Here is a 57,671-nt window from a genome sequence, read left to right as displayed (position 1 = left end):
AGCTCGGTGCTGAGTTTTCTGACATGCTGATGGTGCCTGCCATGCCGGTGGTGCCGGCTACGGCGACCGGTTTGTCTAGTGCGGGCCATCGGTTGGGGGCGAACCGATGGGATCTGCTGGTTTTCGGGATGATCCATCGCATGGACGGCTCGATCGGCGCTAAGCTGAAGACGCAGCACTTTTCTCCAGAGCCTGTCCGGAGACGATCCGGGTGGCAGGGAAAGTCATCGTCGCACAAGTTCACCCTGCAGGAAGGTCCTCCGTGGTCTCACAAGATGCACAGACACATCATCACCTAAACCGGCTCCAACCGGCGCGAGACTATACCTATACCGAGCAGGATCAGCGCACCGTCGATTCGCTGCGCGTGCTGGCTGCTGATGCGGTCGAAAAGGTCGGATCTGGGCACCCCGGAACCGCGATCTCGCTGGCTCCGGTGGCCTGGCAGTTATTTCAGAACGTCATGCGCTGGGATCCCACCGATGCTGGCTGGCACGGTCGGGACCGGTTCATCCTCTCCCCCGGTCACACCTCGCTGACCCTGTACCTGCAGTTATTCGCCGCCGGAGCTGGTCTTCAGATGAGCGATCTGGAAGCGTTGCGCACCTGGGGCTCGAAGACCCCGGGGCATCCCGAGTACAGTCATACCGATCATGTGGAGATCACCACCGGGCCGCTAGGTCAGGGCCTCGCCTCGGCGGTGGGTTTCGCCTACGAACAGCGTCGGTTGCGCGGATTGTTGGATCCCGAGGCTGCGATAGGGACTAGCCCGTTTGACTATCACGTGTTTGTGATCGCCTCCGACGGGGATATGCAGGAGGGGATAACCTCCGAGGCGTCCTCATTGGCCGGTACCCAGGAACTGGGCAATCTGGTGGTGATCTACGACGACAATAAGATCTCGATCGAAGATGACACCGAGATCGCCTTTAGCGAAGACGTGGCCGCCCGCTACCGGGCCTACGGCTGGCACGTGGAAGAGATCGACTGGACGGCCGGGGGTGACTACGTTGAGGACACCAGGTCGCTGTATCAGGCGATCGCGGCGGCCAAAGCAGAAACCCAGCGGCCCACGCTGATCATCTTGCGTACCATTATCGGGTGGCCGTCCCCGACCAAGCAGAACACCGGGGCGATCCACGGCTCGAAGCTAGGCCCCGAGGAGCTGGCCGGGCTCAAGCACGCTCTGGATGTTGATCCCGAGCAACACTTCCACATTAAACCTGAGTTACTCGAGCGCGCCCGCGAGGTCAAACACCGCAACGGCCAGTACCGGGCTACATGGGACGAGGCTCTAGCAGTGTGGCGGGCTGCCAACCCGGAACGCTCGGCCCTGTATGACCGCCTGATCGCCCGAAAATTGCCCGAGGGGTTTGCCGAGGCATTCCCGGTATTTGACGCCGACCAGAAGGGGATCGCCACTCGGGCGGCCTCCGGCCAGGTGCTCAACGCGCTGGCCGATGTGATGCCAGAACTGTGGGGCGGATCGGCGGATCTGGCCGGATCCAATAACACCACCATGAAGGACAACCCCAGCTTCATTCCTGAACGCCGGTCTACCGGAGCCTTCAGCGGACACCCCTATGGGCGGGTGTTGCACTTCGGAATTCGAGAGCACGCTGCCGGGGCGATCATTAACGGCGTGAATTTGGGCGGGCTGACCCGGGCCTATATGGGAACGTTTTTGGTTTTCTCCGACTATCAGCGACCCGCCATCCGGTTGGCCGCGCTGATGGGCGCCCCCTCGGTATTCGTGTGGACCCACGACTCGATCGGGTTGGGTGAAGACGGGCCGACCCACCAGCCAGTGGAACACCTGGCCTCCCTGCGCGCAATACCCGGACTGGACGTGATCCGGCCTGCCGACGCTAACGAGGTTTCGGTGGCCTGGAAAACCCTACTGTCCCACACGGACCGGCCGGCCGGGATGGTGCTGTCGCGTCAGGCGTTACCGATCATGCCCAGGGACGAACGGGGCTTCGCCTCGGCGGAGCACGTCGCCCGGGGCGCCTATGTGCTGATTGATGCCCAAGGAGCTGGCGGTCCGCAGAGCGCTATGCCGGATGTGGTGTTGCTCGCGACCGGATCCGAGGTACAGCTGGCCGTGGCAGCGCGCGACCAGCTCGAGGCCGACGGGATTGGCACCCGCGTGGTTTCGGCACCCTGTCTGGAATGGTTCGACACCCAGGATGCCACCTACCGGGCGGAGGTGCTACCGGCCGGTGTTCCCACCGTCTCGGTCGAGGCCGGGGTGGCCCAGGGTTGGCAACGCTACACCGGACCAAACGCCGCCCATATTTCGCTGGAGCATTTCGGTGCCTCAGCCGACTACCAGACCCTCTTTGAGCAGTTCGGAATCACCGTTGACGCGGTGGTGGCGGCCGCCAGAAACCTGGTGCGTGGCGGATCCGGCGATGGGTGAGCCGGCGACCGAACACCGAGCGATGACCGCCTGCCGGCACGACGTTGATCCCGCGTGGTCCCACGCAGAAAGCGAGCGTAACCCGTGACAGTACAACCCAGTCCCCGCACCGCAGAGCTGAGCACCGGCCGGGGTGTCTCGATCTGGTTGGACGATCTCTCCCGTCCGGCGATCACCTCAGGACTGTTGCGCGAGATGATCGAGTCCTACACTCTCACCGGGGTCACGACCAACCCCTCGATTTTCGCCAAGGCGCTGGCCGATGGGGTCGGCTATGAGTCCCAGCTGCGCGCCCTGGCCGCCGAGGGAGCCGATACCGAACGGGCCGTGAGGGAACTGACCACCCGGGACGTGCGCGAGGCCTGCGATCTGTTTGCAGAGATCTACCGGTCCACCCACGGTGTGGATGGCCGGGTCTCGCTGGAGGTCGACCCGCGACTGGCGAAGGACACCCAGGCCACGATTGATCAGGCACTCCAGCTGGCCGAGGCGGTGGGACGCGAGAATCTGATGATCAAAATCCCGGCCACCACTGAAGGCCTGCCGGCGATCACTGAAGTCTTGGCGGCTGGAATTTCGGTGAACGTGACCCTGATCTTCTCGCTGGTGCGGTATCGGGAAGTGATCAACGCCTGGTTGCTGGGGTTGGAAGCCGCCCACCGGGCCGGACGCGATCTGAGCGCTATCCACTCGGTGGCCAGCTTTTTCGTCTCTCGGGTTGACACCGAGATCGACGCGCAATTACAGCAGACCGCCCTGGAACCGGCTCGAATCGCGGAATTGCAGGGCCGGGCCGGACTGGCCAATGCCCGGCTGGCCTACCGGATCTTCACCAACGCCCAGGACACCGAGCGGTGGCGGTATCTCCGCGATGCCGGCGCGCGAGTCCAGCGGCCGCTGTGGGCTTCCACCGGCACGAAGAACCCCGCCTATTCCGATGTGTGCTACGTCGAGGGGTTGATCGCCGAGCACACCGTCAACACGATGCCACTGGCCACCCTGGAAGCTTTCGCCGATCACGGGGAAGTCGACCAGCCAGAGATCTCGACTTATTTTGCCGACGATGATCAGCTCCTCGACGATCTGGCGAAGGTCGGGATCGACTACCAGCAGGTGGTCACCACCCTGGAAGACGAGGGCATCGCCAAATTTGAGACCGCGTGGTTAGAGCTCTGGGCCACCGTAACCGACCAACTAGACCGCGCCAAGACCGCCTGACCGATCCACCCGTTCCCACCAATCTCAGCGCACGGACACCCCGTATCGACAGGAGCCAACGATGAATTCTCTGGGGATCAATCTTTCCGGTAACGCCCTCCACGGTGTTGACCAGCGTGTTGAGGAATTGCTCAGCAACCGTTTCGCCTCCCGCCTGTTGGAGCGTGATCACACACTGTGGGGCCCCGAGGCCGAAGCTGAAGCGTCGCAACGTCTGGGCTGGGTCGACCCCTTCGACACAGCCTTCGAGCTGATCCCACAGATCACCCAGTTACGCGAGCAGCTGGCTGACAAGGGCATCACCCGGGTGGTGTTGGCCGGGATGGGTGGCTCCTCGCTGGGTGCTGAAGTCATGGCCCGCGCCGCCGGGGTCCGGCTGGATGTGGTGGATTCCACCGACCCGGAATTGGTGGGCTCGATTTTGGCCGCCGGGGTGGCCGATACGGTCTTCGTGATTTCCTCCAAATCCGGCTCCACGGCTGAAACCGACGCGGCCCGGCGTGCGTTTACTCAAGCACTGCAGGATGCCGGGCTGACGCCCGGCGATCACCTGATTGCCGTCACCGACCCCGGATCTCCGTTGGAGTCGCTGGCCCGAGACCACCAGTACACCGCAGTGTTTGAAGCCGATCCCACCATTGGCGGGCGCTACTCGGCCCTGTCGGCCTTCGGGCTGGTACCGGCCGGACTGGCCGGAGTCGAGCTGACCACGATCGTCGACGATGCCGAGGCTGCTTCCCACAGTCTGTACGAGGACGACGAGACCAACCCGGCGCTACGGGCCGCCGCAGTTTTGGGGGCCGGGGCGCCGAGTCGCAATAAACTCATCATCACTAATTTTGATCAAGCTCTGCCCGGATTCGGGGACTGGATCGAACAGCTCATCGCCGAATCCACCGGAAAACACGGGACCGGATTCTTGCCGGTGATCGTCGAGCCCGGTGCCGTGGAGAACCGTAGTCACGACGAGGACGTGATCCACCTGCACCTGATCGCCGACCCCGGGGAATCCCAGGCGACGTTGAATCCGGAAGATCCTCGGGACGACGAGGTGCAGATTTATGGCAGTTTAGGTGCCCAGCTAGTGTTCTGGGAGGTCACCACCGTGGCCGCAGCCAGCCTGATCGGAGTCAACCCCTTCGATCAGCCTGATGTGGAATCGGCCAAGGTCGCCACCCGCGCAGTACTGGCCGAGCCGACCACACCGGAACCACCCCAGATCAGCACCGCCGAATTCGATCTATTCGGCCCGGCTGGGTTGCTCGGCGATGTGGAAGCCACCGGTGAAGCCCAACAGATCCTCACCGAGCTGTTCACCGTACTCGGTACGGTGCTGGAGGACGATAGCTACCTGGCGGTGCAGGCCTACACCAACCGGTTGCGGCAACAGCACCTCACCCGCCTGCGCCCGGCGCTGGCCCGTCGTTACGGTCGGCCGGTGACCTTCGGCTGGGGCCCGCGGTTCCTGCACTCCACCGGACAGTTCCACAAGGGCGGTCCGGCCACCGGCGTGTTCATACAAATTACCGCCGATTCCGAACTCGACCTGCAAATCCCGGGGCTGAACTACAGTTTCGCAGAGTTGATCACCGCCCAAGCCGCCGGAGATGGCTCGGTGCTGACCGAAACCGGACAACCGGTGGTGCGGATACATCTCAAGGACCGCTCGGCAGCGATCGAGACCCTGATCAACGCTGCCGAACAGATCTAGCCGCATCTGTCGATCACCACCGATCAACACACCCTACGTAGCAGGAAGGCACAGCACACGTGGCACCAGCATGGCCCGCAACACCCCAGGATCCGCCCCGCCCGTCGCGTCATACCAATCCGTTGCGTGACCCGGCCGACCGGCGCCTGACCTCGATTGCTGGACCCTCGGCCATGGTCATGTTCGGGGTCACCGGCGATCTGGCCCGCAAGAAACTGTTGCCGGCCATTTACGATCTGGCCCATAATGGCTTGCTGCCACCCAGTTTTTCCCTGGTCGGGTTCGGTCGGCGCGACTGGGACCAGCAGGAATTCACCGCCTTCGTGCGGGCCTCTGTGCGGGCACACGCCAGGACGAGTTTCAACGAGATCGTCTGGGCCCAGCTGTCGGGTGGATTCCGATTCATCTCGGGCGGTTTTGACGACGAGCAGGCCTACCAGCGACTGTCCGCCACGTTGGAGGAGTTGCAAGACCAACGTGGCACTGGGGGCAACACTGCGTTCTACCTGTCGATCCCGCCGGCCTGGTTCGAAACGGTCTCCCGTCATCTGGTCGATCACGGGCTGGCTGGCAAACAGCTCGGTGCTGACACGGATACTGCGCTGGCTCCGTGGCGCCGGGTGGTGATCGAAAAACCCTTCGGGCATGATCTGGCTTCGGCTCGGGAGCTCAACGAGGTGATCGAGCAGGTCTTCTCCCCCGATGACGTGTTTCGGATCGACCATTACTTAGGGAAAGAAACCGTCCAAAATATTTTGGCTCTGCGATTTGCCAATCGGCTGTATGAACCGTTGTGGAATGCCCAACACGTCGACCATGTGCAGATCACGATGGCTGAATCGATCGGGATTGAAGGCCGTGCCGGCTACTACGACGGGGTCGGGGCCGCCCGGGATGTGATCCAGAACCACCTGTTGCAGTTGCTGGCGCTGACCGCGATGGAAGAACCCCTGTCTTACCGGGCCGATGATCTGCGGGCAGAAAAAGAAAAGGTGCTCAAATCCGTGGTGGTGCCCCAGGACCTGGGACACTGTTCGGCCCGGGGCCAATACGCCGGGGGCTGGCAAGGCGGAGAAAAGGTCCTGGGCTTTTTGGACGAAGAGGGATTCGATCCCCATTCCCGGACCGAGACCTATGCCGCGCTCAAATTGGGGATCCACAACCGACGCTGGGAGGGGGTGCCCTTCTACTTGCGCACCGGCAAGCGCTTAGGTCGGCGGGTCACCGAGATCGCGGTGGTGTTCAAGAAGAGCCCGGATCTGATCTTCCCGTCCCACGGGACCACAGACTTCGGCCACAACACCGTGGTGATCAGAGTCCAGCCCGACGAAGGGGTGACGATCCGTTTTGCCTCCAAGGTGCCGGGCACTCAGATGACGGTGCGCGATGTAACCATGGACTTCGGCTACGGTCATGCTTTCACCGAGGACAGCCCCGAGGCCTATGAACGCCTGATTTTGGACGTATTGTTGGGTGACCCGCCACTGTTCCCCCGGCACGAAGAGGTCGAGCAGTCGTGGCGGATCCTGGACCCATTTGAACAGTACTGGGAGTCGTTACCGGACCAGCCAGAACCCTATGAGCCAGGGTCCTGGGGGCCGGCCGGAGCGGATGACATGATGGCCCGTGACGGGCGCGCTTGGAGGAGACCGTAATGATTGTGGAGCTATCCGGTACCACCGTCGATCAGGTCCTGAAGGAGATCGGCCGGCTCCGTGAATCTGGTGGCGTGGTCGCCTTAGGTCGGGTACTGTCGCTGATCATTGCAACCACCGCGGACAGTGTAGAAGAAGCCATTGAGGCAGCCAACCAGGCCTCGCGGGAACATCCCTGCCGGATCGTGGTGCTGGCTACCGGCGACCAGCGGAAGCAGACCGGGCTTGATGCTCAAATCCGCGTTGGTGGCGACGCCGGAGCCTCGGACGTGGTGGTGCTTTACACGTCGGGCCAGAACGCGGTGGAATCGGCGACGTTGATCAACGGGTTCCTGCTCCCCGACGCGCCGATCGTCGTGTGGTGGCCCGGCACGGCTCCCACAATCCCGGCTGAGTCACCACTGGGCCGGATCGCCCATCGCCGGATTGTCGATACCAGCGCACCCACTGGCGTGGACGCCCCGACGGCTCTGAAGCTACTTCGTGAAGGCTACCGGGCCGGGGATACCGATCTGTCGTGGACGCGGCTGACCATGTGGCGCAACCAGGTGGCGGCGATTTTTGACACGATCGACCCGGCGTCGGTGCTGGCAGCGACCGTGGACGGGGCCGAGAATAATGCGGCCACGATTTTGATGGGCGCATGGTTGCAGATGCAATTGCAGATCCCGGTCACCTTGGCTTCGACCGGGACTGGTCCGGGGCTGCGATCGGTGCGTTTGGTGCGGCGCGGCGGAGACATCGTGCTGGCTCGCAATGAGGAATCCCCGGTGGCCTTTCTGTATCAACAGGACCGGAAAGTGCAGCGCATTTCGTTGCCTCGCCGGTCACGCCAGGAGTGTTTGACCGAAGAATTGCGTCGCTTGGACCCGGATGAGTTCTTTGGTCGCGTGCTGGCCCAAGGCTTGCCAGCTACCAATACTAAGGCGGTGCATCCCAGTGCCCGATAACGACACTCCAACCGCATCACACCACGGTGGGCTCGCTCGTGCCATGCGCCGGGAAAGTACAGGTACCGGAGCAACTGTGGCGGTGTTCCCGGATAAGGCACAGTTGCTCGAGGCGGCCGCTGTTGAGCTGGTGGCGGTCATTAATCGGGCCTTGGACCAGCGTGGCCGGGCGCAGATCGTGCTCACCGGAGGAACCTCCGGTATAGGGTTGCTGGAACGGCTCGCGGATCCAAAGAAGAACCTTTTGGGACAGGTCACTGATTGGTCGGGCGTGCAGTTGTGGTTCGGAGATGAGCGCTATCTGGACGCGACTGATGCGCAGCGCAATGCGCGACAGGCCTCGGATGCGCTGGTGGGCACACTCGTTGCGTCCTACGGCCTCGGCCGGGAGCAGTTTCACCCCATGGCGGCTGCCACAGTAGGGCATGCTGACCGAGACCACCACGACGTGTTGGCAACCTCTGCCGAGCAGTACGCCACGGAGTTGGCAACGGCAGCCGAGCGGGATCCCGGAGTTGATCAGCGACTGCCACGGTTTGATGTGGTGCTACTGGGAGTTGGCGAAGACGGTCACGTGGCAAGCCTCTTCCCGGGGTTGCCGGGTGTCACGATAACCGGGCGCACGGTCATCCCGGTGACGGGATCGCCGAAGCCCCCGCCGGAACGGTTGTCGTTGAGCCTGGAAGCGCTGAACAGTGGCGACAACGTCTGGCTTTTTGCCCCGGGAGCGGGCAAGGCCGGACCGGTGGGTGCGGTGCGCTCTGCTGACACGCCACCAGCAGCATCCGGGCAACAGCGTGCGATGGACGAGGTGCTACCGGCTCTGGTGGTGCGGGGACGGGTCGAAACGCTGTGGTGGGTGGATGAGCAGGCCCTGTCTGAGGGCTAGTTGCAGGACGTGGCGGAAGCTGACCGGGCTGAGAGAAAACTGGCAGGGATCAGAATTCGCGCATGAACTGGGGCAACAGCGCCAGGACGATGATGATCGCACCCCACAGCACGCCGAGGAAGACGGTCAGGCGAGTGAGGTTGCGCTGAGCAACGCCCGAAGAGCTGAGTCCGGAGGTTACGCCACCACCAAACATATCGGACATACCGCCCCCGCGGCCCTTGTGCAATAGGATCAACAGCACCATGGACACACTGATGATCACCAAAAGGATCTGCAGGACAATCTGTAAAATTTCCACGAAAAGATTCTTCCTTTACGCCGTGGGTGACGGCCAGCTAGTCGGTCAACAAATGATGCTCGAACCTAACAATATTAGCAAATTCGGCTTCGTCGAGACTGGCCCCACCGACCAGGGCACCATCGACGTCTTTCTCGCGCATGATGCTGGCCACATTAGCGGCCTTCACCGAACCGCCGTAAAGGATTCGTACCGAGCGGGCCACCTCGGGCCCGTGGTCTTGACTCAGTAACTCACGGATCGCTGAGGCCATTTCTTGAGCGTCCTCAGGGCCAGCGACTTCGCCAGTGCCGATTGCCCAGACCGGCTCGTAGGCAATAACCAGGTCTTGCACGTGCTGGGTGGGTACTTTGGCGATCCCGGCGCGGACCTGGCCCAGGGTGTGCTCGAGATGGCGATGGTCTTCACGCACCTGGAGGTCCTCGCCGACACAGAGGATCGGCACGAGCCCGTGCGTGAAGGCGGCCTGGACTTTGGCGGCCACGATCTCATCGGATTCCTGGTGGACGCTACGACGCTCGGAGTGGCCGACGAGCACGTACCGGCAGTCGAGTTTAGCGAGGAACTGGCCCGAGATATCACCGGTGTAGGCTCCGGAGGCGTGTGGGGAGAGATCCTGGGCTCCCAGAGAGACCGGGAGCTTATCACCGCGGATCAGGGTCTGCACACTGCGGAGATCCGTGAAGGGCGGGAAAACCGCGACCTCAATGGTGTCGAAATCGTGATCGGCATCGTTGAGGGTCCAGCAAAGCTTTTGCACCAGCGTGACGGCCTGCTGGTGGTCGAGGTTCATCTTCCAGTTACCGGCCATCAGCGGGGTGCGGTCATAGACTCCGTTAGTTGTGGAGGTCATGCACAGATCAGTCCTTCATCTTCTCGGGTCCGGTCAGCAAAGGCTCGACGAGCTACGCCGTGCCAACGGTCGGGTTGCACGTGCTACAGAGCCTGTCTTAGTTCTGCAGGGCCTGCACACCGGGTAGCTCGCGTCCTTCCAGATATTCCAGGGAGGCCCCGCCTCCGGTGGAGATATGGCCGAACTGGTCGTCACCGAAGCCCAGATTGCGCACGGCAGCTGCTGAATCGCCACCGCCAACCACGCAGAGTCCATCAACCGCGGTGAGAGCTTCGGCTACGGCCTTGGTGCCGGCCGCGAAGGCGGGTAGCTCGAAGACACCCATCGGGCCGTTCCAGAAGACGGTGTGAGCTGCGCGGATGGTCTGGGCGTAATGGGCTGCCGAGTCGGGCCCGATATCGAGGCCCATGGCCGACTCTCCATAGGTACCAGTTGCCAGACCATCGACGGGTCGAACTTCATGCCCGGCCTCAGCACCGAACGTTTCGGCCATCACGATATCGGTGGGCAACACGATGGTGGCCGCGCCGCCTTGGCCGGAGCGCTTCAGGTATTCGGCCACGGTATCGATCTGGTCTTCTTCGAGTAGTGAGGAGCCGACCTGATGCCCCTGCGCGGCGAGGAAGGTGAAAACCATTCCCCCGCCGATCAGTAGCGTGTCGGCTTTGTCGAGCAAATTATCGATGACCGCAAGCTTATCGGAGACTTTAGATCCGCCCAGGGCCACTACGTAGGGGCGAGCCGGTTCGGTGATCAGCTGGTCGAGTACCTGCAACTCGGTAGCGACCAGGTCACCCTGGTAGGCCGGAAGGTGCCGGGCGATATCGAAGACAGAGGCGTGCTTGCGGTGCACCGCGCCGAAGGCGTCGTTAACGTAAACCCCAGTGTCGCCGACCAAGCTTGCCAGTTCAGCTGCCAACTCAGCCCGTTCGCTGTCATCTTTGGAGGTTTCGCGGGGATCGAAGCGGACATTTTCCAGCAACAGGATCGATCCGTCGGCCAGCGCATCGGCCTTGGAACGAGCATCTTCACCGGTCAAATCGGTGGCACGCTGGACCGCGACCGTGGTGAGTTCAGCCAGCCGGGTAGCCACGGGGGCCAGGGAAAATTCGGGGTTGGGCTCACCCTTGGGGCGTCCCAGGTGAGCCATGACGATCACCTTGGCTCCTGCTGTGGCGAGCTTTTCCAGAACCGGCAATGAGGCGCGGATCCGACCGTCGTCCGTGACGGTTCCGGAATCCAGCGGCACGTTCAGATCAGACCGAACCAAGACGTAGCGGGAGCTGACTCCCTGCTCAAGCAAGTCGTTGAGGTTTTGTGCAGGCATAGGAGGAGACCTTTCAAGCGGCGATATTCAGGAGCATACACCGGCCTGAGCCGTCCACCGAGCAGTGGACTCGCCCGGGCCGAACGTCTGGTGATCCAGGGGGCTGTTGATGTTGTCAGAGCCGAGTTCCAGGGGTTAGAGAGTGTCGGCGGCACGCTCGACGAGGTCAAGCATTTGGCAGGTGTAACCGTACTCGTTGTCGTACCACCCGATAACCTTCACCACGCGACCAATGGACTTGGTCAGCGGGGCGTCATAGGTGCAGGCTGCCGGGGTGGTTGCGATGTCAGCTGAGACCAGCGGGTCGGTGGAGTACATCAGGCGTCCGGAGAGCTCGGGGGTTTCGGAGGCCTTTTTGAAGGCTTCGTTGACCTCCTCGATGGACACCTCGTGGTCGAGCTCGACGGTCAGATCGGTGGCAGAGCCGGTGATCACCGGCACGCGCATTGCGAAACCATCGAGCTTGCCCTTCAGGTCCGGGATCACTTCGCCGATGGCTTTGGCGGCCCCGGTGGAGGTCGGGATCATGTTTTGGGCCGCGGCCCGAGCGCGACGCTGATCCTTGTGCGGGGCATCGACCAGCTGCTGATCGCCGGTATAGGCGTGGATGGTGGTCATAATGCCGTCGACGATGCCGAAGCTATCGTGCAGGGTCTTGGCCATTGGGGCCAAGCAGTTGGTGGTGCAGGAGGCAGCGGAGATGATAGTCATCTCTTCGGTGAGGTTCTGATCGTTGACACCGACCACGAAGGTGCCATCAACGCCTTTTCCGGGGGCGGAGAGCACGACCCTCTTGGCTCCGGCGTTGAGGTGGGCGCTAGCGGCCTGGCGATCCCGGAATTTACCGGTGGATTCAATCACGACATCGATACCAAGCTCGTCCCAGGGCAGGTTGGTCGGGTCCTTTTCCTGGAACACGCGGATCGTTTGGCCGTTGGCGACGATATTGTCGCCGTCGTAGCTGATCTTGTGTGGGTAGTTACCCAGCACTGTGTCGTATTTGGTCAGGAAAAGCAGGTCTTCGGGTTTGGTCAGATCGTTGACGGCCACCAATTCAAGATCGGGGTGGCGAGATTCGATAACCCGTAACGCGTTGCGTCCAATACGTCCGAAACCATTGATGGCGATTTTTGTCATGTCAGGTCAAGCCTGCCTTTCGCAAAAGACTGTGTTGCCGTAAGCATGGTAGCGAGGTCGAGACGCTACGCCGGCCTCCCGTTGTCCAGTCTAAACAGCACCGGGGGCACCCTGCTAGGTGCAAGGTGCCCCCGAAGCATGGTTCACGCTACGACAACGCGATGGTTACGGGGTGACCAGACTGGATGCCTGGGAGCGTGCTACCTCAAAGCGCCGCTGAACATCTTCCCAGTTGACGATGTTCCAAATGGCCTTAACGTAATCGGCCTTGACGTTCTGGTAGTCCAGGTAGAAGGCGTGCTCCCACATGTCCAGCTGGAACAGCGGGATGGTCGCCACGGGGACACCGTTCTGCTGATCGTAGAACTGCTCGATGACCAGGTTGCCACCGATCGGCTCGTAAGCCAGGATGGCCCAGCCCGAACCCTGGATACCCAGAGCGGCTGCGGTGAAGTGGTCGCGGAAGGAATCGAAGGAACCGAAGTACTCGTCGATGGCGGCAGCCAACTCGCCGGTGGGCTTGTCGCCACCGTTCGGGGAGAGGTTCTTCCAGAAGATGGAGTGGTTGGTGTGACCACCCAGGTTGAAGGCCAGATCCTTGGAGAGCTGGTTGATCGCGGAGAAGTCACCGGCTTCGCGAGCTGCCTCCAGCTTTTCCAGCGCGGTGTTGGCGCCTTTTACGTAGGTATTGTGGTGCTTATCGTGGTGAAGCTCCATGATGCGGCCGGAGATATGGGGCTCCAGGGCTGCGAAATCGTAGTCTAGGTCGGGCAGAACGTACTTTTCCACGTTTCCTCCTCATACATCCCCCACGGTGGCGTCTGGCGGTGGGGCCACGCACGCAGGGCAGGGTTTTTGATCAGTTCTGTCAGCCGGTGCGGTGTGTCGACCATAAGCTGTCGTGATCGCTCCGGCGAACAGCGACGGGACGCGTCTTCAAGGCCACGCCCGTTGATTCTCATCCTAGACAACGTGACCCGGTAGCGATCAAGAGCACACTGACTCGGATCAGCTCAGGGCGAGAGTTTAGTCATCTTCGCGTAATTCTTCAGGCACGGCGTCGTGGGTATTGGGAATGTTTTCCTCGGCGGCACGCTTATCGGCCATGGCCAATAACCGGCGAATACGGCCGGCGATGGCGTCTTTGGTCATCTGCGGTTCGGCCAGTCGCCCCAGTTCATCCAGGGAGGCATGCTGGTGCTCGATGCGGAGCCTGCCGGCGTATTCCAGGTGCTCGGGCACATCGTCTTCCAGGATCTCCAGGGCGCGAGCGACCCGGGCGCCGGCGGCCACGGCGGCCTGGGCGGAGCGACGGAGGTTCGCGTCGTCGAAGTTGGCCAGCCGGTTGGCAGAGGCCCGAACTTCTTTGCGGGTACGGCGCTCTTGCCAGACTTTAACGGTCTCAGTGGCCCCCATGGCAGTGAGCAGGTCGGCAATGGCATCTCCATCGCGAATCACGACTCGATCGGATTGGCGTACTTCGCGCGCCTTGGCCATCACGCCCAACCGACGGGCAGCACCGACCATGGCCAGAGCAGCTTCGGGTCCGGGTGCGGTGACCTCCAGGGCGGAAGAACGGCCCGGCTCGGTCAGGGAACCATGGGCCAGGAAGGCCCCGCGCCAGGTAGCGGCGGCATCGGCCGTGGAGCCGTTGACGATCGCCGGTGGCATGCCACGAACCGGACGTCCGCGGGGGTCGACCAAACCGGTCTGGCGGGCCAGTTCGGCTCCACCGGCCAACACACGGATCACATAACGGTCCCCGTGGCGCAAATTTTGGCCGGAGACGCGGATCACTTCGGTTTGGTGGCCGTAGAGCCCTTGGATCGTCTGGCACAGACGCTGGGCCGCTTCGTGGCGGTCGAGTTCGGTCTCGACCACGATGCGACCGGAGATGAGGTGGATACCACCGGCGAAACGCAACATGGCCACGGCCTCAGCGGCGCGCTCCGAGGAGGTGGTGACCGGAATCTGGCACAGCTCTTGCTTCACAGCGGCTGTCAGTGCCATGCAATACCCTCTTTCGACAACGGCACATCGGCAAGATGGCCCGAGTGTTTTATCGAGTGTTTCCGCGCCACCAGGTGTGACGCAACTGGCGAGCAATCATGAGAACCGCGAAAAGATCTCGTCGAAAGCCACCGCCAGTTTCAGTGGATCGTGGATCCCATCGCGCTGATCGTCCAATACCCTACTAAAAACTGCTTCAGCGCCAAGTTTTTCTGCTGTCTGCTCAAACTGGTCGCGGTCGGCATCATCGACCACGGAGTGATCGACAATGATCGCGTCAAAACGCAGTTGGGGAGCGTACTGATGGAGCACCTCCAGGTGGTCGGCGGCGCACATGTTGTTGGTCTCGGTGGTATTGGGTTGCAGGTTCATCACCAGGGCGCGTTGTGCGGTGGTTTGGATCAGCGCGTTGCGCAGCTGGGGTAACAGCAAGTGGGGCAAGACTGAGGTGAACCAGGACCCGGGACCCAGCACAACCCAGTCGGAAAGATCGATGGCTTCTAGCGCTTCGGGGGTGGCCGAGGCGGTGTCCGGGTCGAGACGGATCGAGACCACCGAGCCGGCGGCAGCGGCGCGGGCCAACTCAGCCTGACCGGTGATGGTTTCCCGGATCAGTTCTCCCTGATCGTTGCCCGAGAGCACCGTACCGGAGATGGTCAGCGGGACCCGGGACATCGGCAGCACCGTGCCGCGGGCTCCCAACAGGGCTCCGGCCCATTGCAGCCCGGCGACCGGATCGCCCAGTAACTCGCCCAGAGCCACGATCAACAGGTTGCCCAGCGCGTGGTTGTTCAGGGTCCCCGCAGTGCCATCGGCGCGTTGAGTTATGAAACGGTGTTGCATCGTATCGCGCCACGTTCTCCCCCAGTCGGTGTCATCACACAGCGCCGCCAGAGCCATCCGGAGGTCCCCGGGAGGGATCACGTCGAGTTCTTGGCGGATCACGCCAGAGGAACCGCCGTCATCGGCCACGGTCACCACGGCGGTGAGTTCACCGGCGATGAGTCGCAACGCTGACAGCGTCGAGTACAGTCCGTGGCCACCACCCAGTGCGGTGACTTTCAGCGCGGGAGCATGGTGCCCGGATTTACGGGCCGCATTAGAACGGGAGGGGGTCAGCGGTAGCTGACCGGTGTAATGCACGCTCATTCTCGGCCCCGATCTCGGTGGGAAATGGTGACTTTCAGCCCGGGCTGTTGTCGTAAGCGACGCCCCAGTTCTTCGGCAATCGCCACCGAGCGGTGTTTACCACCGGTGCACCCGATGGCCAGGGTGGCATAGTGCTTATTTTCGGCCCGGTAGCCCTCCATCACCGGGTGCAGGGCTTGGACGTAGTGATCCAGAAAAATATTCACTCCGGGCTTGGCAAGCACGAATTCTGACACGGGCTCATCGAGTCCGGTCAACGGGCGCAGCTCGGGCACCCAGTGCGGGTTGGGGATGAAGCGCACGTCGGCTAAGAAATTGGCGTCTTGAGGCACCCCATACTTGAAACCGAAGCTCAGGACATTGATGCGCAGCACGATCGGGCCCTGATCTGAAAACAGGTCCCGGGTGGCCTTGGTGAGGTCGTGGACATTCATCTTCGAGGTGTCGAGGATGAGCTCGGCCTGGTCGCGAAGATCTTCGAGCAGTTCTCGTTCGCGACCGATCCCGTCATTAATGCGACCATCGCCCTGCAACGGGTGCGGGCGACGTCCGGATTCGAAACGCCGGACCAGGACCGCGTCATCAGCGTCAAGGAACAGCACCCGCAGCTCGGTGCCATCGACCCGCAACTGGTGCATGGCTTCCTGGACCGAGGTGAAAAATTCTTTGCTTCGCACATCAACCACGAGGGCGAGCTTGAGACCCGTGCTTTCGGTGGTCTTGGAGATCAGCTGTGACATGGTCACGAACAGTTGCGGTGGCAAATTATCGACCACATACCAGCCCTGGTCTTCTAAGGCGTGGGCGGCGGTAGTCCGTCCGGCACCGGACATTCCGGTAATGATCAGGACCTCGGTGCGGGGTGGTTTGACAGGTTCCAGCTCGGAGGGTTCCACGGGTGTCGTCATGCCGTTAAGACTACTCACTTCGCGCCCGAAGATCGCCGGGAGCACGACGGTTAATCTGCGCAAGAGTCTCAGCTGCTCAGGAGTCCTGGGAACCTTCGGCTTGCTGCGTCTTGTCCGGGTGTAGGGCCGTATAAATCGTCTCAGCCAGCGCCGGCCCGATCCCTTGGGCATTTTGGAGTTGGTCCACAGTGGCGGCGGTGATCTTTTTGACAGACCCAAATTCGGCCAACAGCGCTTTGCGTTTGGCCGGGCCCAGTCCAGCAATGTCGTCGAGAGCGGAGTGGGTCATGGCCTTGGCGCGACGTTTGCGGTGGGCGGTGATCGCGAACCGGTGGGACTCATCGCGTAGCCGTTGCAACAGGTAGAGCCCCTCTGAGCTGCGTGGTAGCACCAACGGGAAGTCATCACCGGGGACCCACAGCTCTTCGAGGCGCTTGGCCAAACCGACCACTGGAATATCGTCGATCCCAAGGTCGGCCAGCGCCTGGGCGGCCGACGCGACCTGCGCCGGTCCCCCATCAACGACCACCAGAGAGGGCGGATAGGAGAAGCGTTGACAGTCCTGATCGTCCTCGGCGGCCAGCTCAGCTGGATCCAGTTGCCCCGAGAAAGGCTCAGGGGTGTTAGCTTGTTCCTGCAGATACTTCTTGAACCTGCGGGTGAGCACATCGTCCATGGCTCGGGTGTCGTCCCGGGCGGCTTCGCCGGTGACGTTAAACAGGCGATAGTCGCGTTTTTTTGGCAGACCATCTTCAAATACCACCATGGACCCAACTACATTGGTGCCCTGGGTGTGGGAGATGTCGTAGCATTCGATCCGCAACAGCGGTTCATGCAGGCCCAGAGCTTGCTGGAGTTCTTTCAGGGCCGCTGATCGGGCGGTAATATCTCCGGAGCGACGAGATTTGTGCAACCGTAGGGCCTCCACGGCGTTGTCTTTGACGGTATGCATCAGATCCTTTTTGGCGCCTCGCTGCGGGACCCGCAAATTCACGTGGGCGCCACGACGCTCTTCAAGCCAGGATTCTAAACCCGACACCTCGCCGGGCAAGACCGGGACCAAGACCTCGGCAGGGATGCGGTCTTGATCATCGAGCTGGCCATAGACTTGCTGAAGGAGTTGTTCGATCAGATCTTGTTCGGAGACGTCTTCGACCTTTTCCACCACCCAGCCACGCTGACCACGAATCCGGCCGTCGCGAATGTGGAAGACCTGGAAAGCGGCTTCTAGCTCGTCATCGGCGAAGGCAAAAATATCGGCTTGGGTATTTTCGGGTAGCACCACCGCGTTGCGTTCAAAGACTTTGTTCAACGCGGCAATGTCGTCGCGATAGCGGGCGGCATCCTCGTAGCGCAACTCGGCCACGGCCTCGGCCATTTTGGTCTCGAGTTCCCTGACGTAAGGCCGGATGTTGCCGTTCATAAAACTGATGAAGTCGTGGGCAAGTTGGCGATGGTCGGCTTCGGAAATATTGCCCACACAAGGGGCGGAGCACTTGTCGATGTATCCCATCAGACACGGTCGACCGGACAGTTCGGCCCGGCGAAATACTCCGGCCGAGCAGGTGCGGACCGGGAAGACACGCAACAACAGGTCCATGGTTTCACGAATAGCTTTGACCGGGTGGAAGGGACCAAAGTACTTCACACCGGGACGTTTATCTCCCCGCATCACCATCACCCGCGGGAAGCGCTCATTGATGGTCACCGCCAGATACGGATACGACTTATCGTCGCGGTACATAATGTTATAGCGCGGGGTGAACTGTTTGATCCAGGTGTATTCCAACTGGATCGCCTCTTGCTCACTGGCGACAATGGTCCATTCCACACCGCTGGCAGAGGTGACCATGGCTCGGGTTTTCGGGCTCAGTTGGTGCGGCGAGGCGAAATAGGACGTCAGCCGGTTCCGGAGGTTTTTTGCTTTGCCCACATAGATAATCCGGCCGGTGGCGTCTTTGAACCGGTAGACCCCGGGCTCGGTGGGAATATCCCCGGTACGTGGTCGATAGGTTGCGGGATCAGCCACAGCTGATCAGTTCTCCGTATCCTGCTCGGCCGAGGCGGCGGAATTATAGGAATCCACACGTTCTTGGCCGGTTAACTGAGCGATCGCGTCCATAATCTCATCGGTGATCTGGCGGCGAAGCTTGGGCTTGTGCTTCGGGCCAATTTTTTCAAACTGCAGGGGCTCTCCCACCGTAAGCCCGAATTTATGGGGCACGATCAAGTTACGTCCCGGAGGTTGCAGACGGTCGGTTCCAGTCAGTCCCACCGGAATGACCGGTGCGCCGGTGGTCAAGGCCAACCAGCCGACCCCGGTCTTACCACGGTAGAGTCGGCCATCGCGGGAGCGAGTGCCTTCGGGGTAGATGCCCACGCCTTCACCGTTGTCCAGGAATTCCACCAGCCGATCCAGGGCAGCCACTGAGGCGGCTTTTTGTCCACGATCCACCGGAATAGATCCGACCGATTCGAAGAAACTCTTCTGGAGCTTGCCTTTGATCCCCGGTGCGGTGAAGTATTCGGCTTTGGCGAAAAACCGCACCAGACGCGGGAGCATACTTTGTAGCAACACCGAGTCAAAGAATGACAGATGATTGGAGGCGACGATGAACCCTCCGGTGTCGGGAATATGGTCCAACCCCGAAATGTCAGGGCGACACGTGACCTTCACGAGGCCACGAAATCCGATCCGCACCGGATTTCGTTCGCGCAATCGCATGAAGCTCCTCACAAATGATGGTGGTAGTGATGACAACCGAAATTGCTACCCAGCATGATCTCAGCCGGTGGACAGCACGATTATACCCGTTGACCAGCAGCACCAGCACCGTTGCGTGATCAGCTCACCTTACGGAGCGTTACCGTCGGGTCACTACGATCCCAACACACGCATCGTTGCAGTGTGCGGAAGCGATTTTCCTCGGTACAATCCTTAGGTGTTGCCAGCCTGTACAGGCTCCGACTGCTCCCATCGATCACCATATGTGCACTCAGAGTGCACAGAATTTTCTGGAATCACACAGTATGCCCATTGAACACGATCATCCCGCTGACCATCACGATTCGGCCGGCTCTGCCACCGAGTCCTCTCGCTCACGACGCATCTGGCCATGGGTGCTGGGCGGTGGCATCGTCGTGTTGGGCGTGGGCGTCTATGTCGGCACTGCCATGGCTTTTGAGGATCGCCTACCCGCGAACTTCACCGTCGAGGGAATCGATGTGTCGGGCATGAATGTTGACCAAGCCCAGCAGAAGGTCGAGGACGAGTTGGACGAACGAGCCTCTCGTGAGTTGACCCTGGTGGGAGACATCCAGTCCCAGGACAGTGCCACGGGGGACGAAATCCCCACAGTAGACGATGCGACTCAGGACGATGTGACCGCCACCGTGGTGCCCGAAGAGATTGGCTTGGACTACGACGTCGACGGTGTACTGCAGGAGTATCGTGGCCTGAATTTCTCCCCGGTGGTGTTGTGGCAACGCCTCACCGGCGAAGGCCACCGTGAGGCGGAGACGACGATCGATGAATCTCAGGCCACCGAGGCGCTGCGCGGTCTTTCCGAGCAGATGAGCCAGGAACCCGTCGAAGGGTCGGTGACCTTCAACGCCGGTGACGTGGCATACCAGGCTCCCGTGTCGGGCGTGGGAATCACCGCCGAAGGGCTCGCAAGTCACGTGGAGGAGAACTGGTTGCAGGAATCCGAGGAGATCCATGTTCAGGGCGAGACCCTGGAGCCTCAAATCTCCGCTGACACCTGGCAGAGCTTCGTGGAAAACACCGCCGAACCACTCGTCGCTGACTCTTATACGGTCACTGCCGGCGAGGCCTCCACTGAGCTCACCCCGGAGCAGTTGGGGGAAGCAGCCCAGGTGGACACCGGAATGCAGGGCCCTTCAGCCACCGCAGACAGTTCGGAAGATAGCGAGGAATCTGAGGCATCAACGGACTCGACGGGCTCGACAGCGTCGATGCAGGAGTCATCGAGCGAGGGCACCGGCGATGCGACACCGTCTTTGGAACTGGACGAGGACTCGTTGGTCGCATCGCTGGAGGCCAATGAGGACGGGTTCGCTTCCTCGGCTACCGATGCGACGGTCAAGCTCAGTGGAAAGGCTGGATCGGCTCGTCCGGAGGTAGTCCCGGGAGAAAGCGGCACCGGGATAGCGGGTGAGGAAGTCGCTGACGCTATTGAGCAGGACCTGGCGCAGGATCAGACCCGCAGTGTCGAAGTCGAGGTCAAATCCCAGGATCCGGAGGTGACCACAGAGGATGCTGAAGCCTGGGATGTCACCCACGAGGTCGCAGAGTTTTCGACGCCGTATCCGGATGATCCCACGCGTACGCCGAACCTTGAGGTGGGTGCTGAACGCGTCAACGGGACCGTGGTGATGCCCGGCGAGGAATTCAACCTGGCCGAGGCCCTGGGCCCGGTGACCGAAGCCAACGGTTACGTTTCTTCCGGTGTCGTCCAGTCGGGTGTGACCGCGCAAGCGGTCGGTGGCGGTGTCTCGCAAATTGCGACCATGGCCTATAACGCTGGCTTCTTATCGGGGATGGACATTAAAGAACACCGTCCCCACTCGCGCTGGTTTGACCGCTATCCTAAGGGCCGGGAATCGACATTCTGGGAAGGCCAAATCAACGTCCGCTGGCTCAATGACACCGATGCTCCCGTGATTGTCGAAATGTGGCTGGACGATGAGAAAGTTCACGTGCGCGTGTGGGGCAACGACTACTACGATGTGTCGATGTCAACCTCAGAGCCGTATAACTACACCAATTCGCAGACCATCACCTCGAGCGAACCCAACTGTGTTCCGGAAGCCGGTGGCCGACAGGGGTTCACCGTGGACGTCACACGCTCGCGTACCGATCCTGAGGGCAACACCGATGACGAGTCCTGGACCTGGACCTACTCGGCATGGCCTCGGGTGATCTGTCAATAGGACTCGGGACTCGGGGAATCCTCCACGTGGTTAGTCCTGTGCGCCATGGAGTAGCGGGGCCAGGTATTGACCGGTATAGGACCCCTGGACGGTGGCCACCTGTTCGGGGGTTCCGGTGGCGACGACCTGGCCACCACCGGAACCGCCTTCGGGTCCCATATCGATAATCCAGTCGGCTGATTTCACCACGTCCAGGTTGTGTTCGATGGTGATCACGGTATTGCCCTTATTAACCAGCCGAGTCAACACCAACAACAGCTTACGGATATCTTCAAAGTGCAGGCCAGTGGTCGGTTCATCAAGCACATAGACCGCCCGCCCTGCCGTGCGTTTTTGCAGTTCGGTGGCGAGTTTGACCCGCTGAGCTTCACCACCGGATAGTGTGGTCGCCGGTTGGCCTAGCTTCACGTAGCCAAGGCCGACATCGACCAGTGTGTTCAGATAACGAGAGATCTTTCCGTAGGCGGAGAAGAACTCGGCGGCCTCAGCGATCGGCATATCCAGCACTTCGGCAATATTTTTGCCCTTATAGTGGACCTCGAGAGTTTCGCGGTTATACCGGGCTCCGTGACAGACCTCGCAGGGCACATAGACATCCGGCAAGAAGTTCATTTCGATCTTTAGTGTGCCATCACCGGAGCAGGCCTCACAGCGACCACCCTTGATATTGAAGGAGAATCGGCCGGGCTGATAGCCACGCACTTTTGCTTCGGGGGTGTCAGCGAAGAGCTTACGGATCGCGTCGAAGACGCCGGTATAGGTAGCTGGGTTGGACCGAGGCGTACGTCCGATCGGGGACTGATCGACGTGGACCACCTTGTCCAACTGGTCCAGACCCGTGACTTTCTTATGCCGGCCCGGCACCAGGCGCGCGTTATTGAGTTCATTGGCCATGACCTTGTACAGGACCTCATTGACCAGGGTGGACTTCCCCGATCCGGAGACACCGGTCACCGCGATGAAAGTTCCCAAGGGGAAGTCGACGGTGACGTTATCGAGGTTATTTTCGCGGGCGCCGACCACTCGGACGATCCGCTGGCGGTCAATCGGTCGGCGGGTCGCGGGAACGTCGATGGTGCGTCGATGAGCCAAATAGTCGCCAGTGATCGAGCGGGTGTTGTTTTTGAGATCTTCGAGCGAACCGGAGTGGACCACCTCTCCCCCGGCCCGTCCGGCAGCCGGGCCAATATCGACAATCCAGTCGGCAGCTTCAATGGTTTCCTCATCATGTTCGACCACGATCAAGGTATTGCCCAAATCCCGCAGGCGCAATAATGTGCCAATCAGGCGGGAGTTATCGCGCTGGTGGAGCCCGATCGAGGGCTCGTCGAGTACGTAGAGCACCCCGACCAGACCGGATCCGATTTGGGTGGCTAGCCGGATACGCTGGGCTTCACCACCCGAGAGAGTGGCTGCCGGGCGTTCCAGGTTCAGATAGTCCAGACCAACATCGATCAAGAAGTGCAACCGGGCGTTGATTTCTTTGAGCACCTGGTCGGCGATTTTGGCGTCCCGGTCACTGAGTTGCAAGTTCTCCATGAAGTCAATGGTGTCTTCCATGGGCATGGCCGAGACCTCGGCGATTGATTTTCCCCCAACCATCACCGACAGCGAAGTGGGGTTCAGCCGGGCACCGTGGCAATCCGGGCAGGCCACCTGGCGCATATAGGACTCATACCGATCACGGGCGTGATCGGATTCGGTTTCGGCGTATTTGCGCTTAATGTAGTCCACCACGCCCTCGAAACCGGACGTGTAACGCCGTTCCCGACCCCAACGGTTGCGGTATGCCACTTCGACCTTGTAATTATTGCCGTGCAACAGCGCTTTTTTGGCCTTGGCGGGCAACTCTTTCCACGGGGTGGTCATCGAAAAGCCCAGCTCATCGGCCAGACCTGCCATCAGCCGTTGCCAATACTGGGAGGCGGCTTTACCCATGTGCCAGGGTGCGATCGCGCCTTCTTCCAGGCTCAGATCCGGGTCTGGGATCACTAAGTCCTGATCAACCTGCAACCGGGAGCCGATACCGGTACAGGTCGGGCAGGCGCCGAAGGGGCTATTGAAGGAGAACGAGCGGGGTTCGATTTCGTCAATGGTCTGCACGTGCCCGTTGGGGCAGGACAGCTTTTCGGAAAACGACCGATATTTGGCCCGGCCCTGCTCATCTTCGGCGACCCATTCGGCGGTGTTCTTTTTCTCCGGGTCAATCTCGGCTTTGACGTCGACGAAATCGACGACCAAGATCCCCTCGGCAAGTTTCAGGGCGGTTTCGACCGAGTCGGTCAGTCGGGTGCGGATACCGTCGCGGATCACCAGCCGGTCAACGATCACGGCGATATTGTGCTTGTACTGTTTCTGCAGCTTGGTGGCCTCGGCCAGCTGGATCTGCTCTCCGTCCACGATGGCGCGGGAGAAGCCTTGCTGGGAGAGCTCGGCAAAGAGGTCGGCGAATTCGCCCTTGCGGCCGCGCACCACCGGGGCCAGGATCTGGAAGCGGGTTTTCTCCGGTAATTCCAGCAACTGATCGACGATTTGTTGCGGGGTCTGCTGGGAGGCAGGCTCACCGCACTCCGGGCAGTGCGGAGTCCCGATCCGGGCCCACAGCAGGCGCATATAGTCGTGGATTTCGGTGATCGTGCCCACGGTGGACCGAGGGTTCTTCGAAGTGGATTTCTGGTCGATCGATACCGCCGGGGAGAGTCCCTCAATAAAATCAACCTGGGGCTTATCGACACGGCCCAAGAACATCCGGGCATAGGCAGACAGTGATTCCACGTACCGGCGTTGGCCCTCGGCGAAGATGGTGTCAAACGCCAAGGACGACTTACCGGAGCCAGATAGTCCGGTAAACACCACGAAAGCATTGCGAGGAATATCGATACTGACATTTTTCAGATTGTGCTCACGGGCGCCGGCCACAATGATCCGGTCGGCTTCGACCGAATCATGGTGAGCGACGGTCTGTCCCGGGTGGGGTCCCGAGGCCAGCGAGTAGTTCTCTGAACCGGTCGAGGTAGTGGTCATGGTATCGTCTAGGTCCTCTCCGACTTACACGGTCGCAGTTGTTCTCAGGTCGTTGTCAGTCAGATCGCGAGCAGCTCGTGATCAGGAATTCTCCCGCTGTGCTACCAGGGCACAGGCAGTGACACAGCGCGGAGCCGACAAGCCTACCTGCTCTATGGTAGTCCGGTCTGCCGGTATGTTTGCCGACAGCTAATCCGGCCCTGAGCGCGTCGGTGCTGACCTGTACAGTCAGCCCACCCAGACCCTAAACTGAGCGCTATGCCCAGTCACGATACCTCGACCCAGCCCAGCAACCACCCCGAAGCCGGTGAGATTCGCGTGATCGCGGACCTGCCACAGGTCACCATCCGCAGCCGCTGGGTCTCCGAGATGCGCAATAACGTCTACCTGCTGACCTCCAAGTGTTCCGGTACGCAAGTGCTTATCGATGCTGCCGACTCCCCCGAGGCCATTGACGAGCTACTGGAATCCGCCCGTGCCGATACGCCCTGTGAACCGCACGTGGCGGTCATTATTACCACCCACCAGCACTGGGATCACATTCGGGCGCTGGCCGCGGTGGCCGAGACCACCGGGGCGCCGACCGCGGCCGGTGCTGCCGATGCCGAGGCCATTGCAGAAGCTACCGGCGTGGCTCCGACCGTGGTGCTCCACCACGGTGACACCGCCCAGTTCGACGGGATCAGCCTGGATGTGATTGGATTGCGCGGGCACACCCCGGGATCGGTAGCCCTGGCCTATCGAGCGGACGACGACGAGTCGCCGGTGATTTTCAGCGGTGATTCGCTCTTCCCTGGGGGTGTGGGCAATACGGACCAGGACCCCCAACGCTTCGCGCAACTGTTTGCCGATGTCACCGCGCGAGTGTTTGATCGCTATCCCGACGACACGGTGGTGTTGCCTGGACATGGCGATCACACCACCCTGGGCGCGGAGCGTCCGCACTTGGACGAGTGGAAACAACGCGGCTGGTAACCCGGCCCAGGACCGGGCTGAACCGGTGACGAGCGGTACCGCCGATACCGATGGTTAGATGGTGTAGTCCAGCTCTTTATGGCCTACCACGAACACCCGGCGCATCGGGAAGATGGTGACCACGGTGCCATCCGGGCTGGTGTAGGGCGGGTAGTCGTGCAACATCCGCTCTCGGTATTCACTCAGATATGCGGCTTGCAGATTGGAGCCGTCGCGCTCATCAATCTCGGCAAGACCTTGGAGCACCGGACGCAGGGCGGCACCTTTTACCCAGTTGTAGACCGGTTCTTCCCCGGTCAGTACCTGGTGATAAGTCGTCTCCCACACATTGGGTCGGAATCCCCGACGGATCAGCGTGTGCGTGTATTCTCGCGGGGTGTAGATCGATTCGCCGGTGTAGGTCCGCTGGGAGGCTTCAGCATATTCGGGCCGATTCGCCAGCTCGGCAATCGTCCTGTGGGAGGGTGCCGAATAATTGCCGGGGACCTGCATCGCAAACCAGGCACCCGGTGACATCTGCCCCAACCAGCGGTCCATCAATTGCCGGTGGTTGGGTATCCACTGCAACATGGCATTGGAGACCACCACGTCCACCGAGGCATCGGGCTCCCACTGTTCGGCCTCGATGTGCTCAAACCGCAGGTTCGTGGGGGCCTGTGGGTCGTCCTGAAGGCTGAGGCGAGCTTCTTGAACCATTTCTCGGGAGGAATCCAGACCAATGACCTCCGCCTGCGGCCACCGTTGGGCCAGGGTGCGGGTCATGTTCCCAGGCCCGCATCCCATATCCACCACGGTGCGGGGTTGATCGGCGTAGATCGCAGCACTGAGATCATAGAAGGGACGGGCCCGGTGCCCGGCGAAGACAGCATACTGGCTCGGATCCCAGATGAAATTCTCCATACCTCTACCGTAGACCCACGCAACGGTGGTGCCGCTGGGGCACTGACACCCAAAGAAACAGATCGTTTCGGTGCCGGCTTTCCGGTGCCGGTCTACGGCCACTGAAGCGAGCGCGCAACTGCCGTAGAGTACGAGATGATGCTTTTGACTGACGTTCTTCCCGACCACCAAGACCGCACCGCCCAGGATCCGGCTGAGCTCTACGACCGTTTCACGCAGTGGGTCGGCTCCCGTGGCATCACGCTGTACCCGGCCCAGGACCAGGCGGTCACCGAGCTGTTGGAATCCAAGAACGTCATTATGGCCACCCCGACCGGATCTGGGAAGTCGATGGTGGCTTTGGCCGCGCACTTTTTGTCGTTGGCCCAGCACCAGGTGTCTTACTACACCGCACCGATCAAGGCGTTGGTCTCAGAAAAATTCTTCGACCTAGTGGATATTTTTGGGGCCGAGAACGTGGGAATGATCACCGGGGATGCTTCGGTGAATGCTCAGGCGCCGATTATTTGTTGCACCGCGGAAATTCTGGCGAATGTGGCCCTGCGGGAAGGCACCGGACTGGACATCGGCCAGGTGATCATGGACGAGTTCCACTACTACGCCGATCCGGCCCGTGGCTGGGCCTGGCAGGTCCCGCTGATTGAGCTCCCCCAGGCCCAGTTCTTGCTGATGAGTGCCACCCTGGGCGACACCACGCGGTTCGAACAGCGCCTCACCGAGGCAACCGGCAAGCCCACTGTGACCGTTACCGCCGCCACCCGGCCGATTCCGTTGCATTTTAGCTACTCCGAACAGTCGGTGGCCCACCGGGCAGAACAGTTGGTGGCAGCCGATCAGGCACCGATCTATATTGTGCACTTCTCGCAACTGGACGCCGTTGAGCAGGCCAGCAATCTCTCCTCGCTGGCGGTCCTGAGCAAAGCAGAGCAAGCGCAACTGGCCGAACAGCTGGAGACCTTTCCCTTCCAGGCCGGGTTTGGCAAGACGCTGAAAAGGCTCCTCAAGGCCGGGATCGGGGTTCATCACGCCGGAATGTTGCCCAAGTATCGCCGGTTGGTTGAAAAGCTCGCTCAGCAGGGCACGCTGAAAATCATCTGCGGTACCGACACGCTGGGTGTGGGTATTAACGTGCCGATTCGCACCGTGTTGATCACCGCGCTGAGTAAGTTTGATGGGCGCAAAACCCGGCACCTGAATGCTCGCGAATTTCACCAGATCGCCGGCCGGGCCGGACGTGCCGGTTTTGATACTGCCGGTTATGTGGTCGTTCAAGCACCCGAGCATGTGATTGAGAATCAGGCCGAGCAGGCCAAATTGGAACAGAAATTTGCCGGCATTAAGGATCCGCAGGAGCGGGCCCGGCGCATCAAACAGTCCAGCAAGTCCTCGGCAAAGAAAAAACCGCCGGAAGGTTTTGTGTCGTGGTCGGAAAAGACCTTCGACAAGCTGGTCGCTGCTGAGCCGGAGCCGATGGTCTCGCAGCTGCGAATCAACCACTCGATGGTGCTGAACCTGGTCGAACGAGTGGGGAACCCGGTCCGGCATGTGCGTCGGTTGATCACGCGCTCGGACGAGACCCCTGCTCGGCAGGCGCAATTACAGCGAGAGGCGATCGGCATCTTGCGTGAGTTACTGGCCACAGGTGTGCTGGTCAAATCCGACACCCCAGATGAGTTTGGTCGTCAACTCGAGATCACGGTAGATCTGCAACCGGATTTTGCACTGAACCAGCCGCTGTCGCCATTTGCCTTGGCGGCGTTTGAGCTATTGGACCCGGACAGCCCCACGTATGCCCTGGATATGGTCTCGATCGTGGAGGCCACCCTGGATTCGCCACGACAGATTCTGTCTGCCCAGACCAAGAAGGCCAAGGACGAGAAGATGGCCGAGATGAAGGCCGAGGGGCTGGAGTATACCGAGCGGATGAACATCTTGGACCAAACCACCTACCCGCAACCGCTCGGTGAGCTTCTCGAGCAACAGTTCGCGGTGTATGCGCAGGCAGCCCCCTGGCTGAAAGATTTTGAGCTGGAACCTAAGTCGGTGGTGCGCGATATGTACGAACGTGCGATGAGCTTTGGCGAGTTCGTCAGCTTTTACTCCTTGGCTCGCTCTGAAGGCGTGGTGTTGCGGTATCTGACCGATGCGGCGAAGGCCATGCGCCAGACTATCCCCCAGGATGTGCGCACTGCCGAGATCGAGATGATCCAGGACTGGCTGGATACCATGATCCGGTTCACCGATTCCTCGCTGTTAGAGGAATGGGAGGACCTGATTGCCGGCGATATCGACCAGGCGCGAGAAGAATATGAGAATCCTGAGCCTCCCAGCCCTCCGAAGCTCACCGAGCAGACCGGCGTGTTCCGGGTGATGATCCGCAATGCCATGTTTCGGCGGGTACAGCTCTTTGGGGCAGAGAAGGACGCGGAGCTGGAAGGGATGGATTATCTGCCTGAGGGCGCCATCCCGTTCACCAGCGATAATTGGGCCGACGCGCTGGATGATTTCTTCGCCGACTACGAGGACCTGGACGATACCGCCTCGGCACGGGACCCAAAGTTATTACGGATCAACACCGAGCCGCAGCTGGGCCCTGGCGAGTTGGACGACCTCGGGGCCAGCCCCGGTGATTACTGGAATATTACCCAAGTGCTCGTGGATCCCGAGGCAAACTACGACTGGGCACTGAATGCTGTGGTGCATTTGGCGGCCTCCAACGAGCAGGGGGCCCCAGCGATCACGATGCTATCGGTGGGTGAACCAATCGAAGGCTAGCACATACAGTAAAGGAGTGATTCCGTGGAGTCCGTCTCGTCGATGAGCACCGGTGTGAACTCCAGTGAGTTCACCACCCGCCAGGATGGGTACCGGCAGCGCACCCACCGCGTGCAGGTTCCGGTTGATCACCACCAAGCAGGCCCAGCAACCGATCCTGAGATGCTGTGGGTCACCGCTCGCGAGTTTCGCCACCCCGACGATGACCCGGATTCCGAGATCAACACCAAGCCGTGGTTGATTTACTTCCAGGGCGGACCCGGCTCCCCCGGACAACGGCCGGGCACCATCGGAGGATGGCTGGCCGAGGCACTGAAGACCTACCGGGTGATGATGCTCGACCAGCGTGGCACCGGTCTGTCCACCCCACTGAATCATCACACGTTGCGTGCCCGTGGGGATGCGACCGCGCAGGCGGACTACCTAACTCATTTCCGGGCACCGGATATTGTGGCCGATGCTGAAGCCCTCCGAACAGGTCTCGGCATCGAGCCGTGGGTCTCGCTCGGCCAGTCCTTTGGCGGATTCTGTACACTCAGCTACCTCAGCTTCGCCCCTGAGGGTTTGCGCGGTAGCTTAATCACCGGCGGTCTAGCCCCACTGTCTGGACCGGCCGACCGCGTCTATCGGGCCACCTACGCGCGGATGCGGGCCCGCAACCAGGAATACTTCGACCGTTACCCGGAGGATCTGAAGGTGTTGGCACGGGTGTATCAGCGGGTTCGTGCCGGCGGAATAGTCCTTCCCGATGGGTCGAAGCTCACCGTCCCTCGCGTGCAAACCCTGGGGATGATGCTGGGTGGCAATACCCGGGTTGACACCTTGCACTACGTGCTGGAGCAAGCGTTCATCCCGGGGACTGATCAGCTCAGCGATCACTTTCTGCACGCGGTATATGAGCAGGTATCCCGGGCCAGAAATCCGCTGTATCTAATCCTGCACGAAGCCATCTACGCTCAGCCGGATCAAGCCGCCGAGCCCACCAACTGGGCGGCCGAACGGATGCTGAGAGAGTATCCAGACTTCGATGCTGAGGTCACGCAGACCCCGTGGCTGACCGGTGAGATGTGCTACCGGTGGTATACCCGCACTGATCCGACGCTGATTCCGATCGCTGAGGCGACCGAATTGATTGCGCAACACACCGGGTGGGGCCGGTTATACGACCTCGAGCAATTGGCAGCGAACCAGGTGCCGGTGGCTGCGGCGGTCTATCGTGACGATGTCTACGTCGATCGCGACCTGTCACTGGAGACCGCCGGACGGGTGGCCAAGCTACAGGTGTGGGAGACCGATGCCTACCATCATGACGGGATCGGCCAGGCGGGGGCGAAAATCTTCACCCGCCTGCACACGATGATTCACGACCGGTAAGCACGGCGCCCGTCAGCCCGCTGGTTAGCGGCGCGCCGAGTCTTGGCTTCGGGCACCCTCTTTCTCGGCGGAATCGTGTGAGTCCTCGGTGTCGTCCGGCGGGTCAATAATCGAGCCGGCCTCGTTGACCACCTGTTGTGAGACCGGGGCGGAACGGCCGGACCGTTGGACGTCTTCCAGTCGGGTCTCGTGGGCCTGACGGATAATGCTGGACCATTGGTCTTTATGTTCGATCAGCTCGTCTAGGTATTTATATTCGACCCGACGGGCCTTTTCAGTCCACTCATCCATTTTCGCAGCGGCTTTCTCGCGCTCTTGCTCGGTAGTGGAGTCATCCAGCTTGGAATACCGGAAGGAGAACTTCTCCGCATTCTGCAATGCGATCAGCGCCTTGCCCTTCTTCGAGGTCAACGAGGTGACAACCACCATGAGCAGGATGGCGATAATAACCACCAACGACATCTCGGTCGGAATTTCTTGAACCGGCACTGGTTCCCCACCGTTGATAAACGGCAAACTGTTCTCGTGGAGGGCGTGTAGCACCAGCTTGATGCCGATGAAGCCTAGAATGGCTGCCAAACCGTATCCCAAGTACACCAGACGGTCCAGCAAGCCATCGATCAGGAAGTACAGCTGGCGCAAGCCCATCAGCGAGAAAGCGGTGGCGGCGAAGACGATATAGGGCTCCTGGGTGACACCATAGATCGCGGGGATCGAGTCGAAGGCGAAGAGCACATCGGTGGCACCGATCGCGATCATGACCAACAACATCGGGGTGATCATCAGCTTGCCACGTTCTTTAGTGAACAGTTTGTCCTGGCGATAATCGTGTGAGACCGGGAAAATCCGACGGGCGGTGCGCACCATAATGTTTTCGGCCTCATTGGACTTCTCGTCGGCCGAGGTCAATTCGCCCTTGAGTTGCTGGCCGGCCAGCAGAATCAGGAACAGACCGAAGACGTAGAACACATCCGACCAGGCGTTGATCACGGCTGCGCCGAGGAGGATGAAAACCGTCCGGGAGATCAGCGCGAAGGTAATACCGAACAACAGCACCTTTTGTTGGTACTCGCGCGGTACCTGGAAGTTGCTCATGATGATCATGAACACGAACAGGTTATCGATCGATAGTGACTTTTCAAGTAAGAACCCGGTGTAGTACTCCACGGCGTGGGAGGTATCGCCGAAGAGGAAAAATACCAGGCCAAACAGCAACGCCAGTCCAATGTAAATGGAGGACCACATCGCGGCTTCTTTGATCGTGGGGGTATGGGCTTTCCGAGCGTGGGCAAAGTAGTCGAAAGCCAATAACCCCAGGATGATCGCAATGGTGACCAACCAGGTCACAAGGTTGATTTCCACAGGGAAGCTCCTTTGAGGATACGAGAATGAATCACAAGTCTCTCCCACTTGAGCTGATGGTCTCTGCTCAAGCCTCGCGCCCGGTTGAGAATAATCTCCACGTGCTGACGTTCGCGAGAAAGATCGGGATACTCCCCTGTTCGTGGACTACTGTAGCACCTCGACGAGGATTTTAGGCGTGTCCGGCTTGTTTCATCTGACGCAGTTCTTTTTTGAGCTCCGCCACCTCGTCGCGCAGGCGTGCGGCAAGTTCGAACTGCAGATCCGTGGCGGCCTGATGCATCTGCTGGGACATGTTGTCGATCAAGTCCTGCAGATCCTTGGCCGGAAGGGCAGCAATCTTCACGGCCTGCTGGCCCTCACGATCGGCCTGTTGGGATTTCTGTTCATCGGTGATCATCGAGGTGTAGCCACGGTGTCCCTCACCAAAATCAAAGCCGGCCTTGACCCCGCCCATGCCCGACAGGAAGTCTTCGGAGTCGGCATCCTCACGGGCCAGTTGGTCCGTAATGTCGGCAATGCGCTTACGCAACGGCTGCGGGTCGATACCGTGCTCGGTGTTATAAGCCTGCTGGATTTCACGACGACGGTTGGTTTCGTCGATAGCCTGTCGCATCGAGTCGGTGATTTTATCGGCGTACATATGCACCTGACCGGAAACGTTGCGGGCGGCACGACCAATAGTCTGAATCAGCGAGGTGGTTGAGCGCAGGAATCCTTCCTTATCGGCGTCCAAGATTGACACCAGCGATACCTCGGGCAAATCCAAGCCTTCGCGCAAGAGGTTAATGCCGACCAGCACGTCGAACGTGCCCTTGCGTAGCTGGGTCATCAGCTCCACCCGTTTGAGCGTGTCGACATCGGAGTGCAGATACTGGACCTTGACCCCGTGCTCGATCAGGTATTCGGTCAGGTCTTCGGCCATACGCTTGGTCAGGGTAGTAACCAGCACGCGTTCGTCACGCTCGACTCGCTGATTGATCTCGTCCATCAGGTCATCGATCTGGCCGTTGGTGGGCTTGACCACGACTTCGGGGTCGATGAGTCCGGTGGGTCGAATAATCTGTTCCACCACGCCGTCGGCTTGGGCCAGCTCGTAGGGGCCCGGGGTGGCCGACAGGTAAATGGTTTGGCCGATGCGCTCGAGGAACTCATCCCATTTCAGTGGCCGGTTATCCAATGCTGAGGGCAACCGGAACCCGTGATCGACCAGGGTGCGTTTACGCGACATATCCCCTTCATACATTCCGCCAATTTGGGGCACGGTCACGTGGGATTCGTCGATGATCAACAAGAAGTCATCGGGGAAATAGTCGAGTAAACAGTGTGGAGCAGAGCCGGGACCACGGCCGTCAATATGGCGCGAGTAATTCTCAATCCCGTTGCAGTAGCCCATTTGTTGCATCATTTCGAGATCGTAGGTGGTGCGCATCCGCAACCGTTGGGCCTCGAGTAACTTATCTTGGGCCTCTAACTCTGCCAGTCGCACGCGCAATTCATCCTCGATGGACTCGATGGCCCGAGCCATCCGGTCATCACCGGCCACGTAGTGGGAGGCCGGGAAGATGTACATCTCGTCTTCTTCCCGGATCACGTGACCGGTCAGCGGGTGCAGCGTCTGGATCGAGTCGATCTCATCGCCGAAGAATTCCACACGGACCGCAAGCTCTTCATACATCGGGATGATCTCTACGGTGTCGCCACGGACCCGGAAGGTGCCACGGTGGAAGTCGTGGTCATTGCGCACATACTGCATATTCACGAACTGACGCAACAATTCGTCCCGGTCCAGCTCTTGGCCCCGTTTGAGGGTGACCATCTGGCGGATATATTCCTCCGGGGTACCCAAACCGTAGATGCACGATACCGTAGAGACCACCACGGTGTCCCGGCGGGTGAGCAAGGCATTGGTGGCTGAGTGGCGGAGGCGTTCGACTTCCTCATTGATGGAGGAATCTTTTTCAATGAAGGTATCCGACTGCGGGACGTAGGCCTCGGGCTGGTAGTAGTCGTAGTAGGAAACGAAGTACTCGACCGCGTTGTGCGGAAGCAGGTCTCGCAATTCATTGGCCAGCTGGGCGGCCAGAGTCTTGTTCTGGACCATCACCAGGGTGGGACGCTGAAGTTGTTCGATGGTCCAGGCCGCGGTCGCAGATTTACCGGTGCCGGTGGCCCCCATCAGCACCACGTCTTTTTCCCCGCCACTGACACGCTCAGCCAATTCGGCGATAGCACGTGGCTGATCGCCAGAGGGTTGATAGGGAGATTCCACCTTGAAGGGCGCAACTTGCCGGGTGATTTCTTGGGCCAGACTCATGCCTCTACCCTACTCTTCTCCCCCCGGTCTGCCACCGCAAACGCCCGGTCGTCAGACCCAGAGCGAACGTGCCAGCAACCCGTTAGGAGACCTGCGGTTCTCCCGACTGAGCCCGGGCCAAGGCCTTCTCGATGGTCTGACTGTACAGCGCGCGTCCCTGCTGGTCCTTGGGGTGCACCGAGTCATCGGCCAGCAAGTCAAGGTGGTCCTGGATGGCGTTATTCCAGTCGGCCAGGTAAATATCGTCGTGGTTCTTCACAGCTTCCCGGATGGCCCGGTTGGCCGGGTCGATCCAGGTTGCCCGAGACGGACCGTAACCGGTCACCAACACCAGGCGCCGATCGGGACCGATGATCTCGCGGATGGTCTCGATCTGATCCTGGCTAATGACGGCGTTTGTGGCCAGCCCGACCACGACATAGGGCCGCAGTTTGCCCTCGGACTTCAACCGGTTCAAGATCTCCGGCGCAGACTGGATGGAGCGGGAAATCTCTGCATCGAGATAAATGCCGGGAAAATCCTGATTCAGGGTCTTTCCGGCAGCGACGAGGAGAGAATCACCGATCATCGTGATGTTCTCTCCAGTGACTTCTGGGCCGGGATGACCGACCGGTGAGGCGTGTTCGGTGGCAGTATCCTCAGCAGTTTCTGTAGCGGAGTCGCTGGGCTCAGCGGATGGGTCCTCGGCGGGTTGTTCCGAAGGTTGCTCCGAGGGCTGTTGGCCTGGTTCGTCCTGGGCTTCATCGTCGGACTCAGAGCCGATCACGAGGCGGTCTTGATCCCCGGCAGCTTGTTGCAGGGCTCGCTCGGCGCTGGATTGTTGTGGCGATACGGCAATGGCGGAACCCGCAGCGATCAATACCCCGGCCAGACCCGCAATGGTTGCGACCTTGGCTACCGGCATCAGCTGCGTGATTTGCGCTACCAGCTGACGACACCAGGTCAAGAACCCGTGGGTGCGGATGGGGGTTTCAATGAAGCGGTAGGACAGCTCCGCGAAAACGATGCTGAGCACGATGATCGGCAGTGCTGCCAGCAGCGGGTTCATCGTCGGGCTGAGGTAGTACATCAGCACCCACAGCGGCCAGTGCCATAGGTAGATCCCGTAAGAGCGCACGCCCAACCACACCAGGACCGGGTTCTCCAGGATGGCGGTCAACGCCAGGGCCGGTTGAGACGGGGCCACATCGTTGAGCAGACTGCGGACTGTGATGGCCACGGCCACACTAATCGCAACCATCCCCCAGGGATACATCAGGGACTCGGGTAGGACCATCATCATCGTGATGGCAGCCAGCAATCCCAGCCAACCGCCCACGCCCCACAGGGTGGGATAGCGCGTAGGATTGATCGGCATCTTCAGAGCACCCGGGATCGCTAAGGCGATGCCGGCGCCCAACATCAGACCCCAGAGGTGTGTGTCGGTACCCATGTAGGCACGGGAGAGGTCAACCCCAGACAACCAGACATGGGCAACGATCGACGTCGCGGCAACAGCGAAGACGACGGCGAGTCGTCGGGACCGGGACCAAAAGACGAGCAACGCAACGATGAGGGGCCAGAAGACGTAGAACTGTTGCTCCACGGATAACGACCACATATTGGTGAACAGCAACGGGGAGTTCTGTTCAAAATAGCTTGCACCATTGGCGATTTCGACCCAGTTATAGGTTCCGGTCAGTGCACCAACAAACTGGCGTGGCAAGGACACGAGTGCATCGCCGCCGACCGCCAGAGCCAGAGCGGAGGCACCGATCAGGGTAACGACCACGGCCGGCACCAGTCGACGGAAGCGACGCAACCAGAAACTCTTGAGCTCAAGCCGTCCGTGACGGTGTAGTTGCTGGAGCAACAGGGCGGTGATTAAGAAGCCGGAGAGCACGAAAAACATATCCACCCCGGCAAAGCCGGCTGGAGCCCACCCGGGAATGAGGTGATACACCAAGACGGCCATGGCGGCAATGGCCCGCAACCCATCAAAGCCACGCAACCGTGGGGGTCGTGCGGCGGTGTGGGAGCTCGTGTTGGTTCCATCGGCGGACACCGTCGTCGATGCCGGTCGCTCCGCTGTATATGACGCCATATTACGCATGCGCTTAGAATAGCTCTGAGATACCCGGCTCAGACCGGCAACACGACCGTGTTGCACAATTAAGATCTTTTCGCTACACCATGACCTACCGCTATCGAGCGGTTGGGCTCGACTGTCACTCCGCCCCTGTCAGACGTGGGTGAACTCACCGAGCGGAGTACAGCGACTGCCAGAGTTCGCTGACCTGTTGTTGTGTGTGTTCCAGCGATTGGGAATTGTCAATGACCCACGTGGCGATCTGGGTGCGTTGGGCGTCGGTGGCTTGGGACTCCATCCGGGCTTTGGCATCGGCAGGGTCCATCCCTCGATAGGTGGTGAGCCGCTCTAGTCGAGTCTGCTGATCACATGTCACCACGATCACTCCGTCGAAACGCTCCGCTTGCCCGGTTTCGGCCAGTAAGGGAATGTCTTCAATAAGCACGGTCTCCCCCGAGCTTTCCGCGGTGGCAGCCTCAATCTGGCGCAGGGTCTCAGCCCGGACCGCCGGATGGACGATCGAGTTGAGTGTTTGGCGTGCTTGGTCGTCGTTAAACACGATCGAGGCCAGGGCTTGACGGTCCAGCTGTCCGTGTTCGTCGAGAAGGTGCTCACCAAAATGCTCGACCACTTCCTGTAGCACCGGTTGACCAGGGGCCATCAGCGACCGGGCAATGGCGTCGGCGTCAATGATGACTGCGCCCAGCTCGGCCAGCATCTTCGCCACCGTCGATTTACCGGATCCAATTCCTCCGGTCAGGCCGAGGTGTGTCATCGAGGTCCTCCTGGATGGTGGGCGAGCTCGGGCTCAGCTGGCGAAACCGCCTAGACTGTCGACTATGCCCGATTCACAGTGCTCATCCTATCTGGTCCCCGCCGCCAGGCGCGAGACCGACGGAGTCCGGTTGGAGATCAAGAAATCTGAATTCATCGCCTATGTGCACCGGGTTGAGAGCGAGTCTGCTGCCCGTGAGGTGATCGAGCGGATCCGGAAGCACCACCACGGGGCTCGACATGTGTGTTCAGCCTTTATTCTGGGGCCGGATCGGACGGTACAACGCTGCTGTGATGATGGTGAACCGGCCGGAACCGCCGGGATCCCGATGCTGCAAGCCCTGTATAGTTTCACTCACCCTCAGTTCGACGGGTATCTGTCCGACACGGTGGTGGCAGTGGTGCGATATTTTGGTGGGATTAAACTCGGTGCCGGTGGCCTAGTCCGTGCCTATACGGATGCCGTTGTCGCTGGGCTCGAGTCCACAGTGGTGCGACGTCGGGCGCGGGTGTTGTTGTATGAGGTTGCCGCACCGCACGCCGATGCCGGCCGGTGGGAGAACGAGTTGCGTGCCACCGGTGTCGAGGTGTTTGGGACCAATTATGGTGGCACCTCGGCCCACATTCAGCTCGGTATCCGCGACGAACGCGGTGCAGTGGAGAAACTCCAGACTGATCTGGCCACGATCACCTCGGGAGCTGCCCATCCGGTAGCAACCGGCACGCAATGGATGGATATCAGCTCATGACCGATCACCCTCAATCACGGACGCACCGTGTTGCCACCGGTGTCGATCGACTCTTGCTCGACCAACTCGATGAGCTACTCGAGCAGTCACCGAGCTATCGGGATCTGCCGGTCGTGGTGGTGAACGAGACCGAGGGAACAGTGGCCGCGGAGCTGAGAAGCCGGGGCATGCCACTGCGCGTGGTGCAAGATTCGGCGCTACTCTTCGATCGGCTCAGGGCACAGGCCGATCTCGCCCACGAACCGTGGGATGATGTGGTGAGCCGCGAGATCCTCCAGGGTGCCGGCACGGTGCTGTATCGGTTGCCGCGCCCGTTGGAAGCGGTGGAGGAAACCGCATGGCATGTGGCCCGCTGGGCCAAGGAGACCGTAGTGTTACTCGCCGGGGCACGACAGAAAGATCTGCAACGGTCGGTTAATGACCGTTTGGGCCAATATTTTGGGCACGTTTCGGCCTCGCGCGGTGCGTATAAGGCCCGTGTTATTCGTGCCCGTGACCCACACCTCCCAGATGCGACACGCCAGACCCCACCACGGATCCCCCGGGTGAACACCGACCGGGTGCTTGACCACGAGCTGGCACTGCGCGCCTACGGGCTAACGTTTGGTGCCGCCCGGGTTGATCCGGGTACCCGGTTGATGCTGGAGACGATTTTGGGAACCCCCCATGCTTTCCAGGATGCTATCCGAGGTGCGGGTACAGCCGTTGATCTGGGCAGTGGTAATGGCACGGTGGCTACCGTGCTGGGATTGGAGACCTCCATCCCGCAGATTATTGCCACCGATGATTCAGCTGCCGCTGTCTGTGCAACGCGCGCGACCCTGGTGGCGAACGGGTTGGACAATAACAGTCGCTTCGCGGTCTACCACCAGCCCGATACGAAGCAACTTGCTGATGCGTCGGTTGATCTGGTGGTGTTGAATCCACCCTTCCATCACGGGTCCTCGGCGGTGACCCGGCAGATTGCACTCGACCTGTTTGTCGCAGCGGGCAGGGTGCTGACCGCGAACGGCTTATTGGTGGCCGTATGGAATTCGGGGCTACAGTATCGTCCGCAGCTGGAACGTCTGGTGGGTCCGACGACACAGTTGGCGCGGACCAAATCCTTTACGGTGACTATCTCTGAAGTCACCGGCTAGGCCAGCCAGGCTATTCTCATGATAAGCGCAAGAGAGGAAAGGCACCCATCAATGTTCATCAAAGTGTGCGGAGTGACCCGGGCGGAGCATGTCGAATGGGCAGCTGAGCTCGGCTACGATGCGGTGGGTTTCATGTGTGTTCGGAACTCACCTCGGTATGTCCCGGTTGAGCAACTGGCTGATCTCGCGCGGGTAGCCCGGAACAGGATTCGGACGATGGCAGTGGGGATGACCTTTACCGAGGTGGAACAGGCTCTCGATCTTGTCGATGCCGTCCAACTCTATGAGTATGATCCTCGGCCGGCACACTTGGCTGTGGCCTCAGCTGAAGCCCCCACCCGTGCCGATGCCCACCCTAATGTCGAGTATTGGTTCTACGACATCAGCCACGGCACCGGGTCCTTTACCGCTCCCCCAGATTGGATGCACGAGGCCAGGATTCCGGTGGTGTTAGCCGGTGGGCTCCATCCCGAGAACGTCGCCGAGGTGGTCCGAAATTACCATCCGGCGGGGCTCGACGTCTCCAGCGGGGTGGAGAAGGAACGAGGGGTCAAGGATCGACACCTGATGGAAGCATTCATCCGCCGTGCTCGGCAGGCTCAGACCACCCCGTCGTCTGAGGCCTAGCGTATGTCATCGTAGCGATGGTAGCCATCATCAAAACAGTGGGCCCGAGGGAAGTTTCCCTCGGGCCCACTGTTCTCGACAGTTCGTCTCAGTCAGCGGCTCGACGAACTGGACAGGCAATGTTTAGTGGCCGGTAAGCTTCTCACGCAGAGCAGCCAGCGCTTCATCGGACGCCAGGGTACCGGCGTCATCAGCATCGGAGTGCTCTTCTTCGGAAGAATACGAAGCCTGGCCGGTGTCGACCGGTCCAGCCGCGGCAGCTTCGGCACTGTCGGCCAGGTGGCGAGCAACCTGTTCCTTGTGAGCTTCCCAGCGGGCCTGAGCATCGGCGTAGTCCTGCTCCCAAGCAGCACGCTGCTCTTCGTAGCCTTCCATCCACTCGTTGGACTCGGGGTCGAACCCCTCGGGGTACTTGTAGTTGCCTTCTTCGTCGTAGTCGGCGGCCATACCGTACAGAGCCGGGTCGAACTCGGTGCCTTCGGGGTCAACGCCCTCATTGGCCTGCTTGAGCGACAGCGAGATGCGACGACGCTCCAGGTCGATGTCGATGACCTTGACGTAGACGATTTCGCCGACGGAGACAATCTGCTCGGCGGTATCGATGTGACGGTGTGCCAATTCGGAGATGTGCACCAGACCTTCGATGCCGTCTTCGACGCGGACGAAAGCACCGAACGGTACCAGCTTGGTGACCTTACCGGGCACGATCTGACCCAGAGCGTGGGTACGGGCGAACAGCTGCCACGGATCTTCCTGAGTGGCCTTCAACGACAAGGAGACGCGTTCACGGTCCATGTCGACGTCGAGGACCTCAACGGTGACTTCCTGGCCCACTTCGACAACCTCAGAGGGGTGGTCAATGTGCTTCCAGGACAGCTCGGAAACGTGAACCAGACCGTCGACGCCACCCAGGTCCACGAAGGCACCGAAGTTGACGATCGAAGAGACCACACCGTTGCGGACCTGACCCTTCTGCAAAGCCTGCAGGAAGTTCGAACGAGCCTCGGACTGGGTCTGCTCCAGCCAGGCACGACGGGACAGCACCACGTTGTTGCGATTCTTATCCAATTCGATGATCTTAGCTTCCAGCTGCTGACCGATGTAGGGGGCCAGGTCGCGAACGCGACGCATTTCAACCAGGGATGCCGGCAGGAAGCCACGCAGCCCGATGTCGAGGATCAGGCCACCCTTGACCACCTCGATGACGGTACCGGTGACCACACCGTCTTCGTCCTTGATCTTCTCGATGTCGCCCCAAGCCCGCTCGTACTGAGCACGCTTCTTGGACAGAATGAGACGGCCTTCTTTATCTTCCTTGGTCAGCACCAGGGCTTCAATGGAGTCGCCCACCGCCACGACATCGTCGGGATCAACGTCATTCTTGATGGACAGTTCACGAGACGGGATCACACCCTCGGTCTTGTAGCCGATATCGAGCAGGACCTCGTCGCGGTCGACTTTGACGACGGTGCCAGCCACCAGGTCGCCATCGTTAAAGTATTTGATGGTCTCATCGACGGCATTGAGGAAATCGTCTTCCGTTCCAATGTCGTTGACGGCAACCTGTGGGGCATTGGTAGTAGTGGTCATGTAGTAGGGACTCCGAATGGATATGGTTTATTAACTAATGGTCTTTGGATGTTGAGAACGACCTCGCTATCGTGAAGACGCCTCAGCGTCGGTGCGGGGAAATCTCAGCAGAGCGCCGGCATGCCGGCGCACCTGATAATCTTACGGCATGACGTTGTCAAGGTCAATGTGACAACACGATCAATTCCGCAGTATTGCGCGGAACATGACGTGCTCTGCACTTAGTGGGCTGCTTGCTGCCAGGTGCGTCCGCGTCCGACTTGCACATCCAGGGGCACCGAGAGCTCGGCGGCCTGCGACATTTCTTCAACCAGAATTGTTTCGGCCCGTTCCCGTTCTGATTCTGGGACCTCGAGAATCAGTTCGTCGTGGACCTGCAACAGCATCCGCGTGTTCATCGATTCCTCGCGGAGTCGCCGGGCGACACCGAGCATCGCGACCTTGATCAGATCCGCGGCCGAGCCCTGAATCGGGGCATTCAGCGCCGCGCGTTCTGCCATATCCCGCAATTGGCGATTATCGGACTGCAAGTCTGGCAGATAGCGACGTCGCCCCATCATCGTGGAGGTATAGCCGTCGTTGCGGGCTTCTTTGACCACCCCACGCAGGTATTTTTGCACGGAGCCGAAGCGCTGGAAGTAGGAACTCATCAGCTCACGGGCCTCATCAACCGGGATTCTGAGCTGTTTGGATAGCCCGAAAGAACTCAGACCGTAGGCCAGACCGTAGGACATCGCTTTGACCTTGTCACGCATCGCAGTGGTCACCTCTGCGGGACGGACATCAAAGACCTGGGAGCCGACGAACCGGTGGAGGTCCTCACCCTCCTGATAAGCCTGGATCAATCCGGCATCCTCGGACAAGTGGGCCATGATGCGCATTTCGATCTGCGAATAATCCGCTGTCAGCAGTGTGGTGGGTTCATCGCATCCGGGAATGGTCCCGGCCTGGAAAATGTCGCGAATACGTCGACCGGTTTCAGTGCGGACCGGAATATTCTGCAGGTTCGGGTTCAGGCTCGACAGTCGCCCCGTCGCCGCCGCGGTCTGAGAGTAGGTGGTGTGGATGCGCTGATCGGTAGCCACCGAATCGAGCAGACCCTGCACGGTTTGTTTCAATTTGGTGGCATCTCGATAGGCCATCAGGTTGTGCAGAAAGGGGTGATCGGTCTTGTCCAGCAGATCATTGAGGGATTCGGCATCAGTGGAGTGCCCGGTTTTCGTTTTACGAGTCTTGGGTAGATTCAACCGGTCGAAGAGCACGGTTTGAAGCTGTTTGGGCGAGCCCAGGTTCACCGGGTCACCGTCGATGGATTCCCGTGCTCGGTCTTCGGCGGCCTGAGCCTGATCACTAAAGACTTCCAGGAGCTCGTGGAGCTTATTGGTATTGACCGCAACCCCGGTTTCTTCCATCACGGCCAGCACTCGGGAGAGCGGAATTTCCACCTCGGTGACCAGCTGATGCGCATCGCGGGCGATCAGCTCGGGGTACATGACTTCGTGGAGTCGGATCAGCATCGACCCGGCCTGACCCAGATAGGTCTGCATTTCCTGGCTCAGTGCTGGCTCGTGAGTCTCCCCCAGATCGAGCTCACCCTGTTTATTCACCGGTGCTGTTTTGGGCACCTCGAGCGTGGTGTTCAGATACGTCTGCGCTAGCGCTGGCAGATCGTAACCGCGACGGTCCGGCTGGAGCACGTATCCGCAGAGCAGGATGTCGTCGACGACCTCGGCAATGTGGTGGAGGTCTTGGTCCTCGTTCAAGGACTGCGTGAGCACCTCGGTGGCGCCACCGGCTTTGATCAGTGTTTTCAGGTCGTAGACCACTTTTTGGTAGGAGCCCGAGAGTAAGAAATCGTTGACTTCGGCGATCAGCTCGGTGTCAGTAGACCCGGAAAGCTCGATCACACCGGCCTGGTCTTCAGTGGCGATAGAGACTGCGGCCACGGTGCCGTAGTCGCCAGGGGCCGGGATTTTGCGTCGGGTGATGACCTCCGGGGCGGTGATCTGGGCGAAAACCCCGAGCGCAGTGCCACCATGGGTGGAGAGAAAATCCCGCAGCTGGGCTGCCTGGGTGATCAGCTCGATGGTGACCTCCACCGAGGCCTGAGCTGAGGAGCCTTCGAGGCCGAGACGGTCATGGAAGACATCGAAAACCCGTTCGCGCACGCGGTTGAATTCCAGGGAATCGAATAAATCGTTGATGTGGTCGTGATCCGGTGCAGACAGCGCGGTGGCTTCGAGCTGAATGGGAAGGTCTAGGTCGCGTACCAGCGCGTTGAGTTTGCGGTTACGGATCACATCGTCGAGGTGCTCGCGTAGCGCTTGGCCTTTTTTCCCCTTGATCTGGTCAGCGTTATCGATCACGCCCTGCAGATCTCCGTATTGTTTCAACCATTTGGAAGCGAAACCGGCGCCAACACCGGGGACACCGGGGAGATTATCGGCTTTTTCCCCGACTAGGGCCGCCAGTTCGGGGTACTGCGCTGGCCTAACCCCGTATTTATCCAGCACCGTTTGGGTGGTCATCGGTGGGATTTCGGAGACACCCTTGGTCGGATACAACACCGCGGTGGTCTCCGAGATCAGCTGGAAGGCGTCCCGGTCGCCGGAGACCACCACGGTGGTCCAACCGGCTTGCTCGGCTTGCGCCGAGAAGGTTGCCACAATGTCGTCGGCTTCGTAGCCGTCGACGGTGATCGCCGGAATGTTCAGGGCCTCGAGGACTTCACCGATCAGATCAATCTGGCCGGAGAATTCCTCGGGAGTTTCTTGCCGACCGGCCTTGTATTCACCGTATTCTTCCGAACGGAAGGTCGGGGTGGAGACGTCGAAGGCGACCGCGACGTGGGTGGGTTGTTGCTCGCGAATCATCGACAGCAACATGGTCAAGAATCCATACACCGCATTGGTGTGTTGCCCGGTGGTTGTGGCGAAGTTCTCTGCCGGTAGCGCGTAGAAGGCCCGAAACGCCATGGAGTGGCCATCGATGACCAACAGCCGGGAGTTCTGCTGGGAGCGCTCCGGGGACGTCACGGCGGAATCCGATGCGGTGGTGTGGGATCTGTGTTGCTCAGTCACAGCTTCCATCCTATCGGTGGGGCGCCGGGTTCTCAGCGGGTTTCCACACTCTCTCCGGTGACGTCGTCTTCGTCCAGCTCGTCAAAGTAGCCGGGGTCCATCCGTACGCCGGTCAGATAACTGGAGCGAGCAATGGCCATCGTGCCGATCGCGGAGGTACCCAGTTGCATGAAGATAATCAGGATGACCTTGAGCGTGTCAACCACGGTGGGTTGGACCAGTAGGCAGCCGACGACCACCAGGATCATGCCCAGTCCCCCGGCGGTACCAACGGCGGAGATGCGCATGAAGGGGTCGGTAAACCGCACCAGGCCCAGGGCTGCGGTGGCAAACACCAGGGCCCCGAGCACGACGAAGACCTGGCCGAGAACGAAAGAGAAGGTGGTGATATCCATTAGCGTTGCCCCCTGGTGAGTGCTCGACCCAGCGAGATGGCGGAGAGGAATCCGATCACCGAGGCGACCAGCACAATATCGAAGGTGAACTGACCGCCGAGTCGAACCCCAAAGATCGCGATCAGTCCGGCCACACCGAACATCAGCAAATCCCCGGCGATGGCACGGTCCGCTTCGGTCGGTCCTTTCAACATGCGCCAGGTGGCCACCAGGGTCGAGACGATCAGTAGCGCAAAGGCGATGTCAAGACCGAGGAAATCGAGATTGATCAGGTCCATGATTGGTTACCTCCCGTCCTGTTCGGCCTCGGTGTCTTCGGCGAGGGCGCGCTCTCCAGCCTGAACTTCGGGATCGAAGAGTTCTTTGTAGAGTTCCGGGCCCGATCTCGGGTGTTCGGGTCGGGGGTAATCGAAACCTTCGGGACGTTTGGCGCGGAGCATATGTTCTTCCATATCCCAGGACCCCTCGCGAATGGCGTCCGCATCTCCGTCGTAGAGCGAGTGCACGTAGATCCACCGCACCCCGTGGACGTCAATGGTGGTCCCCAGCGTCAGGGTTCCGGGGGTGATGGTAATCATTGAGGACAGCAATGTGACTTCGAGTTCGGATTCGCACCGGGTAGGCACCCGGGCGATCCCAGAGTGGGCGTTGAGTCCGGGCGTGAGGTTATCGGCAATCACCGCCCAGTTGGCAACGATCACTTCTTTGATGTACCACACCAACACGCAGATGAACCGGAAGGGCCAGCTGAGGTAGTCACCCACGCTGGCAGAACGTCGGGTCGTGATCATCCGTTCATCACCGCCTCGAGGTAGTTGCTGGTATCGAGCAGGCCTTCGGCTGCCATCCCGGACAGGGTCAGTAGCAGCTGTGCGCCCAGGCCCAAGCAGATGGTGAGTCCAGCGAGCACGATCGCTGGTAGCGACAGGTTCCAGCTAATGCGTTTTTTGGGCACGGTCGACCGGTCGGATTCGATAATGGTCATCGACTGCGTGAGAGTCTGGAACTGTGATTCGGAGGCCATATGGGCCAGTTGGGGGGTCCGCGAGTTCGGATCGGAGTAGGCCGAAGCGGTTGAGGCAATAATACGGGTCGCCGAGGGGGTGTTACGCGATTTCGATTTGGTCCGCTGGGCGGATTTTTCCCAGAACATCCCCGACCAGATCTTCAGCATCGATAGCAGCGTAACCAACGAGACCACCACCATCACGACGACCGCGGCGATTTCGTCGGCTTCGACCGCTCCAAGGATCAGCAAGAACTTCGCCATAAATCCGGAGAACGGTGGGATCCCGGCCAATGACAGGGCAGCCACCAAGAAGGCTCCAGCCACCCAGGGTTCGGTACGTACGATTCCGCCCAGTGCACCGATCACACCGGTGCCGTAGCGGACTTCCACGGCCCCGGTAGACAGGAACAGGCTGGCTTTGACGATCATGTGGTGCAGCAGGTAGAAGATGCCGGCGGTCAGCCCCAATTCGGTGAACAATGCGACGCCGAGCAGGATGTAACCAATCTGGGAAACCATGTGGAAGGCCAAAATGGTGCGGGTGGTCTTCTCCCCTACCGCCCCGAGCACGCCGATGACCATAGTGAGGCAGAACAGCAATACTCCGACCCACAGAAAGCGGGTGTCGCCGTCGAAAATCACCGCGTACAGCCGGTAAATCGCATAGATGGCGACCTTGGTGTGTAGTCCGGAGAACAGCGCGGTGATCGCCGGTGAGGTGGCCGGGTAGGACCGGGCCAACCAGCCGTGCAATGGGACGATGGCAGCTTTAATACCCAGCGCCAACAGACACACCGACGCGGCGATGGCCACTGTCCGGTCGGAGGACCCCAGGCTGGCCAGCACACCGATGTTCACGCTCCCGGCGGTGCCGTAGAGAAAACCCACACCGATCATGTACAGGGTGGAGGTGAACAGGTTCAAGGTGACGTATAACCGAGCACCGTGAACGCGACGGGCCGGGGTCTGTCGGTTGGCCGAGAGGACATACAACCCATAAGACGGCAGAAGCATGACCTCAAGGAACACGAAGAGGTTGAACAAATCCGCGGTGAGAAATGCACCGTTGACGCCGGATCCCAGGATCAACACCAGGGGGGCAAAGAACATGGAGTTGGCCGCATAGGAGGCCAGCGCGAACCAGGTACAACAAACCGTCAGGATGCTGGTGACCGTCAGCATCAGGGCCGAAAACATATCGGCCACAAACGGAATGCCGACACCATAGGGCCATAACCCCACCGAGTGGCCCAGCGCATCCGGGTGATCGGGGTGGGCAAAGTAGGCCACCAGGTAGACCGAGAAGGCCAGGATCACGAGCTGGGTGACCGTCATCACCCAGGCGTGTAGTTTCAGCCGGTTACCGACCACCGCCAGGGCCCCGCCGACCAGTAGCGGAACCGCGACCATCATCGGCAATAGCATCTCCAGCAGGTTTTGGCTCATTTCTCGCCTCCTGTGGGACGCTGCGTGCCGGCCTGCTGGGACTGCTCAGCGGCTTGTTGGGCCGAGCGGGCTTGGTCGTTGGCCTCTTCCTGGGCGTGCAAGACTTCCAAGGTGTGGGTGGCCGTGCCCGGGATGGTGGCGTCAGAGACCGCTTCTGCTGTGGTGTCCAGAGTCTCGGTGCGACCGGCAGTACGGTCACCTCGGTCACCGGTGACCGCGAGGACGAGCATGAATACCGTGATGGAGAAGGCAATCACGATCGCGGTGAGCACCATGGCTTGAGGCAAAGGGTCGGCGGCCAGTTCGGGGTCAACCTCGCCGAAGGGCTCGTGACGTCGGGACGCGCCACCGGCAGCCATCAGCACCAAGTTTCCGGCGTGGCCAAGCAGGATGAAGCCCAGAATGATGCGCAACATTTCTCGTTTGGTGAACAGGTACACGGCCCCTGCCACAAGGAGGCCAACGGTTAGTGCCAGGGTCATCGTTTCACCTGCCGATCGTGTGAGGGGTTTGCATCAGTGTCTGGTTGCCGGGACCGCGATTCAGTCCGGATCCGCTGTGAGGGGAGCACTCCGGTGGTCGGGTGGGGGTCCGGGGGTGGAGGCAATTGTTGTCCCAGAGCGCCGTCATCGCGGGGTTGATCCATACCCAACAGGTTGAAAGCCATGAGGATCAAGCCCAGCACCGCCAAGTAGACCCCCAGATCGAAGATCAGCGCGGTGTTGAGGTGCAAGCCAAATACATCGGCGTGTAGTGGGGTGAGGAAGGATCCTTCGAGCATGCCCCAGATACCGGTGAGCACACCGACGACCACGCCGGTACCGATCAGCGTGATATAAGGCCAGCGCACGGGAGCGCGCTGATCGGAGGAAGCGACCAGGTACAGCAACGAGAACCCGGCCCCGGCCAGTAGCGCGGCAATGAATCCGCCGCCGGGTTCGTTATGGCCCCGGACCAGCGTGACCAGGGAGAGCACCATCATCACCGGGACGGCGATCTTGGTGAAGCTGCGCAGATACGCCAGATTCACGTGAGGATGCGACAGTGGCGAGGTGCTAGAGGCTGCTGATTGCAACACCGGGTCGGGCTTGCGCGAGGCCAACAGTGCCGCCACGCCGATACCGGCCACACCGAGTACCGTGAGCTCGCCCAGGGTGTCTAGAGCACGGAATTCGACGAGGATGGTATTGACGATATTGTCGCCGCCGGTGATCTCAGCGGCTTCGGTGGCGTAATAGGAGCCCACATCAGACAGTTCGCGTCGGCCGGTCAGGGCAAAGACGCCGAGGAAGGCGGCGCCACCAGCGCCCAGGGCCGCGACGGCGGCCGGTAGGGCCTGGCGCAGCGAGGTTGTAGAGAATCGTTGGGGCAACCGCTTGAGCAGTAGCACCATGACCACCACGGTGAGGATCTCGATCAGTAGCTGGGTCAGGGCAACATCGACCGAGCCCAGGTTGAAGAACCACAGCGTGGTGGTGAAGCCGACCACGCCAACAACCACCAGGGCTGAAATGCGGGTTTGGGTTCTGATGGTAGCGAATACACCGACCCCGGTCAGCAACACCAGTGCCCAGTCCAGGGGCAGATCGAGACCATCGACTTGTTCGGGTAGGTGGCCCGGGAGTGTGAAAAGTCCGATGACGGCCAGGGCAATGACTGCCACAGCGGGCACGATCAGGTGGCGTCCTGGGTTTTGTCCGGAGGTCCAGGCACCCACACGGGCACCGAAGTCTATGAGTCCTTCACGCAGGGCTTCGACCACGCCGAGCCCGGAAATGGGAATCCCGCGCGGAACCAGGAATGCTTCGATCTCTGGCATCTTCCAGACCGCGATCACACCGCCGATGATGACCAGCACGGATAGCCCCAGGGCGGGGGTGAGCCCGTGCCAGAGCGCAGAGTGGACTTCGGTGTAGCTGCCGACGGCCTCGGAGACAGCAGCGGTGGCGAGTTGATCGGTGAGCCCGGGAGCCAGCCCGAGGACGACGCCGGCCAGCGAGACGATCATCGGGAAGATCCAGAAGGTGATCTTGCCATCTTTAACGGTGCGGATATCGGCCGAGGAGCCCCGCGGGGTGTTCAGCCAGCCACGGGGTGAACGGTACTTACCGAAGGCGCCCCAGACCAGTCGGCCCGAGTAAGCGAAGGTGCAGATGGCTGCCACGACGATTGCCACGGTCAGGGCCACGTGTAATTCGCCGGGGAGGTTTGTTTCGATTAGTGCCTCGAACAGGGTTTCTTTGGACACGAACCCGAACAGCGGTGGCAGACCGGCCATGGAGGCGGCAGCGACGGTGAGCACGGTGAGAGTGGCCGGCATGTTCACATCGCGGGAGGCCAGCATGCGCATATCGCGGGTGCCGGCTTGGTGGTCGATGATGCCAACGGAGAGGAATAAAGCGGATTTAAACAGGGCGTGGGCCATGGTGTGTAGCACCGCGGCGGTGATCGCCAGTGGGGTGCCGACACCGATGAGCATCACCAGATAGCCCAGCTGGGACATGGTGGAGTAGGCCAGCAGTTCCTTCAGGTCGTACCGACGCAGGGCGCCGAAAGCACCGAACAGACACGTGATGGTTCCCAGCAACACCAGCAACAGGGTCCACAGTCCATGCCCGGCCAGTGCTGGCGAGAACAGCAACAGGAGATAGACCCCAGCCTTGACCATCGCGGCCGCGTGCAGGTAAGCAGACACCGGGGAGATGGCCACCATGGAGTCGGGCAACCAGGCTTGGAAGGGGAACTGCGCAGATTTGGTCAGTGCTGCCATCGCCAGCAGTACCACCACGCTGGTGGTGATGCCGGGACGGGTCCAGATCTCGGAGGCTAATACCTCGGTGATCACGGTGGTTCCGGCCGCTACGGTCATCACACACACCGCAGCCAGCAGGCACAGCCCTCCGGCCACGGTGACCAGTAACGTGCGGATGGCCGGCTGGTGGGCATGCGGGCCGGAGCGGGCGATGAGGAAGAAGGAACAGAAGGTGGTGCCTTCCCAGGCGATGTAGAAGACCAGCAGATCGTTGGACAGTACCAGCACCAGCATGGCCAGCGCGAAGGCTGACATCGTCAGATAGAAGGAGACGAGTTTTGTTGAGCCCAAATACCGTGGCGAGTAGAACAGCACTCCGGCCCCGATGAGCAACACCAGCAGAGAGAACAGCAGGGAGAGACCGTTGAGTCGGAGGTGGAAGCCGATTTCGAGCAGGCCCGGGATCCAGGGATAATACTCGATCACCTCACCGCCGGGACTGATGATGTAGGCGCTCATCAACAGGACGGCGGCCGCCAGCAGCGGCAGGCATAATACCCATCCGGCGTTGCGACCGAGCCATTGCGATAATGGGCCGGCGCTGATCACGCCAAGAAGGACCAGGATGACGGAGGCCAGAAGCACGAAGGAAGTTACCTTTATCGTTGGGGGCAGGGATGAGAAAACCTGCAGGAACCGGAATGGCCCGGGCCCCGCAGCGGGGATGGCCATCGGTCTACGTGGGCGGTAACCCGGACAGCATTTGACCCCACTGGGTGATGTGCCCGTTCGTCCCGGAATGCAAAAGCACCCAACGAATAGGAAGGAACCCGGGATGGGAGCGGCCGTACTGAGCTGGCTGTGGCATGACTCCCCCTCCGAGTATCAGACTGTGTGTTGGTGTGACGTGTGGGTGCCAGTGATGGTCATTCCGATGATCTATTTTAAACCAGGTGACCTGGAACCTCCAGGTAACCAGCAACATCATCCTTCCCTGCTTGCAGGAGACAGTCAAACACAGGCTGGCCCCGTGTCGGGGTGATGTCATAAGCACCGATGTAGCACGGGTAGGGTGCGGTGGTAAACGCGGAGAGACCGCTGAGAACAGTGGAGAGTGGTGCCCGAAGTGGGACTCGAACCCACACATCTTGCGATACCGCATTTTGAGTGCGGCGCGTCTACCAATTCCGCCATTCGGGCTGGCACTCGACCCATATTACACACAATTCTGCCTGGGAAAGAAATTCTGAACACGGTGAGAGCGGTGTCTCACGAGCTGGTGAACAGGTTGCGTAGAATAGTGATTCGGTACACATCAGCGGTCGCTTGACCGGGGTCAACGCCACGATGGTTGGAGGATGTTATGACGTCTGAGCAAGACACCGGACAGCTGGGTTTGCCACGCCAGACCCGTCGTATTGTCGTGGCCGAGGACGAGACCATTATTCGACTCGATATTGTCGAAACGCTCGAAGGCCTCGGCTACGAGGTGGTCGGTCAAGCCGAGAACGGACAACGTGCCATTGATCTCACCCGGCAACACCAACCGGATGTGGTGCTGATGGATATTTCGATGCCGGTGGTGGATGGGATTGTCGCAACCCGTGAGATCTGTGCAGAGAAACTCGCTCCGGTGGTGATTCTCACCGCGCTGCCGCAACGGGAGTTAATAATTCAAGCCACTGAGGCCGGTGCGATGGCGTATTTGGTCAAGCCGTTCAAGGAGCAGGACCTCGTACCGGCCATTGAGTTGGCGGCAGCCCGGTTTGATCAAATGCAAGCTTTGGCCAATGAGGTGTCGGATATCACCGAGCGGTTTGAAACCCGCAAAATGGTTGATCGTGCTAAGACGTGGCTGATGGAGACATTGGGACTAACGGAGCCGGAGGCCTTCCGGTGGATCCAGAAGACCTCCATGGACCGGCGACTGACGATGCATCAGGTAGCTGCGACCGTCGTTGAACAGATGAACTCCAGTCGCGGGGTGCAAGACCCCAAGGACTGAGAGCTCACGGTGGGTTTAGAGCGGTGACCAGCCTGATATCTGATCCATACGGTGACGTGGTGCGGGACTGACCGGTTCTTGACTGGTCTCGACGCTGCCCTCGGAAGTGACATCCCCAAGGCAGTGGACCTTGAGCATATTGGTGGTCCCGGGCTTACCGGGAGGTGAGCCCGCCACAATGATCACAAGTTCGCCGGGTTCAGCGACCCCTTCCCGGATCAGCTCAGCATCCACTTGGGCCGTCATTTGGTCAGTGGAATTCACGAAGGGCACGATCCGCGGTGTGACACCCCAGGTCAGGCACAGCTGGTTGTGAGTCTGGTCGGAGTGGGTGAAGGCATATATCGGCTGTTCGGGACGCAACCGAGACAGCCGATGGGCGGAGTCTCCCGATTGGGTGAAACACACCAGGTTGGTGATTTCTAGCCGTTCGGCGATATTCACGGCCGCCCGAGTCACAGCACCGCCCCGGGTGCGGGGTTTAGAGCCTAGCGGGGCGATGCGTTCCAGACCGTGGACTTCGGTGGAGGTGATGATCTCGGACATGGTGCGCACGGTTTCGACTGGGTATTTACCAATCGAGGTCTCACCCGATAGCATCACAGCATCGGCACCGTCGAGGACCGCGTTGGCACAGTCGGAGGCTTCGGCACGTGTGGGGCGTGGGTTCTCAATCATTGATTCCAGCACCTGAGTCGCCACGATGACGGGCTTGGCCCAGCGACGAGCCATTTCAATGGCTCGTTTCTGGACCACGGGCACATCTTCCAAGGGCAACTCCACGCCCAGGTCACCGCGGGCAACCATGATCGCGTCGAAGGCATCAACGATGTCTTGGAGATTATCAATCGCCTGGGGCTTTTCGAGCTTGGCGATAACTGGGATTCGGCGCTGTTTTTCATCCATGATCTGATGAACCAGCTCGATATCAGCAGCGTTGCGCACAAAGGACAGCGCGATCATATCCACGCCGGTGTCCAACGCCCACCGCAGATCTTCTTGGTCTTTGTCTGTCAGGGCCGGGACATTGACCGCCACTCCAGGGAGGTTGATACCTTTGTGGTTGGAAATCTCGCCTCCGACCATGACCTCACAGATCACCTCGGTATCAGTCACCTCAGTGGCGCGCAACTGAATCTTACCGTCATCGACCAGCAATTGGTCTCCGACCGACACGTCGGCGGGCAATCCTTTGAAGGTCGTGGACACCTTTTCTGCGGTGCCGGGCACATCGTCGGTCGTGATGGTGAAGCTCTGTCCAGCGGTGAGCTCATGAGGACCGTTCTCGAAGGTGCCGGTCCGGATCTTTGGCCCTTGCAGGTCGGCAAAAATCGCCACCGGTTGATTCAGGTCCGTAGCCGCCTGGCGGATTGTGTCGTAGGTTTCACGGTGGATCTGGTGGTCACCGTGACTCATGTTCAGCCGGGCCACGTCAACGCCTGCTTCTAGCAGCTGGCGGGTCGTGTGATAGCTGGCGGTCGAAGGTCCGAAGGTGGCGACAATTTTTGCATGTCTCATAGCTTTAACCCTAGGACTGATGGGTAGAGAAAAGAAACGCTTCAGTGACGGATGTTTCGCCGCACTGATGCTGTTGCCGACGCGCGGGTTTAGCTCTCAGATCTGGTGTTGACCTGGGATGCTCCTACCGGTTGGGGTGAATCCGGATGCTCGGTGTCTGTAGCGGTCTGTGTGGTGGTATCGGGTGCGCGACCGGGAAGCCAGACAGTTTCGGCTTCCGCGCGTTTTTCAGCGGTGCGAGGCCGGGTGAAGAACAGGTAGACGAGCATGACAGCGGCCACGACGAAGAGCGCCAGAGAAATCCAGGCGTGCAAGCGCATGGTGACACCCAGGATTTCGACGTCGGCAACGTAGTCGGTACGCAGATTCTCGATCACGGTGCGTCCGGCGCCATACCAGGCCACATAGCTCCACAGCATCATGCCTCGGCGTAATCGGAATTTCCGATCGACCAGCAAGAGCACGACCACGCCGAGCAGGTTCCACAACGATTCGTAAAGGAACGTGGGGTGGAACAGCGTATCGGCGGGATAGCCGTCCGGGAAATTGTAGTGGTTGGCATCAACTTCCAGACCCCACGGCAGATCTGTCGGGCCACCAAAAAGTTCTTGGTTGAAGTAGTTGCCCCATCGGCCGATGGCCTGAGCCAGTAAGATGCCGGGAGCCACCACATCGGCGAAGGCAGCAATTTTGTATCCATAACGCCGGCAGGCGATCCAGGCACCCAACGCGCCCATCGAGATCGCCCCCATGATACCGATGCCACCCTCCCAGATGTAGAGGATGCGCACCGGGTCACCGCTCCCGTCGAAACCTGGGCCGAAGAACGGGCCGGGGTTGGTGAAAACGTGGTAGAGGCGAGCTCCGACAATACCAAAGAGCAACGCCCAGATGCCGACGTCGAAGACCGCGCCCTCGGCGCCGTCACGTTTCTTCCAGCGCCTATTACCCAGCCAGAACGCCAGAATGGCGCCCAGGATGATGCACAGAGCGTATGCACGGATCTCGAGGGGCCCTAGCGTGAAGCCGTCCCAGCCGGGGGCCGGGATAGCTGCCAGTGTCTCCCAGGTGCTGATAGTCGACAACATCGGTTCCTACGATTCGTTAGTTGCGAGCAGTACCGGTTGCTAGTTTAGCGGCAAGTTCTCCCACTGCTACAGGACCGTGATCGCGTAAAGCACTCACCAGGGCCGTGCCAACGATCGCGCCATCAGCGTAACGACCAATCTGCTGGATGTGCTCAGGCTGTGAGATCCCCAGCCCCACGCACACCCGCGGTGCCCCCGCCCGGTGCGCACGATCCACCACGCGCTGGGCAGCTTCCGAGACGTGTTGACGGGCCCCGGTCACGCCCATGACCGAGACGGCATAAACGAAACCACGGCTGGAGTTCACGACCAGCTCGACACGTTCATCCGAGGACGACGGTGCGGTGAGGAAGATACGGTCCAGCTCGTACCGGTCACTGGCTGTGAACCATTCATCAGCTTCTTCGGGCACCAGATCAGGGGTGACCAGTCCGGCTCCGCCGGCTTCGGCCAGCCGACAGGCAAACTCGGTGACCCCCAGGCGTGACACCAGGTTCCAGTAGGTCATCACCACCACGGCCGCATCGGTAGCTGCGGTGACGTCGTTGACGAGCTGGAAAACCTGATCAGTATGAAAACCGTTGTTCAGGGCGTGGGCGGTGGCCTTCTGGATGACTTCCCCGTCCATGACCGGATCCGAGTAAGGCAAGCCAATCTCGATAATGTCAGCGCCGTTGCGTCCCAGCTCGATGGCGGCCTGAATGGAGTCCTGCAGTGTGGGGAATCCGGCCGGCAGGTAACCGATGAACGCGGTACGCCCGGCTTGGCGGGCAGCTTCGATTTTCTCGGTGCACCGGGAGCGAATCTGGTTCCGTGTCATCTGTGCTGTGTCTCCTCGGTATCGGTGCGGTCATCCAACAGGTTGAGATACTCCGCGGCGGTCGTGACGTCTTTATCGCCCCGTCCGGAGAGATTGACCAGGATGATCTTCTGCTCGGATGCGGGGGTGGATGCAGAGACGAGACCCTGATCGTGCCACCGCTGGGCAAGTTTGATGGCACCGGCGACCGCATGTGCTGATTCCAGGGCGGGCATGATCCCCTCACGACGGGAGAGTTTTAAAAAGGCCTGCATGCACTCATCGTCATTGATGGGCTCGTAGTGGGCTCGCCCGGTGCCGTTCAAGTAGGAGTGTTCCGGGCCAACGCCCGGGTAGTCCAGACCGGCCGAAATGGAGTGAGTTTCCAGGGTTTGGCCGTCGCGGTCCTGCATCAGGTAGGACTTCGCTCCGTGCAGGATGCCCACGTCGCCAACGGTGATGGGAGCCGAGTGCTTACCGGTCTCCACGCCGTATCCGCCGGCCTCAAAACCGTAGAGTTCTACCTCGGGGTCGTCGAGGAATCCGTGGAAGATGCCGATGGCGTTCGATCCACCACCCACACAGGCGGTGACCGCATCCGGTAGCCGGCCGGTGGCATCCAGGATTTGTTGCCGTGCTTCCTCGCCGATGACCCGGTGGAAGTAGTGCACCATGGCCGGGAACGGGTGTGGCCCGGTCACGGTACCCATCAGATAGTGTGTGGTGTCGACGCTGGCCACCCAGTCGCGCAGAGTTTCATTGATCGCGTCTTTGAGTGTGCGGGAGCCAACGGTTACCGGCACCACCGTGGCCCCCAACATGTGCATACGGGCTACGTTCAGGGCCTGGCGACGGGTGTCTTCCTCCCCCATGTAGACGGTACATTCCATCCCGAACAACGCGGCGGCGGTGGCGGTAGCCACCCCGTGTTGGCCAGCTCCGGTTTCGGCAATCAACCGGGTTTTACCCATCTTCTGGGCCAGTAGCGCCTGACCGATCACGTTATTGATCTTGTGGGAGCCGGTGTGGTTGAGGTCCTCACGCTTGAGGAACACCCGCACCCCGGGCAGGTCCTTGGCAAAGCGCGTCACTTCGGTGAGCAACGAGGGCCGGTTGATGTAGTTGGCGTAGAGATCTGCCAGCTCCGCGGTGAACTCAGGGTCCTCACGGGCGGCGTTAAAGGCCTCAGTGAGTTCGTCCAGAGTTGCCATCAACGATTCCGGCATCCAGCGTCCGCCGAAAGGCCCGAAATAGGGACCCTGTTCTTCCCGGTATGGTCCCTGTGGTCCGGTCAGGGACCCCGGTGCGATGTGGTGATCGGCAGTTGTCATACACGTTCTTCTTTCGGGATTATTCTTCTCGTGACCGGCACCATTGACTGCGAGCTATCCAGCAGCACTCAGTCACGAATCGGTCCTCTCGCCAGAGACACTGGTGGCACGGAAGTCACGGATCGCGTCTGCGGGGGTACCGTGTTTGACCAGCGCTTCCCCTACCAGCACCGCATCGGCTCCGTGGCGGGCATAGTCGGCCACATGCTCGGGGCCAGTCACCCCGGATTCGGCTACCCGAACGACGTGTTCGGGCAGGTGTTGCGCCAGCTGAGCGTAGTGGGTGCGATTGACCTCAAGAGTTTTCAAATTACGGACGTTGAGACCGACGATCTTGGGTGCGATCTCGTAGGCACGCTGAATCTCATCGACCGTGTGGGTCTCGACCAGCGCGTTCATTCCCAGTTCATGGGTGAGGTCAATGAAGTCTTTCAGTTGCGCATCGTCGAGCGCCGCCACAATGAGCAGGATGAGATCAGCCCCGTGTGCCCGCGCTTCATAGATTTGGTACTCGTCAACGGTGAAGTCTTTGCGCAACACCGGAACATCCACTGCCGCTCGAACCGCGTCCAGGTCAGCCAGTGAGCCACGAAAGCGACGCTGTTCGGTCAGCACCGAGATCACCGCGGCACCCCCATCCTGATACCGGGTTGCCAGCTCAGCGGCAGCCGGAATTTCAGCCAGGGACCCGGCAGACGGTGAAGCTCGCTTGATTTCAGCGATGATCCGGACGCCAGTGGGGTCGTTGCGACCGTTAACCAGGGCTTGATGGGCGTCGCGAGCAGCCGGTAGAGACACAGCATCGCGTTGGATTTGAGCGCGGGAGACGGCACGGATGCGCTCATCGATGTCCTCGCGGACCCCGCGGATGATCTCATCCAGAACGGTACCGGTACCACGCATAGCGACTGCGATCCTTAGTGGGAGCTATTGGTTTTGGAGCCACCGACTCCATAACCCATTTGACGCATCACGAAGCCCACAACCAGTCCGGCCACGGCAATGACGCCACCTACCCAGATCAACCAGATCTGTCCGGCCAGTAGCGCCACAGCACCCACAACCGAGCCGATCAGGACCAGCACCACCAG

At 60.4% G+C, this 57,671-nt stretch carries 44 protein-coding genes and 1 tRNA gene (1 of these 45 only partly in view); 14 read left to right on the top strand and 31 right to left on the bottom strand.

All coding sequences use genetic code 11. From position 1 onward, the window contains the following. Positions 1 to 262: 262 nt before the first annotated feature. The 6 genes from tkt (at position 263) to pgl (ending at position 8,845) form a co-directional block, all read left to right on the top strand. Positions 263 to 2,422: a transketolase gene (tkt, locus tag DCC24_RS02280; RefSeq protein ID WP_110098300.1), complete on the top strand. Its 2,160-nt coding sequence runs from the start codon at positions 263 to 265 to the stop codon at positions 2,420 to 2,422. Between the two features lie 84 nt (positions 2,423 to 2,506). Continuing rightward, on the top strand, positions 2,507 to 3,640 hold the full coding sequence (gene tal, locus DCC24_RS02275; protein WP_110098299.1) for a transaldolase: 1,134 nt from the start codon (positions 2,507 to 2,509) through the stop codon (positions 3,638 to 3,640). Positions 3,641 to 3,701: 61 nt separating this feature from the next. Then, positions 3,702 to 5,351 (top strand): glucose-6-phosphate isomerase, encoded by a 1,650-nt coding sequence (locus tag DCC24_RS02270; RefSeq protein ID WP_110098298.1) that lies wholly within the window; start codon positions 3,702 to 3,704, stop codon positions 5,349 to 5,351. Between the two features lie 59 nt (positions 5,352 to 5,410). After that, a complete protein-coding gene (zwf, locus tag DCC24_RS02265) occupies positions 5,411 to 7,006 on the top strand; it encodes a glucose-6-phosphate dehydrogenase (RefSeq protein WP_110098297.1) in 1,596 nt (531 codons plus the stop codon). After that, positions 7,006 to 7,956 carry a glucose-6-phosphate dehydrogenase assembly protein OpcA gene (locus DCC24_RS02260; RefSeq protein WP_110098296.1) on the top strand — a complete coding sequence of 317 codons (951 nt, stop codon included), beginning with the start codon at positions 7,006 to 7,008 and terminating at the stop codon, positions 7,954 to 7,956. Before zwf ends, DCC24_RS02260 begins: the two co-directional genes overlap by 1 nt. Beyond that, positions 7,946 to 8,845, top strand: a complete 900-nt coding sequence (gene pgl, locus DCC24_RS02255; protein WP_158524577.1) for a 6-phosphogluconolactonase — start codon at positions 7,946 to 7,948, stop codon at positions 8,843 to 8,845. Before DCC24_RS02260 ends, pgl begins: the two co-directional genes overlap by 11 nt. Positions 8,846 to 8,894: 49 nt before the next feature. Here pgl and secG read toward each other — a convergent pair whose 3' ends face one another. From secG to DCC24_RS02205, 10 genes are all read right to left on the bottom strand, one after another. Then, a complete protein-coding gene (gene secG / locus DCC24_RS02250; RefSeq protein ID WP_110098294.1) occupies positions 8,895 to 9,146 on the bottom strand; it encodes a preprotein translocase subunit SecG in 252 nt (83 codons plus the stop codon). 37 nt (positions 9,147 to 9,183) lie between these two features. Further along, positions 9,184 to 9,999, bottom strand: coding sequence for a triose-phosphate isomerase (gene tpiA / locus DCC24_RS02245; protein ID WP_110098293.1), 816 nt, complete (start codon positions 9,997 to 9,999; stop codon positions 9,184 to 9,186). A 97-nt stretch (positions 10,000 to 10,096) separates the two neighbouring features. Next, positions 10,097 to 11,326, bottom strand: a complete 1,230-nt coding sequence (pgk, locus tag DCC24_RS02240; RefSeq protein WP_110098292.1) for a phosphoglycerate kinase — start codon at positions 11,324 to 11,326, stop codon at positions 10,097 to 10,099. 135 nt (positions 11,327 to 11,461) lie between these two features. Then, positions 11,462 to 12,463 carry a type I glyceraldehyde-3-phosphate dehydrogenase gene (gap, locus tag DCC24_RS02235; RefSeq protein ID WP_110098291.1) on the bottom strand — a complete coding sequence of 334 codons (1,002 nt, stop codon included), beginning with the start codon at positions 12,461 to 12,463 and terminating at the stop codon, positions 11,462 to 11,464. 165 nt (positions 12,464 to 12,628) lie between these two features. Next, positions 12,629 to 13,252 (bottom strand): superoxide dismutase, encoded by a 624-nt coding sequence (locus DCC24_RS02230; protein WP_110098290.1) that lies wholly within the window; start codon positions 13,250 to 13,252, stop codon positions 12,629 to 12,631. A 237-nt stretch (positions 13,253 to 13,489) separates the two neighbouring features. Beyond that, positions 13,490 to 14,473, bottom strand: coding sequence for a DNA-binding protein WhiA (gene whiA / locus DCC24_RS02225; RefSeq protein ID WP_110098289.1), 984 nt, complete (start codon positions 14,471 to 14,473; stop codon positions 13,490 to 13,492). Positions 14,474 to 14,569: 96 nt separating this feature from the next. Then, entirely contained in the window at positions 14,570 to 15,622 is a 1,053-nt protein-coding gene (gene yvcK, locus DCC24_RS02220; RefSeq protein ID WP_110098288.1) for a uridine diphosphate-N-acetylglucosamine-binding protein YvcK, read from the bottom strand. Beyond that, positions 15,619 to 16,530, bottom strand: coding sequence for an RNase adapter RapZ (gene rapZ / locus DCC24_RS02215; protein WP_110098287.1), 912 nt, complete (start codon positions 16,528 to 16,530; stop codon positions 15,619 to 15,621). Before rapZ ends, yvcK begins: the two co-directional genes overlap by 4 nt. Positions 16,531 to 16,606: 76 nt before the next feature. Continuing rightward, positions 16,607 to 18,559: an excinuclease ABC subunit UvrC gene (uvrC, locus tag DCC24_RS02210; RefSeq protein ID WP_110098286.1), complete on the bottom strand. Its 1,953-nt coding sequence runs from the start codon at positions 18,557 to 18,559 to the stop codon at positions 16,607 to 16,609. Between the two features lie 6 nt (positions 18,560 to 18,565). Continuing rightward, positions 18,566 to 19,255: a 1-acyl-sn-glycerol-3-phosphate acyltransferase gene (locus DCC24_RS02205; RefSeq protein ID WP_110098285.1), complete on the bottom strand. Its 690-nt coding sequence runs from the start codon at positions 19,253 to 19,255 to the stop codon at positions 18,566 to 18,568. 305 nt (positions 19,256 to 19,560) lie between these two features. Here DCC24_RS02205 and DCC24_RS02200 point away from each other — a divergent pair, with 305 nt between their 5' ends. After that, positions 19,561 to 21,483, top strand: coding sequence for a VanW family protein (locus DCC24_RS02200; protein ID WP_158524576.1), 1,923 nt, complete (start codon positions 19,561 to 19,563; stop codon positions 21,481 to 21,483). Positions 21,484 to 21,513: 30 nt separating this feature from the next. Here DCC24_RS02200 and uvrA read toward each other — a convergent pair whose 3' ends face one another. Beyond that, positions 21,514 to 24,507, bottom strand: coding sequence for an excinuclease ABC subunit UvrA (gene uvrA / locus DCC24_RS02195; RefSeq protein WP_110098283.1), 2,994 nt, complete (start codon positions 24,505 to 24,507; stop codon positions 21,514 to 21,516). A gap of 258 nt (positions 24,508 to 24,765) precedes the next feature. Between uvrA and DCC24_RS02190 the strand changes: the two genes are divergently transcribed. Beyond that, positions 24,766 to 25,482 carry an MBL fold metallo-hydrolase gene (locus DCC24_RS02190; protein WP_110098282.1) on the top strand — a complete coding sequence of 239 codons (717 nt, stop codon included), beginning with the start codon at positions 24,766 to 24,768 and terminating at the stop codon, positions 25,480 to 25,482. A 54-nt stretch (positions 25,483 to 25,536) separates the two neighbouring features. Here the strand turns inward: DCC24_RS02190 and DCC24_RS02185 are convergent, their stop codons facing one another. Next, entirely contained in the window at positions 25,537 to 26,382 is an 846-nt protein-coding gene (locus DCC24_RS02185) for a methyltransferase domain-containing protein (protein ID WP_110098281.1), read from the bottom strand. 138 nt (positions 26,383 to 26,520) lie between these two features. Between DCC24_RS02185 and DCC24_RS02180 the strand changes: the two genes are divergently transcribed. Continuing rightward, positions 26,521 to 29,157, top strand: coding sequence for an RNA helicase (locus DCC24_RS02180; protein ID WP_110098495.1), 2,637 nt, complete (start codon positions 26,521 to 26,523; stop codon positions 29,155 to 29,157). Between the two features lie 24 nt (positions 29,158 to 29,181). Beyond that, positions 29,182 to 30,531: an alpha/beta fold hydrolase gene (locus tag DCC24_RS02175; protein ID WP_233491942.1), complete on the top strand. Its 1,350-nt coding sequence runs from the start codon at positions 29,182 to 29,184 to the stop codon at positions 30,529 to 30,531. Between the two features lie 24 nt (positions 30,532 to 30,555). Here DCC24_RS02175 and DCC24_RS02170 read toward each other — a convergent pair whose 3' ends face one another. The 4 genes from DCC24_RS02170 to coaE all read right to left on the bottom strand — a co-directional run bounded on the left by DCC24_RS02170 (position 30,556) and on the right by coaE (position 37,053). Beyond that, positions 30,556 to 31,893 carry a TerC family protein gene (locus DCC24_RS02170; protein WP_110098280.1) on the bottom strand — a complete coding sequence of 446 codons (1,338 nt, stop codon included), beginning with the start codon at positions 31,891 to 31,893 and terminating at the stop codon, positions 30,556 to 30,558. 172 nt (positions 31,894 to 32,065) lie between these two features. After that, complete coding sequence (gene uvrB, locus DCC24_RS02165) at positions 32,066 to 34,210, bottom strand: excinuclease ABC subunit UvrB (protein ID WP_110098279.1); 2,145 nt, start codon at positions 34,208 to 34,210, stop codon at positions 32,066 to 32,068. An 82-nt stretch (positions 34,211 to 34,292) separates the two neighbouring features. Continuing rightward, complete coding sequence (locus DCC24_RS02160; protein ID WP_158524575.1) at positions 34,293 to 36,293, bottom strand: acyltransferase family protein; 2,001 nt, start codon at positions 36,291 to 36,293, stop codon at positions 34,293 to 34,295. Between the two features lie 154 nt (positions 36,294 to 36,447). Beyond that, on the bottom strand, positions 36,448 to 37,053 hold the full coding sequence (gene coaE, locus DCC24_RS02155) for a dephospho-CoA kinase (RefSeq protein WP_110098277.1): 606 nt from the start codon (positions 37,051 to 37,053) through the stop codon (positions 36,448 to 36,450). Positions 37,054 to 37,117: 64 nt separating this feature from the next. Between coaE and DCC24_RS02150 the strand changes: the two genes are divergently transcribed. The 3 genes from DCC24_RS02150 to DCC24_RS02140 are packed head-to-tail and all read left to right on the top strand — an operon-like array spanning position 37,118 to position 39,567. Then, positions 37,118 to 37,801 carry a YigZ family protein gene (locus tag DCC24_RS02150; RefSeq protein WP_110098276.1) on the top strand — a complete coding sequence of 228 codons (684 nt, stop codon included), beginning with the start codon at positions 37,118 to 37,120 and terminating at the stop codon, positions 37,799 to 37,801. Next, positions 37,798 to 38,940 carry a class I SAM-dependent methyltransferase gene (locus DCC24_RS02145; protein ID WP_158524574.1) on the top strand — a complete coding sequence of 381 codons (1,143 nt, stop codon included), beginning with the start codon at positions 37,798 to 37,800 and terminating at the stop codon, positions 38,938 to 38,940. The genes DCC24_RS02150 and DCC24_RS02145 overlap by 4 nt, the downstream gene beginning before the upstream one ends. A gap of 51 nt (positions 38,941 to 38,991) precedes the next feature. Further along, positions 38,992 to 39,567: a hypothetical protein gene (locus DCC24_RS02140; RefSeq protein ID WP_158278384.1), complete on the top strand. Its 576-nt coding sequence runs from the start codon at positions 38,992 to 38,994 to the stop codon at positions 39,565 to 39,567. Between the two features lie 123 nt (positions 39,568 to 39,690). On the opposite strand, the gene rpsA is transcribed toward DCC24_RS02140, so the two are convergent. From rpsA to DCC24_RS02090, 9 genes are all read right to left on the bottom strand, one after another. Beyond that, positions 39,691 to 41,157, bottom strand: coding sequence for a 30S ribosomal protein S1 (rpsA, locus tag DCC24_RS02135; RefSeq protein ID WP_110098273.1), 1,467 nt, complete (start codon positions 41,155 to 41,157; stop codon positions 39,691 to 39,693). Positions 41,158 to 41,378: 221 nt separating this feature from the next. Then, positions 41,379 to 44,237, bottom strand: a complete 2,859-nt coding sequence (gene polA / locus DCC24_RS02130; RefSeq protein WP_369859729.1) for a DNA polymerase I — start codon at positions 44,235 to 44,237, stop codon at positions 41,379 to 41,381. A 32-nt stretch (positions 44,238 to 44,269) separates the two neighbouring features. Further along, positions 44,270 to 44,632, bottom strand: a complete 363-nt coding sequence (locus DCC24_RS02125; RefSeq protein WP_110098271.1) for a monovalent cation/H(+) antiporter subunit G — start codon at positions 44,630 to 44,632, stop codon at positions 44,270 to 44,272. Then, positions 44,632 to 44,910, bottom strand: coding sequence for a monovalent cation/H+ antiporter complex subunit F (locus DCC24_RS02120; protein ID WP_110098270.1), 279 nt, complete (start codon positions 44,908 to 44,910; stop codon positions 44,632 to 44,634). The genes DCC24_RS02125 and DCC24_RS02120 overlap by 1 nt, the downstream gene beginning before the upstream one ends. 6 nt (positions 44,911 to 44,916) lie before the next feature. Then, positions 44,917 to 45,423 (bottom strand): Na+/H+ antiporter subunit E, encoded by a 507-nt coding sequence (locus DCC24_RS02115; RefSeq protein ID WP_199223036.1) that lies wholly within the window; start codon positions 45,421 to 45,423, stop codon positions 44,917 to 44,919. Further along, entirely contained in the window at positions 45,420 to 47,087 is a 1,668-nt protein-coding gene (locus DCC24_RS02110; RefSeq protein WP_233491941.1) for a monovalent cation/H+ antiporter subunit D family protein, read from the bottom strand. The genes DCC24_RS02115 and DCC24_RS02110 overlap by 4 nt, the downstream gene beginning before the upstream one ends. Then, on the bottom strand, positions 47,084 to 47,569 hold the full coding sequence (locus DCC24_RS02105; RefSeq protein WP_110098269.1) for a sodium:proton antiporter: 486 nt from the start codon (positions 47,567 to 47,569) through the stop codon (positions 47,084 to 47,086). The genes DCC24_RS02110 and DCC24_RS02105 overlap by 4 nt, the downstream gene beginning before the upstream one ends. Further along, entirely contained in the window at positions 47,566 to 50,484 is a 2,919-nt protein-coding gene (locus tag DCC24_RS02100; RefSeq protein ID WP_158524573.1) for a DUF4040 family protein, read from the bottom strand. Before DCC24_RS02100 ends, DCC24_RS02105 begins: the two co-directional genes overlap by 4 nt. 470 nt (positions 50,485 to 50,954) lie before the next feature. Beyond that, a tRNA-Leu gene (locus DCC24_RS02090) sits at positions 50,955 to 51,039 on the bottom strand. A gap of 163 nt (positions 51,040 to 51,202) precedes the next feature. On the opposite strand from DCC24_RS02090, the gene DCC24_RS02085 reads away from it, so the two are divergent. Then, entirely contained in the window at positions 51,203 to 51,844 is a 642-nt protein-coding gene (locus DCC24_RS02085; RefSeq protein ID WP_110098266.1) for an ANTAR domain-containing response regulator, read from the top strand. 15 nt (positions 51,845 to 51,859) lie between these two features. Here the strand turns inward: DCC24_RS02085 and pyk are convergent, their stop codons facing one another. From pyk to DCC24_RS02055, 6 genes are all read right to left on the bottom strand, one after another. Then, entirely contained in the window at positions 51,860 to 53,362 is a 1,503-nt protein-coding gene (gene pyk, locus DCC24_RS02080) for a pyruvate kinase (protein WP_110098265.1), read from the bottom strand. An 89-nt stretch (positions 53,363 to 53,451) separates the two neighbouring features. Further along, positions 53,452 to 54,450 carry a prolipoprotein diacylglyceryl transferase gene (gene lgt, locus DCC24_RS02075; protein WP_110098264.1) on the bottom strand — a complete coding sequence of 333 codons (999 nt, stop codon included), beginning with the start codon at positions 54,448 to 54,450 and terminating at the stop codon, positions 53,452 to 53,454. Between the two features lie 16 nt (positions 54,451 to 54,466). Continuing rightward, complete coding sequence (gene trpA / locus DCC24_RS02070) at positions 54,467 to 55,270, bottom strand: tryptophan synthase subunit alpha (RefSeq protein ID WP_110098263.1); 804 nt, start codon at positions 55,268 to 55,270, stop codon at positions 54,467 to 54,469. Beyond that, positions 55,267 to 56,580: a tryptophan synthase subunit beta gene (gene trpB, locus DCC24_RS02065; RefSeq protein WP_110098262.1), complete on the bottom strand. Its 1,314-nt coding sequence runs from the start codon at positions 56,578 to 56,580 to the stop codon at positions 55,267 to 55,269. Before trpB ends, trpA begins: the two co-directional genes overlap by 4 nt. Before the next feature lie 72 nt (positions 56,581 to 56,652). Beyond that, on the bottom strand, positions 56,653 to 57,483 hold the full coding sequence (trpC, locus tag DCC24_RS02060) for an indole-3-glycerol phosphate synthase TrpC (protein WP_110098261.1): 831 nt from the start codon (positions 57,481 to 57,483) through the stop codon (positions 56,653 to 56,655). Positions 57,484 to 57,497: 14 nt separating this feature from the next. Further along, positions 57,498 to 57,671: the 3' portion of an HGxxPAAW family protein gene (locus tag DCC24_RS02055; protein WP_233491940.1), read on the bottom strand. 111 nt of this gene lie beyond the right edge of the window; 174 of the gene's 285 nt are visible here — the last part of the coding sequence; its start codon lies off the right edge, out of view; it ends in the stop codon at positions 57,498 to 57,500.

It is taken from the genome of Auritidibacter sp. NML100628 (assembly GCF_003185985.1).
In the GTDB taxonomy this organism is placed as follows: Bacteria; Actinomycetota; Actinomycetes; order Actinomycetales; family Micrococcaceae; genus Auritidibacter; species Auritidibacter ignavus.
The sequence above is the reverse complement of the archived record's forward strand: the minus strand, read 5'-3'. Positions and strand labels throughout refer to the sequence as shown.

Coding starts and splice junctions, on each gene's coding strand:
- DCC24_RS02270 (WP_110098298.1), top strand. CDS start 3,702: ATGAATTCTCTGGGGATCAATCTTTCCGGTAACGCCCTCCACGGTGTT.
- DCC24_RS02260 (WP_110098296.1), top strand. CDS start 7,006: ATGATTGTGGAGCTATCCGGTACCACCGTCGATCAGGTCCTGAAGGAG.
- tpiA (WP_110098293.1), bottom strand. CDS start 9,999: ATGACCTCCACAACTAACGGAGTCTATGACCGCACCCCGCTGATGGCC.
- pgk (WP_110098292.1), bottom strand. CDS start 11,326: ATGCCTGCACAAAACCTCAACGACTTGCTTGAGCAGGGAGTCAGCTCC.
- gap (WP_110098291.1), bottom strand. CDS start 12,463: ATGACAAAAATCGCCATCAATGGTTTCGGACGTATTGGACGCAACGCG.
- whiA (WP_110098289.1), bottom strand. CDS start 14,473: ATGGCACTGACAGCCGCTGTGAAGCAAGAGCTGTGCCAGATTCCGGTC.
- yvcK (WP_110098288.1), bottom strand. CDS start 15,622: ATGAGCGTGCATTACACCGGTCAGCTACCGCTGACCCCCTCCCGTTCT.
- rapZ (WP_110098287.1), bottom strand. CDS start 16,530: ATGACGACACCCGTGGAACCCTCCGAGCTGGAACCTGTCAAACCACCC.
- DCC24_RS02205 (WP_110098285.1), bottom strand. CDS start 19,255: ATGCGATTGCGCGAACGAAATCCGGTGCGGATCGGATTTCGTGGCCTC.
- DCC24_RS02200 (WP_158524576.1), top strand. CDS start 19,561: ATGCCCATTGAACACGATCATCCCGCTGACCATCACGATTCGGCCGGC.
- uvrA (WP_110098283.1), bottom strand. CDS start 24,507: ATGACCACTACCTCGACCGGTTCAGAGAACTACTCGCTGGCCTCGGGA.
- DCC24_RS02190 (WP_110098282.1), top strand. CDS start 24,766: ATGCCCAGTCACGATACCTCGACCCAGCCCAGCAACCACCCCGAAGCC.
- DCC24_RS02185 (WP_110098281.1), bottom strand. CDS start 26,382: ATGGAGAATTTCATCTGGGATCCGAGCCAGTATGCTGTCTTCGCCGGG.
- DCC24_RS02180 (WP_110098495.1), top strand. CDS start 26,521: ATGCTTTTGACTGACGTTCTTCCCGACCACCAAGACCGCACCGCCCAG.
- uvrB (WP_110098279.1), bottom strand. CDS start 34,210: ATGAGTCTGGCCCAAGAAATCACCCGGCAAGTTGCGCCCTTCAAGGTG.
- DCC24_RS02160 (WP_158524575.1), bottom strand. CDS start 36,293: ATGGCGTCATATACAGCGGAGCGACCGGCATCGACGACGGTGTCCGCC.
- coaE (WP_110098277.1), bottom strand. CDS start 37,053: ATGACACACCTCGGCCTGACCGGAGGAATTGGATCCGGTAAATCGACG.
- DCC24_RS02150 (WP_110098276.1), top strand. CDS start 37,118: ATGCCCGATTCACAGTGCTCATCCTATCTGGTCCCCGCCGCCAGGCGC.
- DCC24_RS02145 (WP_158524574.1), top strand. CDS start 37,798: ATGACCGATCACCCTCAATCACGGACGCACCGTGTTGCCACCGGTGTC.
- DCC24_RS02140 (WP_158278384.1), top strand. CDS start 38,992: ATGTTCATCAAAGTGTGCGGAGTGACCCGGGCGGAGCATGTCGAATGG.
- rpsA (WP_110098273.1), bottom strand. CDS start 41,157: ATGACCACTACTACCAATGCCCCACAGGTTGCCGTCAACGACATTGGA.
- DCC24_RS02125 (WP_110098271.1), bottom strand. CDS start 44,632: ATGGATATCACCACCTTCTCTTTCGTTCTCGGCCAGGTCTTCGTCGTG.
- DCC24_RS02120 (WP_110098270.1), bottom strand. CDS start 44,910: ATGGACCTGATCAATCTCGATTTCCTCGGTCTTGACATCGCCTTTGCG.
- DCC24_RS02115 (WP_199223036.1), bottom strand. CDS start 45,423: ATGATCACGACCCGACGTTCTGCCAGCGTGGGTGACTACCTCAGCTGG.
- DCC24_RS02110 (WP_233491941.1), bottom strand. CDS start 47,087: ATGAGCCAAAACCTGCTGGAGATGCTATTGCCGATGATGGTCGCGGTT.
- DCC24_RS02105 (WP_110098269.1), bottom strand. CDS start 47,569: ATGACCCTGGCACTAACCGTTGGCCTCCTTGTGGCAGGGGCCGTGTAC.
- DCC24_RS02085 (WP_110098266.1), top strand. CDS start 51,203: ATGACGTCTGAGCAAGACACCGGACAGCTGGGTTTGCCACGCCAGACC.
- pyk (WP_110098265.1), bottom strand. CDS start 53,362: ATGAGACATGCAAAAATTGTCGCCACCTTCGGACCTTCGACCGCCAGC.
- lgt (WP_110098264.1), bottom strand. CDS start 54,450: ATGTTGTCGACTATCAGCACCTGGGAGACACTGGCAGCTATCCCGGCC.
- trpA (WP_110098263.1), bottom strand. CDS start 55,270: ATGACACGGAACCAGATTCGCTCCCGGTGCACCGAGAAAATCGAAGCT.
- trpB (WP_110098262.1), bottom strand. CDS start 56,580: ATGACAACTGCCGATCACCACATCGCACCGGGGTCCCTGACCGGACCA.
- trpC (WP_110098261.1), bottom strand. CDS start 57,483: ATGCGTGGTACCGGTACCGTTCTGGATGAGATCATCCGCGGGGTCCGC.